The sequence below is a fragment of the Xanthomonas sp. WHRI 1810A genome, from assembly GCF_040202885.1.
In the GTDB taxonomy this organism is placed as follows: domain Bacteria; phylum Pseudomonadota; class Gammaproteobacteria; order Pseudomonadales; family Pseudomonadaceae; genus Aquipseudomonas.
The window spans coordinates 57,672-115,342 of the sequence record NZ_JBEGED010000006.1 but is presented as its reverse complement, the minus strand read 5'-3'; the positions used below and the strand labels follow the sequence as shown (position 1 = coordinate 115,342).

40 protein-coding genes and 1 riboswitch (2 of these 41 cut by a window edge) are annotated in these 57,671 nt (G+C 61.1%); of the genes, 17 read left to right on the top strand and 23 right to left on the bottom strand.

From position 1 onward, the window contains the following. Positions 1-367: the 5' portion of a putative hydroxymethylpyrimidine transporter CytX gene (gene cytX, locus ABQX22_RS11120; protein WP_349799391.1), read on the bottom strand. The gene continues 923 nt to the left of window position 1, outside the view; the window shows 367 of its 1,290 coding nt (coding positions 1-367); its start codon is at positions 365-367; its stop codon lies beyond the left edge, outside the window. Between the two features lie 128 nt (positions 368-495). Continuing rightward, a complete protein-coding gene (thiC, locus tag ABQX22_RS11115) occupies positions 496-2,397 on the bottom strand; it encodes a phosphomethylpyrimidine synthase ThiC (protein WP_349799389.1) in 1,902 nt (633 codons plus the stop codon). A gap of 162 nt (positions 2,398-2,559) precedes the next feature. Then, positions 2,560-2,664, bottom strand: a riboswitch (TPP riboswitch). 165 nt (positions 2,665-2,829) lie between these two features. Here thiC and ABQX22_RS11110 point away from each other — a divergent pair. Continuing rightward, entirely contained in the window at positions 2,830-4,269 is a 1,440-nt protein-coding gene (locus ABQX22_RS11110; RefSeq protein WP_349799387.1) for a TolC family outer membrane protein, read from the top strand. 514 nt (positions 4,270-4,783) lie between these two features. Here the strand turns inward: ABQX22_RS11110 and ABQX22_RS11105 are convergent. Both ABQX22_RS11105 and waaA read right to left on the bottom strand, forming a co-directional pair. Beyond that, complete coding sequence (locus ABQX22_RS11105; RefSeq protein WP_349799385.1) at positions 4,784-9,127, bottom strand: RHS repeat-associated core domain-containing protein; 4,344 nt, start codon at positions 9,125-9,127, stop codon at positions 4,784-4,786. Between the two features lie 209 nt (positions 9,128-9,336). After that, entirely contained in the window at positions 9,337-10,611 is a 1,275-nt protein-coding gene (waaA, locus tag ABQX22_RS11100) for a lipid IV(A) 3-deoxy-D-manno-octulosonic acid transferase (protein ID WP_349799383.1), read from the bottom strand. 155 nt (positions 10,612-10,766) lie between these two features. On the opposite strand from waaA, the gene ABQX22_RS11095 reads away from it, so the two are divergent. From ABQX22_RS11095 to ABQX22_RS11080, 4 genes are read left to right on the top strand one after another with little or no spacing between them, the layout of a single operon-like run. After that, positions 10,767-11,099 carry a DMT family transporter gene (locus ABQX22_RS11095; protein ID WP_349799381.1) on the top strand — a complete coding sequence of 111 codons (333 nt, stop codon included), beginning with the start codon at positions 10,767-10,769 and terminating at the stop codon, positions 11,097-11,099. A gap of 51 nt (positions 11,100-11,150) precedes the next feature. Beyond that, positions 11,151-12,326 (top strand): NAD(P)/FAD-dependent oxidoreductase, encoded by a 1,176-nt coding sequence (locus ABQX22_RS11090; protein ID WP_349799379.1) that lies wholly within the window; start codon positions 11,151-11,153, stop codon positions 12,324-12,326. Then, on the top strand, positions 12,323-13,135 hold the full coding sequence (locus ABQX22_RS11085; RefSeq protein WP_349799378.1) for an aldo/keto reductase: 813 nt from the start codon (positions 12,323-12,325) through the stop codon (positions 13,133-13,135). The genes ABQX22_RS11090 and ABQX22_RS11085 overlap by 4 nt, the downstream gene beginning before the upstream one ends. Before the next feature lie 32 nt (positions 13,136-13,167). Continuing rightward, positions 13,168-14,133, top strand: coding sequence for a hypothetical protein (locus tag ABQX22_RS11080; protein WP_349799376.1), 966 nt, complete (start codon positions 13,168-13,170; stop codon positions 14,131-14,133). Positions 14,134-14,244: 111 nt separating this feature from the next. On the opposite strand, the gene hldE is transcribed toward ABQX22_RS11080, so the two are convergent. Both hldE and msbA read right to left on the bottom strand, forming a co-directional pair. After that, positions 14,245-15,666, bottom strand: a complete 1,422-nt coding sequence (hldE, locus tag ABQX22_RS11075) for a bifunctional D-glycero-beta-D-manno-heptose-7-phosphate kinase/D-glycero-beta-D-manno-heptose 1-phosphate adenylyltransferase HldE (protein ID WP_349799374.1) — start codon at positions 15,664-15,666, stop codon at positions 14,245-14,247. 215 nt (positions 15,667-15,881) lie between these two features. Beyond that, positions 15,882-18,884: a lipid A export permease/ATP-binding protein MsbA gene (msbA, locus tag ABQX22_RS11070; RefSeq protein ID WP_349799372.1), complete on the bottom strand. Its 3,003-nt coding sequence runs from the start codon at positions 18,882-18,884 to the stop codon at positions 15,882-15,884. Positions 18,885-18,940: 56 nt separating this feature from the next. On the opposite strand from msbA, the gene ABQX22_RS11065 reads away from it, so the two are divergent. Beyond that, on the top strand, positions 18,941-19,600 hold the full coding sequence (locus ABQX22_RS11065) for a toluene tolerance protein (protein WP_349799370.1): 660 nt from the start codon (positions 18,941-18,943) through the stop codon (positions 19,598-19,600). Between the two features lie 11 nt (positions 19,601-19,611). Here ABQX22_RS11065 and ABQX22_RS11060 read toward each other — a convergent pair whose 3' ends face one another. The 14 genes from ABQX22_RS11060 to glnE form a co-directional block, all read right to left on the bottom strand. After that, positions 19,612-20,715, bottom strand: a complete 1,104-nt coding sequence (locus ABQX22_RS11060; protein ID WP_349799368.1) for a glycosyltransferase — start codon at positions 20,713-20,715, stop codon at positions 19,612-19,614. 229 nt (positions 20,716-20,944) lie between these two features. Further along, positions 20,945-21,901: a glycosyltransferase family protein gene (locus ABQX22_RS11055; RefSeq protein ID WP_349799366.1), complete on the bottom strand. Its 957-nt coding sequence runs from the start codon at positions 21,899-21,901 to the stop codon at positions 20,945-20,947. Positions 21,902-21,965: 64 nt separating this feature from the next. Continuing rightward, positions 21,966-23,417: a PIG-L family deacetylase gene (locus ABQX22_RS11050; RefSeq protein ID WP_349799364.1), complete on the bottom strand. Its 1,452-nt coding sequence runs from the start codon at positions 23,415-23,417 to the stop codon at positions 21,966-21,968. Next, on the bottom strand, positions 23,387-24,283 hold the full coding sequence (locus ABQX22_RS11045) for an antimicrobial resistance protein Mig-14 (protein WP_349799362.1): 897 nt from the start codon (positions 24,281-24,283) through the stop codon (positions 23,387-23,389). The genes ABQX22_RS11050 and ABQX22_RS11045 overlap by 31 nt, the downstream gene beginning before the upstream one ends. Then, a complete protein-coding gene (locus ABQX22_RS11040) occupies positions 24,283-25,413 on the bottom strand; it encodes a glycosyltransferase (protein WP_349799360.1) in 1,131 nt (376 codons plus the stop codon). Before ABQX22_RS11040 ends, ABQX22_RS11045 begins: the two co-directional genes overlap by 1 nt. Next, complete coding sequence (locus ABQX22_RS11035; RefSeq protein WP_349799359.1) at positions 25,397-27,154, bottom strand: carbamoyltransferase family protein; 1,758 nt, start codon at positions 27,152-27,154, stop codon at positions 25,397-25,399. The genes ABQX22_RS11040 and ABQX22_RS11035 overlap by 17 nt, the downstream gene beginning before the upstream one ends. 410 nt (positions 27,155-27,564) lie before the next feature. After that, the gene (locus tag ABQX22_RS11030; RefSeq protein WP_349799357.1) at positions 27,565-29,022 is read right to left on the bottom strand and encodes a lipopolysaccharide kinase InaA family protein; all 1,458 of its coding nucleotides are present in this window, start codon (positions 29,020-29,022) and stop codon (positions 27,565-27,567) included. Between the two features lie 79 nt (positions 29,023-29,101). After that, on the bottom strand, positions 29,102-29,857 hold the full coding sequence (locus ABQX22_RS11025) for a lipopolysaccharide kinase InaA family protein (RefSeq protein ID WP_349799355.1): 756 nt from the start codon (positions 29,855-29,857) through the stop codon (positions 29,102-29,104). Then, positions 29,854-30,588 carry a lipopolysaccharide kinase InaA family protein gene (locus tag ABQX22_RS11020; RefSeq protein ID WP_349799353.1) on the bottom strand — a complete coding sequence of 245 codons (735 nt, stop codon included), beginning with the start codon at positions 30,586-30,588 and terminating at the stop codon, positions 29,854-29,856. Before ABQX22_RS11020 ends, ABQX22_RS11025 begins: the two co-directional genes overlap by 4 nt. Beyond that, entirely contained in the window at positions 30,588-31,394 is an 807-nt protein-coding gene (rfaP, locus tag ABQX22_RS11015) for a lipopolysaccharide core heptose(I) kinase RfaP (RefSeq protein ID WP_349799351.1), read from the bottom strand. Before rfaP ends, ABQX22_RS11020 begins: the two co-directional genes overlap by 1 nt. After that, positions 31,391-32,515, bottom strand: coding sequence for a glycosyltransferase family 4 protein (locus ABQX22_RS11010; protein WP_349799349.1), 1,125 nt, complete (start codon positions 32,513-32,515; stop codon positions 31,391-31,393). The genes rfaP and ABQX22_RS11010 overlap by 4 nt, the downstream gene beginning before the upstream one ends. Next, positions 32,515-33,579 (bottom strand): lipopolysaccharide heptosyltransferase I, encoded by a 1,065-nt coding sequence (gene waaC, locus ABQX22_RS11005; protein WP_349799347.1) that lies wholly within the window; start codon positions 33,577-33,579, stop codon positions 32,515-32,517. Before waaC ends, ABQX22_RS11010 begins: the two co-directional genes overlap by 1 nt. Position 33,580: 1 nt before the next feature. Then, positions 33,581-34,615, bottom strand: a complete 1,035-nt coding sequence (waaF, locus tag ABQX22_RS11000) for a lipopolysaccharide heptosyltransferase II (RefSeq protein ID WP_349799345.1) — start codon at positions 34,613-34,615, stop codon at positions 33,581-33,583. Between the two features lie 230 nt (positions 34,616-34,845). After that, positions 34,846-37,794, bottom strand: coding sequence for a bifunctional [glutamate--ammonia ligase]-adenylyl-L-tyrosine phosphorylase/[glutamate--ammonia-ligase] adenylyltransferase (glnE, locus tag ABQX22_RS10995; protein WP_349799344.1), 2,949 nt, complete (start codon positions 37,792-37,794; stop codon positions 34,846-34,848). 380 nt (positions 37,795-38,174) lie between these two features. Here glnE and aceE point away from each other — a divergent pair, with 380 nt between their 5' ends. The 4 genes from aceE to msrA all read left to right on the top strand — a co-directional run bounded on the left by aceE (position 38,175) and on the right by msrA (position 46,521). Further along, complete coding sequence (gene aceE / locus ABQX22_RS10990; RefSeq protein ID WP_349799342.1) at positions 38,175-40,820, top strand: pyruvate dehydrogenase (acetyl-transferring), homodimeric type; 2,646 nt, start codon at positions 38,175-38,177, stop codon at positions 40,818-40,820. Between the two features lie 153 nt (positions 40,821-40,973). Continuing rightward, a complete protein-coding gene (gene aceF, locus ABQX22_RS10985; RefSeq protein ID WP_349799340.1) occupies positions 40,974-42,623 on the top strand; it encodes a dihydrolipoyllysine-residue acetyltransferase in 1,650 nt (549 codons plus the stop codon). 439 nt (positions 42,624-43,062) lie between these two features. Further along, positions 43,063-45,756, top strand: coding sequence for a putative bifunctional diguanylate cyclase/phosphodiesterase (locus tag ABQX22_RS10980; protein ID WP_349799338.1), 2,694 nt, complete (start codon positions 43,063-43,065; stop codon positions 45,754-45,756). A 123-nt stretch (positions 45,757-45,879) separates the two neighbouring features. After that, positions 45,880-46,521 carry a peptide-methionine (S)-S-oxide reductase MsrA gene (gene msrA / locus ABQX22_RS10975; protein ID WP_441005270.1) on the top strand — a complete coding sequence of 214 codons (642 nt, stop codon included), beginning with the start codon at positions 45,880-45,882 and terminating at the stop codon, positions 46,519-46,521. 201 nt (positions 46,522-46,722) lie between these two features. Here the strand turns inward: msrA and ABQX22_RS10970 are convergent, their stop codons facing one another. Further along, positions 46,723-47,565: a 23S rRNA (adenine(2030)-N(6))-methyltransferase RlmJ gene (locus ABQX22_RS10970; protein ID WP_349799335.1), complete on the bottom strand. Its 843-nt coding sequence runs from the start codon at positions 47,563-47,565 to the stop codon at positions 46,723-46,725. Between the two features lie 193 nt (positions 47,566-47,758). On the opposite strand from ABQX22_RS10970, the gene ABQX22_RS10965 reads away from it, so the two are divergent. After that, entirely contained in the window at positions 47,759-48,022 is a 264-nt protein-coding gene (locus ABQX22_RS10965; RefSeq protein WP_349799333.1) for a hypothetical protein, read from the top strand. A 107-nt stretch (positions 48,023-48,129) separates the two neighbouring features. Here ABQX22_RS10965 and ABQX22_RS10960 read toward each other — a convergent pair whose 3' ends face one another. After that, positions 48,130-49,233: a GlxA family transcriptional regulator gene (locus tag ABQX22_RS10960; RefSeq protein ID WP_349799332.1), complete on the bottom strand. Its 1,104-nt coding sequence runs from the start codon at positions 49,231-49,233 to the stop codon at positions 48,130-48,132. 519 nt (positions 49,234-49,752) lie between these two features. Further along, positions 49,753-51,129, bottom strand: coding sequence for an L-serine ammonia-lyase (locus ABQX22_RS10955; RefSeq protein ID WP_349799330.1), 1,377 nt, complete (start codon positions 51,127-51,129; stop codon positions 49,753-49,755). A gap of 485 nt (positions 51,130-51,614) precedes the next feature. On the opposite strand from ABQX22_RS10955, the gene ABQX22_RS10950 reads away from it, so the two are divergent. From ABQX22_RS10950 to betA, 6 genes are all read left to right on the top strand, one after another. Beyond that, positions 51,615-52,562, top strand: coding sequence for a choline ABC transporter substrate-binding protein (locus ABQX22_RS10950; protein WP_349799328.1), 948 nt, complete (start codon positions 51,615-51,617; stop codon positions 52,560-52,562). 68 nt (positions 52,563-52,630) lie between these two features. Then, positions 52,631-53,476 (top strand): choline ABC transporter permease subunit, encoded by an 846-nt coding sequence (choW, locus tag ABQX22_RS10945; RefSeq protein WP_349799326.1) that lies wholly within the window; start codon positions 52,631-52,633, stop codon positions 53,474-53,476. Then, positions 53,473-54,651: a choline ABC transporter ATP-binding protein gene (gene choV / locus ABQX22_RS10940; RefSeq protein WP_349799324.1), complete on the top strand. Its 1,179-nt coding sequence runs from the start codon at positions 53,473-53,475 to the stop codon at positions 54,649-54,651. Before choW ends, choV begins: the two co-directional genes overlap by 4 nt. A 281-nt stretch (positions 54,652-54,932) precedes the next feature. Continuing rightward, complete coding sequence (gene betI / locus ABQX22_RS10935; RefSeq protein WP_349799322.1) at positions 54,933-55,526, top strand: transcriptional regulator BetI; 594 nt, start codon at positions 54,933-54,935, stop codon at positions 55,524-55,526. Between the two features lie 83 nt (positions 55,527-55,609). Next, positions 55,610-57,082, top strand: coding sequence for a betaine-aldehyde dehydrogenase (gene betB / locus ABQX22_RS10930; protein WP_349799320.1), 1,473 nt, complete (start codon positions 55,610-55,612; stop codon positions 57,080-57,082). A gap of 161 nt (positions 57,083-57,243) precedes the next feature. Beyond that, positions 57,244-57,671, top strand: partial view of a choline dehydrogenase gene (gene betA, locus ABQX22_RS10925; RefSeq protein ID WP_349799319.1) — the start only. Its footprint extends 1,276 nt past the window's final position; only the first 428 of its 1,704 coding nucleotides appear in the window; the start codon lies at positions 57,244-57,246; its stop codon lies off the right edge, out of view.

Here is a 57,671-nt window from a genome sequence, read left to right as displayed (position 1 = left end):
TCGCGGCGTCGCGCATGACGATGATTTCAAACGAGCCCCAACCCACCAGTTGCAGCAGGTTGAGCAGCGCGGGCAGGGTCGCGCCTTTGCTGCCAAGGCTCAGTTTGAGCGCGGCCATGGATGAGAGGCCGGTGTCGCTGCCGATCAGACCAACCGCCGCCAGCAGCAAGACGCCGACCAGCGTGCCGAGGAAGATCGCCAGCATCGAGCCGGACATGCCTAACCCCGGCGCCAACAGCGCGCCGGTTTGCAACACCATCAGGCCGATGCCAAGGGAGAACCACAAGGAAAACAGATCACGCCCGCCGAAGACACGCTTGTCGGCGGGGACGGGGATGTCGGGCGAGTAGGTGCTGGCCGGATTCATTTATGTTGATCTCGAAGAATGGAGAATAGCTTCAAGCGGCAAGCTAAAAGCTTCAAGAAAAAACAGGTCGTACGCCTGCTTTTCGCTTGCGGCTTGTAGCTTGAAACTTGCCGCTTGCCGCTTGCCGCTCAGATCTTTTTATAAAGCTGACTGCCTTCCTGCTTGAACCGCTCTGCCTGCTCGCGCAGTCCCTCTTGCACCGAGACGTCCAGGGCCTCGATCTTCTGATTGGCGGCGTACACCCGCACCTCCTGGGTGATTTTCATCGAGCAGAATTTAGGGCCGCACATGGAGCAGAAATGCGCCACTTTGGCCGAGTCTTTCGGCAGGGTTTCATCGTGATACGAGCGCGCTGTGTCCGGGTCGAGGCCAAGGTTGAACTGGTCTTCCCAGCGAAACTCGAAGCGCGCCTTGCTCAACGCGTTGTCCCGAATCTGCGCGCCGGGATGCCCCTTTGCCAGGTCCGCCGCGTGGGCTGCAATCTTGTAGGTGATGATCCCGGTCTTCACGTCGTCCTTGTTCGGCAGGCCCAGGTGCTCTTTGGGCGTGACGTAACACAGCATCGCGCAGCCGAACCACCCGATCATGGCCGCGCCAATGCCTGACGTGATGTGGTCATAGCCTGGCGCGATGTCGGTGGTCAGCGGGCCGAGGGTATAGAACGGCGCCTCGTCGCAGCACTCCAGCTGCTTGTCCATGTTCTCTTTGATCAGTTGCATCGGCACGTGTCCGGGGCCCTCGATCATGCATTGCACGTCGTGTTTCCAGGCGATTTTGGTCAGCTCGCCGAGGGTTTCCAGTTCGCCGAATTGCGCAGCATCGTTGGCGTCGGCAATCGATCCCGGACGCAGCCCATCGCCCAGCGAGAAGCTGACGTCGTAGGCCTTCATGATTTCGCAGATGTCATCGAAATGGGTGTAGAGGAAGTTTTCCTGATGATGCGCCAGGCACCACTTGGCCATGATCGACCCGCCGCGGCTGACGATCCCGGTCACGCGCTTGGCGGTCAGCGGCACATAACGCAGCAGCACGCCGGCGTGGATCGTGAAGTAATCCACACCCTGCTCCGCCTGCTCGATCAGCGTGTCGCGGAACAATTCCCAGGTCAGGTCCTCGGCCGCGCCGCCCACTTTTTCCAGTGCCTGATAAATCGGCACGGTACCGATGGGCACCGGCGAGTTGCGGATGATCCACTCGCGGGTTTCGTGAATGTGCTTGCCGGTGGACAAATCCATGACGGTGTCCGATCCCCAGCGAATACCCCAGGTCAGTTTGGCGACTTCTTCTTCGATGGAAGAACCCAGCGCGCTGTTACCGATGTTGCCGTTGACCTTCACCAGAAAGTTGCGACCGATGATCATCGGTTCCAGCTCGACGTGGTTGATATTGGCCGGAATGATCGCCCGGCCCCGGGCGACTTCTTCGCGCACGAACTCAGGCGTGATCTCTTTCGGGATGCTGGCACCGAAGCTATGGCCGGCGTGTTGCTGCGTGAGCAGACCGGCGGCGCGGGCTTCCTGCAACTTCATGTTTTCGCGGATGGCGACGTATTCCATCTCGGCGGTGATGATGCCCTGACGCGCATAGTGCATCTGGCTGACGTTGGCGCCGGCCTTCGCCCTGCGGGGGGTGTTGACGTGGGCGAAACGCAGTGCCGTCAGCTCGGGATCGTTCAGGCGCTGCTGGCCAAAGCTGGACGTCAGACCGGGAAGGCGTTCGGTGTCGTCACGCGACTCGATCCAGGGCGAACGAACATCGGCCAGGCCCTTGCGCACGTCGATGATGACGCCGGGGTCGGTGTACGGTCCGGAGGTGTCGTAGACGGTGACTGGCGCATTGATCTCGCCCCCGCTCTCTGTTCCCGAGAAACTGGTGGGCGTCAGGTCAAGGTGAACCTCACGCATCGGCACGCGGATGTCCGGGCGGGAGCCCTGGACGTAGATTTTATGTGATCGGGTGAACGGCTGAACCGAGCCTGAATCGACTTGGGCTGACTCACTCAGGTTCGCGTTTTTTAGTGTTGTACTCATCACGGGCTCTCCAGACATCATCCAGCAGCGGATAGATTTGTCGGAGCTTGAGCCTGATGTGAACGGACGGATGCACCCGTTGAAAGAGTGCTGAGGATCGAAACGAGGGCTGTTCAATCAATGAACAATCGACCCCGGACGACACTCAAGAGGACTCGCCGGGAGACGAGAAATCTTGTTCCCTACGCAGGCTTTAACCTGATCAGGTTCAACGGGATCCGGATTATCCGATCTCAGCCTCATAGCAAGGCACCCCGACAAGAACGCGGCCAGTCTAGTCGCCGTCCACCGCAAACGCCAAGCGCGGAATTCAAACGGGCGTTAAATGGCCGGTCTACCCGATTGTTGTGGCCACCATCCGGAACTACACTCGCTACGCGGCGCCAAAGCCATCTGGATCCGCTTTGGTCTACAACTACTAGGGAATGTCTCATGCTGCGCAAACTTTCACTGGCCATTGCCGTGTCGTGTGCTTCAAGTGCAATGGTCGGGGCAGTAGAGTTGCCTCTGCCGACCAGAACAGGATTGGTCAGCGTCTACCAGGAAGCGGTCAATAACAATGCCGATCTGGCCGCTGCGCGCGCCGATTACGATGCCCGCAAGGAAATCGTGCCCCAGGCCCGGGCCGGCCTGCTGCCCAACATTACCGGTGGCGCCGAATCGAGCACCAGCCGCACCAAACTCGACGAACCGTCAGCCGTGATCAACCGCAGCGGGACGGTGTATCGAGCCACCCTGAGCCAGCCGATTTTTCGCGCTGACCGCTGGTTTCAGTTCCAGGCCGCCAAGGACGTCAACGAACAGGCCGCACTCGAATTGTCGGCGACTGAGCAAAATCTGATCCTGGACAGCGCGCAGGACTACTTCACCGTGCTGCGCGCCCAGGACAACCTGGCGTCGACCAAAGCCGAGGAAGCCGCGTTCAAACGCCAGCTGGACCAGGCCAGGGAGCGTTTCGACGTCGGCCTGTCGGACAAGACTGACGTGCTGCAAGCCCAGGCCAGCTATGACACGGCCCGCGCCAGCCGGATCGTTGCCAAACGCCAGGTGGATGATGCGTTTCAGGCGTTGGTGACCCTGACCAACCGTGAATACAACTCCATCGAGGGGATCGTCCACACCTTGCCGGTGCTGACCCCAATCCCTAACGACGCCAAAGCCTGGGTCGACACCGCCGCCCAGCAAAACCTCAATTTACTCGCCAGCAACTACGCCGTCAGCGCCGCCGAAGAAACCCTGCGCCAGCGCAAGGCCGGCCATGCGCCGACCCTGGATGCCGTAGCCCAATTGGAAAAAGGCGACAACGATGCGCTGGGTTTCTCCAACCCCAACTTCACCGGGCAGGCGTACCACGGCAACGTCGAGCAGCGAACCATCGGCGTGCAACTCAATATCCCGATCTACAGCGGCGGCCTGACCAGCTCCCAGGTCCGCGAAGCGTATGCACGTCTCGGCCAAAGTGAGCAACGCCGCGAAGGCCTGCGCCGTCAGGTCGTGGAAAACACCCGAAACCTGCACCGCGCAGTCAACACCGACGTAGAGCAGGTTCAGGCCCGCAAGCAATCGATCATCTCCAACCAGAGTGCGCTGGAAGCCACCGAAATCGGCTATCAGGTCGGCACCCGTAACATCGTCGACGTCCTCGACGCCCAGCGACAGCTCTACGCTTCCGTGCGCGATTACAACAACACGCGTTACGACTACATCCTCGACAACCTGCGCTTGAAACAGGCAGCAGGCACGCTGAACCCCGGGGATCTGCAGGACCTGTCTCGGTATCTCAAAGCCGACTACAACCCGGACAAGGACTTCCTGCCGCCGGATTTGGCGAAGGAAGCAGCTAAGAATTTTGAGAGGCCGAGTGTGCGGTAGGTGAAAAAACTTCGTGCGTCACGCTATGGCGCGCCTGCTTAAAAGCCCTGCGACTACCTTATCGGTTGAATGACGATAGGCTCTGAAGCTCAGAGGACGGCTACGTGAGGACGACTAAAGGTTCTTTGACTTCCAGACTCGAGTTGCGGTGGCGAATGAAATACCTCTGAAGAAGAAGGCCAGCTTGTTGACGTCATCCCAGCCGTATGCACGATGAGAGCTTAAAACCACGGATCCGTCTTGGGTGGATATCTCGATAAAGTAGTGGTCCTTTTCATGACTACCAGTGTCTTCGCTTTTTAATCGGTAACGCGCTGGCCGTATTGTAATAACGCAATCATCCATTAAGTAACACTCGGATTCATATTCAGATGCATCTTGATTCCAAGGGTTGGTCCTGGCTAAAGCGGAGGACTTTTCGGCGTCGTGGAAAACTGTGTACCAATAAGATGGAATGTCTCCCTCCCAAGCTTTCTCTACATTCGAGCTTGACCGAATAACAATTTTTTTCATCTCAATAATCCAAATGAAGATTTGGAGTAATCCCCTTATCTTTATTCCAAGCGTTCACATGCGGACCAGCATTTAAATGAGGGTGGCCGGGCGAATCATCTCGCCAGCCTGCGGTGTCCGTTTTATTTTTTAGTCCGATTTTCCCTTCGGAGTTTCGCCACGAGGGCGGCCCCCCCCTAAATTCCGACTTACGAATCGTATGCGGCACGGAACCTAAATTACCCGCGATCTCAGAGGCTGCCTGTCTAGCGGACCGGCGGTTGGGCATTTGGTACCGATTTTCATCGGCAGCAATGCCTCCGTTTTTCTTGATGATAGTTTCAGCATACGTTTTGGCTTCAGCATCCCGGAAGCAGGATTTCCAACCCCAAGGATCAATCCATCCCACCGGGTTAGGCGCATATTGGTACAGATTCAGGCCGCCCGACAAGCCGATCGGGTCGGGGGTGGTGAAGCGGCCGATGTCGGGGTCGTAGTAGCGGAAGGTGTTGTGGTGCAGGCCGGTTTCGCGATCCAGGTACTGGCCCTGGAAACGCAGGTTCTGCTCGGTGCAGTTTTGTGTGCGGGTTTCCTGGGTGGCGGTGCCCCAGGTCTGGAATGTCGCGCTCCAGACGAGTTCGCCGCTGGGGTTGGTCAGTCGTTCGGGCAGGCCGTTGAGGTCGTTGTGGAAGTAGTGCACGCGCGGGTTTTCGCCGGTGCCGTCCACCCGGGCCAGGGGTTCGTGGCCGTCGTCGACGTAGAGATAGAGGCTGCTTTGGCCGTAACGCTGTTCTTGCAGCAAGCGCAGGCCATCCCAGGTGAATCGGGTGTCGCCCAGTTCAAAGCCGTCGCGGTTGTGTTCGGTTTTGCGGACGCGCCGCCCCAGCGGGTCGTAGGTCATGCGCACGACCTTGCCGTGCGGGTTTGTGACTTCGATCAGCCGGTGTTCGGCGTCGTAGGCGAAGGTTTGCCGGCCGTAACGGCGGCTGTGTTTTTCGACCAGCCGGCCAAAGCCGTCGTAGCGGTAGCGCTTGTCCTGATAGGTCAGCAACTGGTTATGCGCGACTCGCTCACCTTTGTGCTTCGGGCCGTCCAGCAGGTTGGCCGCAGCGTCGTAGGCAAAGGTTTCCAGCAGCCCGGCGCCGGAGTCCTGGGTGTTGAGAATCCGCTGGGTGGCGTCGTAGCCCAGCAAATGACGCAGCCTTGATTGGCGGTCCCGGCGTTCGATGAGGTTGTCGGTTGGGTCGTAGCCGTACTCGGTGTCGCCGTACGCTGGCATTGATCGTCGTGGGTCGAGCATGCGGCACTGTCGGCCGGACAGGCGTCCGGTCCGGTCATACTCGGTGACGGTTGAGATTTGCCCTTGGGTACGCAGCACTTCACGGTGCAGGCGGTCGCGTTCGAAATCACAGATCAACTGCCCGTCGAGGTTGATCTGGTGCAGGTGGCCACTGCCGTAGTGCAGGCGGTTGATCCAGCGGCCGTCCGGCAGGTGGGTGCGGGCGCGGTTGCCCAGTTCATCGTACTGATGTTTCAAAACCCCTGCGAAAGACCGCTCTTCCAGCAGTTGTCCGAGCGCGTCATAGACGAACCCCAGCGTCTGTTCGGCGCCAGCGGTGTCGGTAAAGCCAAGACCTGTCAGCTGGTCTGCGTCGTCGTATTGGTATTCGCTGCGACCGTCGGCCGTGACCTTCGCCGTCAGGCGCCCCAGCGCATCGTGTTCAAAGCGGTGCTCGATGGGTTCGACAGGGACTGAGTTGTCTTCCTTGCGATGCGGCGCAGGCACATGCAACACCTGACTGACATTGCCCAGCGCGTCATAGCCATAGCGCCGACCGCTGCCGTCCAGGTCGCGCTGGGCGATCAGGCGATCGCCGGCATCCCAGCCAAACCCGTAGCTCTCGCCATTTTCATTGGTCAGGCTTTGCAACCGGCCGTAGTCGTCATAGCTGAACTGCACCCGGCGCTGGTGCGCATCGATGCGTTGCCGGACCTGACCGCGTCCGTCGTATTCATAACCGGTCGCGCCGCCCGCCGCGTCGATGTAGCGAGTAAGCGCGCCGCTGCGGTCATGCTCAAAGCGCTCGGTCCGCCCATCGTCCAGTTGGCGCTGCAGCAGGCGGCCGCAGGCATCGTGCTGATAGGTCGTGCGCTTGCCCAGTGCATCGATCACGGTCTGCAGATGGCCACGGTGGTCGTATTCGAACCGCGTGGCATGGCCCGAACAGTCGGTGTGCTCGGCCAGATGCCCCAGCGCATCCCAGTGCAGCGTTCGGCGCTTGCCGGCCGGGTCGATGACTTCGATCACTTGGCCATAGGCGTCGTATCGGTAACGGGTGACATGCCCCAGCGGATCGGTGAGGTAGGTGCAGTTGCCGCGCTTGTCGTAGCGGTAGTGCCAACTGCGGCCGGCCGTGTCGGTTTCAGCCAGGGGCAGCGCCCAATGCTCGAGAAACACCGTCGCATCGCTGCGCCCGAGCGGGTCCTGCGTGGAACACAGGTTGCCGGCGTCGTCGTAGCGATACCGCCACTGGCCACCCTGGGGATCGATGGCGCCCAGCAACTGGCGCTCATCGTTCCACTCAAACCGCCAGCGGTGGCCGAGGTTGTCGGTGTAGTCGGTGATCTGCTGCTGGGCGTTCCAGCGCCGGGTGCTGATACGGCCGAGGCCGTCGGTGACCACGGTGGTCCCGGCGTTCAGGTCGTAGTCGAAGCGGTAGGCATCACCCTCGTCGGTCCAGTGCTCGACCACCCGCCATTCACGGCCCTCGACCAACGCCCACTGATAAAAGCAGCGCAGGCCGCTGGGCAGCCGGTGCTCGACCATGCGCTGCTCGTGGTAGACGAACTGCCGCCGGGTCTGACCCAGCGCGTCCGTCACTTCAATCAAATTGCCCTGAGCGTCGTAGTCATAACGGGCCAGCACTTCGCGACGGTCGTCGACATAGAGGCGTTCCAGGTGGCTGATCCGGCGTGGCCACTGCGCCGAATACACCACCCGCAGGCGCACGATGTTGAAGGTGTCGCGCACATGAATCAGGCGCCCGGCTTCGTCGTAATCGAGAAAGATCCGGTTGTCGTTGCGATCCCCCAGCTGGGTCAGACGCAAGGCCTGGGGGTCGGAAGCAACCGGCTCGAACAACCGATAACACCCGTCCTCGCTCTCGATCAGCAACGGGCCGTTGTCATGCCGGCGCACCGCCAGGCCCTCCCCGGCGCTGTACACCGCGCTGCCCGGCGCAACCCAGCCCATGTCGATGGACCGCGCCTGCTCGTCGGTGTAGATCAGCCGTTCGCCGCCGGCAGGATCCGGCTCGATGCGCACGCTGATTTCAAACCCGACGCTCCAGCCCGCGCCAAACATCCCGTCAGTCCGGGTATCGCGACTGTTGTAAAAGCGCTGCCAGGCCACCGGAAAAATGCCGGGGATGAACACGTCAAGTTCCTCGGCATCGCCCAGGACCTTGGCGCCCGTCGCCGCATGCACCGGGTTCGGCGAGGCGCTCATGGCCCGGTTCAGCGCGCCGATGGCCTGGCTGGTGGCAAAGCCGTTGACGCCGCTGAGTGCCATGCACGGCAGGTTGCTGACAAAGGCGCCGCGGCCGCCGCGCAGCAGCATCAAGGCGCTGACCGCCATGCCCACGCCCGGCGTCTTGCCGCTGCGCACCTGACGCACTACCACCGTGGGGCCGCCGATGATCACGTTGGGCGAAATCCGCCCCGAAGAGACCACCGTTGCGCCACAACTGCTGCGATCACCGCTGCGCACGGCGGGCTGGCCGTTGATGAACACTGTGGCCGAACCTTCGGCCAGTAACGGCAGGGGCATGGCCGGGTGCCGCGTGCAGGCGATCTGGTCCAGCGGCTTGGGCACCACGCCAGGCGCAGGCTCCGCGAGGGTCGGACGCAACAGCTCGGAAAAGAACCCGGCGGCCATGTCCAGGTAACTGGGGTCAGCCTCGTCGTTGTCGTATTCGGCGGGCGAGACATCGGACGGCGTGCCGGCTGCACGTGCCGCGGGCAAGCCGTTGATGAAGGTGTCGGGCGAGCCGGTGAGGATGGTGGCGGCCGGCTCCGGCGGGAACAGCGCGTTACCGATGCCTTCGCACAGGCGGCTGAGGCCGCTGTCCAGGCCGCTCTGGCTCATGGCGACGCCCACCGCCACGCCGACCAGGGCACCGAGCACGCAGGCGCCCAGACCGCCGGTGACCACCGTCACCCCGGTGGCCGCAACCACGGCAGCCGTCGCCAACGCACCGACGGCGGCAAAGGCTGCCACTTCGAGCACGCCGCCGAGGAGATCGGCCATGACCGAGGTGTGGGACAGGGCATCGCCTTGGCGGGCGGCCCACTGTGCGTCAGACATTCCGTGTACTTCGCGCTGAGAAAGCGCCGGAATGTAAAGAGCTGGAGCGCTGCTGTCTGAGCGCTGAAACACAAAAAACGCGAGCTATGGCGATTTCAGAAGTGGAGGACGAACCGCCAAGATTGCGTCCTACACGGCACCGCTAAACGAACTACATTTCAAACGGAAATAGGCCTAATGACTGAAAAAGGTGGCGCTCAAACCCCACCCTACGGCATCAAGCGTGCGATACCGTCCAGCAATCGCTGCAATGCGCCCTGATTGGTCTTCATCACGCCCAGCCCGGCTTCGGCCATGGTCCGCACCAGCGCCGGCTGCTCGATCAAGCGCTGAACACCCATCGCCAGGCTCGCCGCGTCGCTCACCTCCTCCAACGCCCCGCCACTGCGCAACAAGGCGGCAATCTCGAGGAAGTTGAACAGGTGTGTGCCGCTCAAGACCGGCTTGGCCAGCGCCGCTGGCTCAAGCAGGTTATGGCCGCCATTGGGCACCAGGCTGCCGCCCACGAAGGCGATATCAGCCAACGCATAAAGGAACAGCAATTCACCCATGGTGTCGCCCAACAGCACCTCAGTAGAGGCCGTCACAGGTGCTGCAGTAGAACGCCGGACCGTCGAAAACCCCTGTTGCTCGCAGAGTTCGAAGACAGGGTTGAAACGCTCGGGATGCCGTGGCACCAGGATCAACAACGCCTCCGGATGCGTGGCCAGCAACTGGCGATGCGCGTCCAGCACAACCTCATCTTCGCCCGCGTGGGTACTGGCCGCGATCCACACCGGTCGCTCCGTTGCTTGCCATTCGGTCCGTAGTTGCGCGGCACGCTCCAGCAATGCGGGGTCGATCGTCAGGTCGAACTTGATCGAGCCGGTCACCATCACGCATTCGGGTCGTGCGCCAAGGTCCAGAAAGCGCTGGGCTTCGATCTGGGTCTGCACAGCGAACAGGTTCACCTCCCCCAGCATGGGCCGCGTGAGCCGGGCGAATCGGCCGTAACCCCGTGCCGAACGTTCCGACAGCCGAGCGTTGGCCAGCACGGTCGGAATGCCTCTTTTCGCACACTGATGAATAACGTTGGGCCACAGCTCGGTCTCCATGATCACACCGAGCACTGGCCGGACGTGATTCAGAAAACGGGCAGCGGCCCACGGAAAGTCATACGGCAAGTAGCAGTGCTGAACCCGTGGTTCGTTGGCGAACATCGAGCGAATGCGCTCGGAACCGGTGGGCGTCATGCAGGTGATGGTGACCGGCAGATCGGGATAACGTGCGAGCAGAGCGCGGACCATGGGCGCGGCCGCAATGCTCTCGCCCACCGAAACGGCGTGAACCCATATGCCGCCCTGTCGCATGGGCGGCAACCCGCGGGCAAAGCGCTCGCCAATGCGCTGCGCATACGCCGGGGCCTTGCGTGAACAAAGCCACAGGCGCAGCGCGATGAACGGCAGGCCGAGATGAAACAGGACGGTATAAAGGGTTCTATTCATGGGCGCGGAGTTTATCAGCCAATGGCTTCCAGATAACGAGTGAAACACACCGCTAGCCCTTATTGGCGGCAGTGCGTACCCGGCAGGTCAGAGATAGGAAACGACTTTCTGCGCAACGATCTCTAGAATGCCGGCCATACAAAAGGAGTTGCTCCATGTCCGCTTACTACTTGCTGGCCATTGCCATCTGCGCTGAAGTCATCGCCACCGTCTCCATGAAAGCCGTAAAAGGGCTGAGTACGCCGCTGCCATTGCTGTTGGTCATTGTCGGGTACGGCATTGCGTTCTGGATGCTCACCCTGGTGGTGCGCACCATCCCGGTGGGCGTGGCGTACGCCGTCTGGGCCGGCATGGGCATTGTGATGGTGAGCATTGCTGCGCTGTTCATCTACGGGCAGAAGCTGGACGTGCCGGCCATGCTCGGCATGGCCATGATCGTCGCCGGCGTGGTGGTCATTCAGCTGTTCTCGAAAACCGCCGGTCATTGAAAAGCGTGTTCCCCTATAATGGCGGCATTCGTTTCGCCATTTGAGGTGCTCATGCCATCCGCTATTTCCACTGACGTTCTGATTGTCGGCGCGGGCGTCGCCGGTCTCTGGCTCAACGCGCGACTGCGTCGACAAGGGTTCTCGACGGTCGTGGTGGAAAGCGCAAACCTGGGCGGCGGACAAACCGTGAAATCCCAGGGGATCATCCACGGCGGCGCCAAATATGCCTTGCACGGCGCACTGACCGGCGCTTCGGAGGCCATCGCCGACATGCCCCGCCGCTGGCGTGAGGCGCTGGCGGGCAAGGGCGAGCTGAACCTGTCCGGCGTGCGTGTACTCTCCGAAGCCCACTATCTCTGGTCGCCAGGCACGTTGGCCGGCAATCTCACCAGTTTCTTCGCCAGCAAAGCCGTACGAGGCCGCGTCGATCAGGTCAAAGGCGCCGATTTGCCGCCAGCGCTGCAAGACCCGCGCTTCAAGGGCAAAGCGTACCGCCTGGCCGAACTGGTCATCGACGTGCCGAGCCTGATCGACAAGCTGGCCGAATTGGCCGGCGACAGTCTGCTGGCAGGGCAAACCATCGAGCCATTGCGTGATGGCGATGCCCTTGTCGGCCTGCGGGTCGACGGCCGGGATATCTTTGCCCAACGCATCGTATTGAGCGCCGGTGGCGGCAATGACGCGCTGTTGAATGCCTTGAATATCACGCGCCCGGCCATGCAACGACGACCGCTGCACATGGTGCTGGTCAAAGGCCCGACGCTCAAACCGCTGTATGCGCACTGCGTGGGCGGCGGACCGAAACCCAGGATCACGGTCACGACGCATCCGGCGGCCGACGGGCAGTGGGTGTGGTATCTGGGCGGCGACGTGGCCGAGGCCGAAGGTGTCACGCGCGATCCCGCGGAACAGATTGCCGTCGTGAAAAAAGAACTCGCGCATCTGCTGCCCTGGGTCGATCTGAGTCAGGCGCAGTGGGCGACCGTTCGCGTTGACCGCGCCGAACCCGCACAGTCCGGACTCACCCGCCCGGACAACGCCTTCCTCGACGTGCAGGGTCGGCTGATGATCGGTTGGCCCACCAAGCTTGCGCTGGCGCCGGACTTCGCCGACCGCGTGCTGGCCTCATTGTCTCGGGACGACATACACCCCACGCCACAGCCTACGGTCACTGACTTTCCCAAGCCGCCCATCGCGCGACCTGTCTGGGATGAACTGCTGCCATGAAGACGTTGCACGACCTCCATCGCCCGCTGGGCAGCCTCGGCATCGACGTTTCCCCCCTGGGTCTGGGGACCGTCAAGCTGGGGCGGGATCAAGGCGTGAAATACCCCAACGGCTTCAAGATTCCCGACGACAGCGAGGCCCGGATGCTGCTCAAGCTGGCGCGGGATCTGGGCATCAACCTGATTGACACCGCCCCCGCCTATGGCACCAGCGAAACCCGTCTGGGCCCGCTGCTGCGCGGCCAGCGGCAGGACTGGGTGATCGTGAGCAAGGTCGGGGAAGAGTTTGACAGCGGGCAGTCCAGCCACGATTTCAGCGCCGATCACACTCGGCGGTCGGTGGAGCGAAGCCTGAAGCGCCTGGAGACGGATTTCATCGATCTGGTGCTGGTGCATTCCGACGGCAATGATGTGGCGGTGCTTACCGAATCCGGGGTTTACCAGGCGTTGGCCGAGCTCAAGCGGGAGGGCAAGATTCGTGGCTACGGTTTCTCCGGTAAAACCGTCGAGGGCGGGCTACTGGCATTGGAGGAAGGCGATTGCGCGATGGTGACGTACAACCTGAACGAGCAAGGTGAGGAGCCGGTCCTGGACTACGCCGCCGCTCACGGTAAAGGGATCCTGATTAAAAAAGCCCTCGCCAGCGGGCACGTTTGCCTGAGCCCCGGTGTCGATCCTGTGCAAGCCAGTTTTGAATTGCTTTTCAAACATCCCGGCGTCACCGGTGCTATCGTCGGGACCATTAATCCGCTGCATCTGGCCCATAACGTGGCGACCGCCGCTGCCGTGATAGGCCGTCAGGACCGCTAGCGCGGCCGACCCCAACGCAAGAAGGAGCCGATATGCCGCGAACGCTGATTCGAAAGAACCCCAGTAACTTCAAAACCCTGCCCCTGCTCGTCGAAGCCACTGCTGAAAGCCTGAGTTACCAGAGCATCGGCATGCCGCTCAATTTTTCCCAGACCCTGCAACGTCGTCGCAAGATCGAAGTGCAAGACCCTGAGCGGTTCACCACCGAACTTGCGAATCTGGGCGTGTCGGTGCGTCTGACCCTGAACTGGCAGAACCGTGATTATTGGATTCTGGTGCGTCAGCGTCGCCAGGACCGTGGCGATGTAGTGCTTAAGCTGATTTCCGGTTACGTCCCGGCCCATGAGCTCAATTTGCCGCTGCACACGGCCATCAAGGAAGTCGCGGAAGAATGCCTGATCGAAACTCCCGAAGGCTGGCTGAGCGGGCGGTTCAATGACATATGGCTGCCTGCGCCCTACGCCGCTGCCCTTCACTACCGCGAGGCCCTGCCCTTTCGCCTGTCACCGCTGTCGGGGGCCGCGCTGCCGGTGCGGTGCGGCGGAATGACCCTGATCGAGCGCCCGCGTGCTTACGTGCATCTGCCCACGGCGTCACTGCAGCTGATCTACGACATGCGCCTTGAGGTGCCGAAAGAGGCGCGGCCACTGAGCCTGTTCCACGTCGATGAAAGCCTGGAGAACGACGAACTAGTGGCACGCCTCAATCGCAGCAAACCCGATTTGTACCTGATGCCGCTGGAAAATGGCTCACCGCTGCCGGAGCTGTACACGCTCAAGCGCGACAAGCTGACGCCCGCCAGCACGCGCGGGCTTTACCTGGCCGAAAGCTTCGCCGCGCAAGAGGGCTGGGTGGTGCATGACGAGCGGATTCGCTGGAAGGACTGGCTTGCGCAGCAAGGCATGACCCCGAAGAAGAAACCGGGTATCAAGCGCCGATTGAAGGTGGGAGCCAAGCAGTTGCTGCGCATGGCGCGCAAGACGTTGCATAAATCCTGAAACCTGCGACCGCCCGTTCCCTGTAAGAGCGAACCTGTTCGCGAGGCATCCTGGCTGACACACCTCGTCAGCCGCTTCGCCGACACGTTGGCTCCTACAGCGTTTGACGGCTCACTGCCCGCGTATTTTCTCGACGATGGCAGTGGTCGAGCTGTTGGCGACCAAACCCAGCACTTTGACCTCGCCGCCGTACGCCTGAACGATGCTGGCCCCGACCACCTGATCGATACCGTAATCGCCACCTTTGACCAGCACATCAGGTTTGACGTGGCTCAGCAGGTTCTCAGGCGTGCCTTCCGCAAAGCTGATCACCCAGTCCACCGCGCCCAGACCGGCCAGTACAGCCATGCGGCGATCCACGCTGTTGATTGGACGTCCCGGGCCTTTGAGACGGCTGACGGACGCGTCGTCATTGACCGCTACGATCAGACGATCACCCTGGGCACGGGCCTGTTCCAGATAGGTCACGTGGCCGGCGTGGAGGATGTCGAAACAGCCGTTGGTGAACACGATTCTTTCGTTGTGCGCGCGGGCATCGTCGATGGCCAGCAGCAGTTGATCCAGCGTCAGGACGCCACGTTCAGAGCCCTCAGCGCGCTGGATGGCACGGCGCAACTCAGGTGCGCTGATCGCCGCGGTGCCCAGCTTTCCGACCACGATGCCCGCAGCGAGGTTGGCCAATGCCACCGCGTGCGGTAATTCTTCACCTGCGGCCAGCGCGGCAGCCAAGGTCGAAATCACCGTATCGCCAGCGCCGGTAACGTCGAACACTTCACGGGCGCGGGCTGGCAAATGCAGTGCCGGCTGATCGGGGCGCAACAGGGTCATACCGTGTTCGCCACGCGTCACCAGCAAGGCACCGAGGTCCAGCGAACGCATCAGCTCAGCGCCTTTGGCCACCAACTCCGCCTCATCGACGCAATGGCCGACAATGGCTTCAAATTCACTGAGGTTTGGCGTGATAACCGTAGCGCCACGGTATATGGCGAAATCTTTCCCTTTCGGGTCGGCCAGGACGGGGATGCCGCGGTCACGGGCTGACTTGATCAGCACCTGATGGTTTTTCAGTGCGCCTTTGCCGTAATCGGAGAGCACCAGCACTTTGACGCCATCGAGCAACGCGTTGACCTCTTGGCTAAGGGCAACGGCGTCAGTGGCGAACGGCTCTTCGAAATCGATACGCAGCAGTTGTTGGTGGCGGCTCATGACGCGCAATTTGACGATGGTCGGCTGGTGCGCAACGCGCTGGAAGCGTGCCGTGACACCCGCAGCCTTGAGGCTGTTGCTGAGGCTCTCGGCGGCTTCGTCTTCACCCGTCACGCCGACCAGGGAGGCCTTGGCGCCGAGGGCAGCAATGTTGAGCGCCACGTTGGCAGCGCCGCCTGGACGGTCTTCGATCTGGTCGACCTTGACCACCGGCACCGGGGCCTCCGGCGAAATGCGTGAGGTACCGCCATGCCAATAGCGGTCGAGCATGACATCGCCCACCACCAAAACTGGTGCCTGATCGAAACGCGGCATGGACAACTTCATCGAACAACCCGTAACTAGAATGAACAGGGGCGGAATCTTAGCACAGGGTTTGGAACGCTTGAGGTACTGAGGGAAAGTCGATGCTTTTCAGTGAGGGGGCATCATCTGCAGGGGCAAATTGATTCGCGAAGAGGGAGCGGGATCCGACAGGGTTTTATCATCGGTCTGACTGCCTCGCGAATGAATTCGCTCCTACAGATTTACATGCTCAATCGTCAGATGGCGCCGACGGGCGCCGGCTCGTCCAGGCCCATGGCGTGAAGACGCGAGTAGTAGCCGTTTTGCGCCAGCAGCTCGCCGTGTGTGCCGCGCTCGACGATGCGGCCCTGGTCCATGACCAGAATCAGGTCGGCACGCTCGATGGTGGACAGGCGGTGCGCAATGACCAGCGTAGTACGGCCCTTCATGACCTGGTCCAGCGCCGCTTGAATATGACGCTCCGACTCGGTGTCCAGCGCCGAGGTGGCTTCGTCCAGGATCAGCAGCGGGGCGTTTTTCAGCAGCGCCCGCGCAATGGCCAGACGCTGACGTTGCCCGCCTGACAGCAGCACCCCGTTCTCGCCGACCTGCGTGTCGAACCCTTCGGGTAGCTGCTCGATGAACTCCCTGGCATAGGCATCGGCGGCAGCGGCCACGATGTCTTCACGGGGCGCACCCGCCAGATCGCCGTAGGCAATGTTGTTGGCGACGCTATCGTTGAACAGCGTGACGTTTTGATTGACCTGGGCGATGTGCTTACGCAGGTTGCGAAGGCGGTACTCTTCGATATCGACGCCATCGAGCAGGATGTTCCCGGTCTCGTGGTGGTAGAAGCGCGGTATCAGGTTCGCCAGCGTCGACTTGCCGCTGCCAGAGCGCCCGACCAGCGCGACCATCTGACCCGGCGCTGCCGAGAAACTGATGTCGTTCAGCACCTGCCGATCAGTGCCCGGATAGGTAAAGCTCAGGTTGCGCACTTCAAGATTGCCGGAGACGCGGTCGCGCTCGACGGTGCCCTGGTCCAGCTCAGGTTCCACATCCAGTTGTTCGAAGATACTTTCCGCGCCCGCCACACCCTTCTGGATGGTGGAGCTCACTTCAGACAACTGACGAATCGGCTTGGGCAACAGGCCCGCAGCGGTGATGTACGCCACCAGATCGCCTGCAGTCGAATCGCCGCGCAGGTACAGGACCAGAAACATCAGCGCGGCCATGGCCGTGTAGATCACCAACTGCAACATCGGCGTGTAGACCGCGCCAGTCTTGGTCATCTGCAGCTGTTTGTCGGTGTTATGAGTACTGGCCTTCGCGAACCGCTCCTCCTCGTAGGTTTCCCCACCGAAGCTGCGCACGACCCGATAGCCCTGAATGGTCTCGGACGCGACATGCGTCACATCACCCATCGCCACCTGGATTTTCTTGCTCTGCTTGCGGAATTTCTTGCTCGCGCTGCCCACCATCACGGCGATCAGCGGCAGGATCGCAAGCATGACCAGGGTCAGCTGCCAGTTCATCCACAGCAGGTACATGAACAGGAACACGACGGTCAGGCCTTCACGGATAACCACCTTGATGGCATCGGTGGCCGCGCCCGTGACCATGGTCACGTTGAAGGTGATGCGTGAAATCAGATGGCCTGAACTGTGGGTATCGAAATAGCGGTTGGGCAGGACCAACAGCTTGTTGAACAGCTCGACGCGCAGATCGTGAACCAGGCCGAGGGAGACTTTCGCCAGAAAGTAATTGCCCAGATAGGAACCCAGCCCCTGCCACGCCGCGATCAGGATAATCAGTAGCGGAACGGCCTGCAGCAGCTGCAGATCGCGCAGATAAGGCACATTGGGGAAGAGAACGGCTTCGGGGTTGCTCAAGCCGTCGACGAAGTACTTGAGAATGCCGGCCAGCATTGGCTGGGTGGAGGCGAAAATCACGAAGCCGACGATGCTGAGAATGAAGATGCCCACGTAGGGTTTCACGTAGTTCAGCAGTCGAAAATAGATGCTCATGCTGGAGCTTTGTCCGCTAATGGACGGTGTATCGCTCATCGTTAAGCTCGCTGGACTGAGTGGAGCGCGGGATTTTATCACAGCGGGGGCCACTTCCCCCCGCGCCCACATCAGCAGGCTGGCCAGGCCGATCGGCAACCAGCTGATGAACCATTCAGCGCGGGGCGAGCCGGTCAGGCTGGCGGCATCGAACTGCATGGCCAGGGTCGAGAACAGCCAGATGCCGATGACGCCGCGACCAAAGTCAGTCTCCCTGACGCGCCATGCCTGCCAGAGGACCGTCAGCCAGATGGCCGCCCAGAGCAGCATGCCGGGAAGGCCCAGCTCGATGGCGATATGGGTGAACAGATTGTGCGAGTGATCGAAGATCATAACGCCCGGGACGGCCACCTTGTAGGGCGAGCCCAGACCCAGTCCGGTCAGAGGGTGCAGTTCGATCATCTTCATGGCGGCGGTGAATATTTCAGGGCGGAAGGACGAACCTCGCGCCATCATCGTCGACTCCATCAGCATGAAGCCAACGAGTGCGACCACCACCGCTGCGGCAGACAGGTAGAACCCGCGCCGGTGCCGCCACCAGATCGGCAGCGCCACGACCGTGAAGAACAACGCGAGCACTGCGCCCCGGCTTTGCGACATCAATATGAACGCCGTACCGGCCAGCAGCACCAGGGCCCAGACTATCTGGAGGCCGCGCGATCGAGGCGGCCAGAGCAGCGTCCAGATCATCGAGACGCCAATGACATAGGCGCCCAGAATCGGGTGGCTCAGCTCGCCGAGACCTTGAAGCCGCGTACTCCAGCCGTTGTGCTGGAGGCCGTAGAACTTGACGATAGACACCACTGCCGCAATGCCCAGGCCGATGCCAGCCCATTGCATCAGGCGCATGACCCGGTCAGGTCGGGCATCGGCAAGGATCGGGAAAAACAGGACGAAAAACGCAATGTACAACAGGCGCTTGAATTCACGGTCCGGCTCGGCAGTGCCGCTCCAGAACAGCGTCATCATTGACCATGCCGCCAGCAGCAGGAGCAGCGAAAATAACAACCGCTGTCCGCGCCATGCCTCCCCCAGACGCGCCCGTGCCGACCAGGCCAGCCCGATGCAAGGCACCCAGAGCAGCGCGACAAGGCCCTGCTGGTAGATTTTGTTGGCCGGAGCAAAAGCAATGGCGAGCAAGAACCACAACAATCCTGCAGATAGCAGGACCTGTGCCCAGCGTTTCGAGTACATCCTGTCTCCCTAAAATGTAGGACCAGTCTTGCCCGGCATGGTGAAAGCGTTAACTTTTGGGCATCATTGCCCGTCAAACGGCTCGTAACTTTTCACAAGGCTTTCTACTGATGCAATGTTTTCGGCTCTCAAAGGCCGCTTTAAATCAAATGATCGTCGGCGCCAACGTGTTGGAGGCCGACAGCTATGGCGCGAAAGTGTACATGCTGAAGGACGGCAAAATCCTTAAACTATTTCGTCGCAAGCGCTGGTTTTCATCCGCCTTGCTGCGCCCCTATTCCAAACGCTTTATCGACAACGCGGTTCAACTGCACAAGCTCGGCGTACCCACGTTGAAAGTCACGGATTTTTACACGCTTGAGCAGCAAGGGATGACGGCTGTGCTGTACCGCCCGCTGCCGGGTGAAACCCTGCGTCAGATCGCTGCCAAGCCCGGTTTCACGTGGGCACAGGCGCTCCCCGCGCTGATCGAATTGATCCGCAGCCTGCATCGTTCGGGTATTTACTTCCGCTCGCTGCACTTGGGCAACATCGTCGTGACGCCAGAGCAGCAGATGGGGCTGATCGACGTCGCTGACATGCGCTTTTTCAAGGCGCCCCTCTCAGAGCGCCTCAAGAAGCGCAACGTTCAGCATTTTGCGCGGTATATCGAGCGGGAAAACCTGGGTCAGGAGTTTCCGCTGCAGGACCTTGAAAAGGGCGTGCTGGCGTCCTGAAGCAAGACCTCTCAGGGATGAGAGGTCAGCAGCGCCCGAGAGTCCTGACGAAATTGCTCCCATGCCTTTTCCGGTGCCAGCGCTCGATGCTGGGACGCCGAGACATCATCACCTTGCCGGGCCGTGAATTGCTCGATCGCTGCGACCCACGCAGGAACATCGGCAACAGGCACGTAATGCCCTGCGTCACCCAACTGTTCGCGAAAGACATCCAGATCGCTGACCAGCACCGGCACACCAGCGATCACGGCTTCTTGCAGCACCAGACCCAGGCCTTCCTCACGAGACGGAATCACCACCCAGTCGAACCCTCGGTACAGCTTCGCCAGACCCGGTTTGTGCCCGGGCAGAAAGACTTTGCCGCCCAGCTTGAGCTGCTTGATCTTGCGCTCCAGCACCGCTCGGTCCGGCCCTTCACCGATGATCACCAGATTGAGATCGGGGTGGCGCACCAGTGACTGGGAAAACGCGTCGAGCAGGTAATCAAAACCCTTGTCCGTGACCAGACGCCCGACGGCGCCGAGGATGCGCATGTTTTCCGACGGCAGATCCAGCACCCGCCGGGCCTGTTTTCGGGCCAGCAGGCGCAGGCAGAACGACTCGGGCTCAAGCGCACTGCGCAGGCCGATCACCGGGATTTGCAGGGTTTTGTGCAGCGAGGACGCCAGGGTTTGCGACACCGCCGCCAGCGTCAGACGCTGGGCGGGGAACTGCTGGAACATCAGCCGGTGATGATCGCGCATCTTGGTGGCGCCGTGAAACACCACGACTGCGCGGATGTCAGGCATGTCCTTGAGGATTGGCAGCAATACCCTGGCCACGCCCAGCCCGTCGAGCAGCACCACCGTGGCTTTGCTCTCGATCAGCGCTTTGCGCATGCGAAATTGCAGCACGGGCTTGAGCAGCCGCCAGACATGCCGTTCCTTGAGCAACCGCGAGGACAGGCTCCACTCGCGCACCTGCGGAACGGGTTCGGCGCAGTCGCTGGCTTCACCTTGCAGAAACCAGGTCTTGACGTCAGTGGCGGGGTCGAGCTGCGACAGAATTTGCTGATGGACCTTGTGAACCGAGGAAAACGGCGCGCCACTTGACCACATCACATTAACGATGCTCATCGGGCGCCGTGCCTTGACGTTAGCGTCACGACATTCATGTGGGCAGGGTCTATCAATGGTAAAGCCAATGCGCACCCCGGAAGAGAAGCGTAAAACCGGAATCGGGCCACGTACGGGTCTGATTCCGGCGCTGTCTGTAGACCATCACCCTGGTTGGGCGGTGTCCTTGTATTCCATTCGTAATCTGCCACGCCGCTTCGTTCCACAGTCCGGCAAATATCTTGTTCCATCAAAGGCCCACTACAGCACGCAGCCGTTCAAACCAACTCAAGGAAGCACGTTCGCGCAGTGCGGGTTTGAGCGCCTGCACGATGCGCTCGCCAATCGCCGCGAAAGCGAAATGCGACGTTGCCAGATTTCGACCCTCCACGGCAATACGCGAAGCCAACACAGGGTCACTGCGCAGGATCGCCAGTTTTTCCTGCAACTGGGGAATATCGCTGTAAAGCACTACGTTGCGCATGTCCTCCAGGCCCAGAGCGCGGTTCTCGGCGGCTCCCTGGTCGAAGGTCAACAGCACACAGCCACACGCCATCGCCTCGAAATTCTTGATCATGTACTCGCCCATACCGACGTCAGCACTCACAAAAAAACGGATGCGGTTAAGGGTGTCGCAATATTCTTCGCCTGACTTGGTGCGCGTGACGACCAGGGTCTCGACGCGCCCCAATTCATCCAGCATCTGCTTGCGGCCGCTGTAGGCCACGCTGTTGGTGCTGCCGACAAACGCCAGCTCGATGTCGCGCTCACGCCCCTGGTCTGCCAGCAGGCCTTGATCGTAGCCCTTGGGCACGAACACAGCGTCGACCCCCTCTTCCCGCAGGCGTTCGCTGACCATGAAGCCGGAACTGATTACCCGGACCCAAGGCAACTTGCGGTAGTGAGCGCTGAATTTTCCGGTGTACTTGCAAGGGATATAGTTCTGATAGGCGTCGTGTTCGAGGATCACCAGATGGGGGATCGTGCGAATGAAACTCGCCTGACGCACTTCCTGCTTGAATCGCAGGAAAAAGACAATGCGGTCGTAGCGCGTCACATCGACTTCACGACGGAAATAGCCGCGCAGGTTTCGCTGTTGCTCGGACGTCAGCCAGCGCAAATCACATTCGCAGTGTGCGGCCACGCCTTCATACAGACGGTCCAGAATGGCACGTTGCTCTTTCTGGACCAGGAATAGAACTTTCATCGGTTTCCTTGGCACCACCGGTGTTTATCCCCGCACTGCAGGGCAGCGACGTCTGAAGGCTCGCTCAATCTGTCTTCGTTTCAACCGTCTGGCGCCAGAACAACTCATGTCGACGCACCGACTTCCTGAAAAATTCGTTCTCGCCCTCTGCCGGCCAGCGTCGACCCGCAAGCAGCTGTTGCAGCCATCGCCGCACGCGACGTTTCAGCGGCGGCGCGGGCTGCAGGTCGTGCATCATACCCAAAGCCATGGCTTTGTCTCGCTGCACAACCGCTGACAATTCAATGCAATACGGCACCCACTCGGCAGTCTGCTCGAAGACTGGCGGCAAAGCGATACCACTGTAAGCGTTACCCATCGGCCAGCGATCGTTGTCGTGCAAATGATTGGCGTAACCCAGAATGACGGTCGGCTGCCAGGCCAACCCTTGCAGCGCTTCGATGACTGCCGCCTGAGAACAGATGTGGTCAGGGTGTGGATCGATGATCGGGTGCGGCATGACCAGCACTTGCGGCCGTGCTTGAAGCAACAATGCGCGCAGATCGGCAATCAGGTTGTTCCAGGTGGGCGCGCCATCGACATCCCCCGGCAAAGGCATCGGGTTGAACTGGCGGAACAGACGTATATCGTCCAGGTCCGCCTCGCGGGAAGCGATGGGCTGGTCCGGCGCCGCCTGCATGGCGGGCAACTGAAGACAGAAATAGCCTAACTGCACGCAACGGGATTCCGGTACGCCGCCCCATCGCGGGACGACAACGCTGTCCCAGGCGCGCAAACGGCCTTTGACCCGCGCCGCTTGCGCCGGGCTCATGCCCATCTGCTGATAATGCTCGGCTTCAATCTCGCCGGCGGTGAGGGTGACAATCCAGCTTTCTTCCGCGCCGCTGTACAAGCCAAATGCGGCCAGCTCGGCATCGTCCGCGTGAGGGGCGATGATCATCATCCGCTGACGGCGGGCATCGGCATGGCTGAACGACCACAGTCGGGGCTGTCCGCTCACGCGGCAAAACCGGCCCCGTATCCGCAGCGTGCCCGCCGCCAGGGAGTCGCCCAGGCCGGTGAGGTTCAGGTAGCGCAAACCGTCCACCCCGCGTTCGAACGCCTGTCGGTCGTGAAGCGCCTGACCCACAAGCTCGATCTCAGGGTCGAGAAAGCGCCCGAGCCAGGTGCTTTTGATCGGCAGCGACAGCACCAGCGTCTCGGACCCTGTCAGCGACAACGGCGTGGCCAGGCGCAGGGTTTCCCCGTCCAGCCGGACGCCGCTGACTTCGTTGTCGGCAGGGAAGCGGTATTGGTAGTCGTCGGACGGGGAATAGAAGAGATGATCCGAAAACCAGGCTTCGTGCGCGACCCAGGCCAGCACGGCCAGCAACAAGGGCAACCACCACACCCCCAGCACGCCGATGACGATCAGCAGCGCAAGGCCGACCAGCAGCACCATTCGCTTGTTGCGGCGATGGCGCTTGAGCAACGCTTGCTTGCGGCTCAAATCTGAAACACCGGAACGGGGTTGCACCAACGGTCCTTGTACTCCCGGTCGGCGCGACCGAAGGAGAACCGCAGGGGTTTGTTCAAGGCCCGGGCATGCTCCCAGGCGCTTTGGGTATTGAGGAAGCTCAAGACACTGCCGGGGCTGAAATCCCGGGTTTGCGGGTCCACGCCGCCGTTGATGTATTCGACGCTGATCCACTCCGGCGCCTCGACGCGGTACACCAGTTGGACGGCAATGGCGGCGTCATTGAGGAAGATCACCGAGCCGATCAGCAGGTCGCGCAACAGCTCGACGACTTCTGCCATTCGCTGCGCACCGGTGGCCGGGAAACCCCAGCGCCGCTGGAAGAGATCGCAGTAAATGGCGGCCAGCTCGGCACTGCTGAAGTCGCTGACCGGACGCACCACGCCGCCCGCCTCTTGCAGCAGGCGCAACTCGCGCCGCTGGTTGTAGCGAAATTTTTTCGACAGTTCTTCGGGCGTGCGGGCCATGGCCAGCGATTCCGCCTGCGGCAGGAACGTAGGCACGCGGCCCTCATTGAGCGCCGACAGGTAACGACCGCGATGGCGGACCGGCACGTGAGCATCCGCCGCGACCGGCAGGATCAACTCCGCGTTACCCAGATCGAACAGGCCTTTTTTGCCGTGGCTTTTGAGCACATCCTTGGACAACGCCAGCGACCGGCCCCACGTGGCAATCGCGGCCTTGACGTCACCGCCCTGCTCCCACGCCAGATAGCGCACGGGAATCTCGGCGAACGCGGCCAACCGCTCTACCACCAGCGGATGGGTGGCCACGCTGCCGCCATAACGCTGCCAGGCCTGCTCGTACGCCTGCGCGTCCACCTGGGCCCAGCCACGTTCACGGACGCTTTGAAATCGATTGAGCATCAAGACTCCGCAGTCAGATCGGTCACCTGCGGCAAGCGCCAGAACACGTCACGCACCGCCGCGTCGGAGAACCGCTCGTTCAGGCGCTGCAACATGAGGTCCGCGCACGCCTGGCGCTGCTCTGCGTCAAGACTGGAGAGGTGCACAAGGCCTTGCGCCAGCCGGGCTTCATCGCCCAGCGGAAACAGGACGCCGACGCCTTCGACCACTTCCTTCGCACCGCCACAGGCAGTTGCCACCAGCGGCACGCCGGCGGCCATCGCTTCCAGCAGGACCATGCCAAACGGTTCGTGGTCCGAGCTGAGCGCGAACACATCAAAGGCCTTGAAGTAACGACTCGCCTGCGCAATCTGGCCCGGCAACAGCACCTGCGCGCCGATCCCCAGTTCCATGGCCAACTCTTTGAGGTCCTGTTCCAGTCGCCCTTTGCCGAGGATCACCAACTGGCTGTTCTCGGGCAGATTCGGCAAGGCCTGGGCGAAGCCGCGCAGCAGGGTCGCCTGATCCTTGTCCGGGTGCAGGCGGCCCACGTTGCCGACGATCCAGGCCTCCTGCGAAAGCCCGAGCTCTTCGCGGGCCTCTTCACGGGACAGCAAACTGGCTTGCAACGGCTCGACGTCGATGCGGTTGTACAACGTCTGGATGCGGCCGGTGGGCCATTTCGGCAGGCTCTTGCGCATGTCGTCGCGCACCGCATCGGAGACGCCCAGCAGGCTCAGGCGCCAGCGGGCCAGGTGCGCGAACAGCTTGCGGCTGCGACGCTGATAGTCACCGAACGCATGGTGCACGCCAATCACCGGCAGGCGGGTGGCCAGTAACGCGATGTAGACCGGTTTGAAGCGGTGGGCGATGCAGAACGTGAAGTCCCGTGACGCCGCGATTTTGCGCAGTTCAAGGATCGCGCCCAGCTTTAGGCCACGAATGGCCTTGGAGCTGTATTCCATGAACAGCACTTCATCGGACGCACATTTACCAGCCACTTCGGCATCGGCGGCGCCGGTCAGGAACACCGTGGTCACGCGATAGCCCTTGCCCGCGAACAGACTGGCGTATTGACGGGCGCAGTCCAGAAACGGCCCGTCATAACCGTGACAGAACTGCAACACGTGGCGCTCAGCCGAGCGTGTCATAAGTTTCCGCGCCGTCTTTGATGACCAGGATGTCTTCCATGATCAGGTACTGCAGGTCCGAGCCGAAAAACATGTTCAGCGCATCGGTGGGCGAGCAGATCATCGGCTCGCCTCGACGGTTAAGCGAAGTGTTCAGCGACACGCCGTTACCGGTCAGCACTTCGAGGGCCTTCATCATGTCGTAGTAGCGCGGGTTGTACTCGCGCTTGAGCACCTGGGCACGGGATGTGCCGTCTTCATGGACGACTTCCGGCACGCGGGTTTTCCACTCTTCAGCCACTTCGAACGTAAAGGTCATGAACGGCGCCGGGTGATCGATCTTGATCATCTGCGGCGCGACGGTGTCGAGCATCGACGGGCAGAAAGGCCTCCAGCGCTCGCGGAACTTGATCTGATGATTGATGCGATCGGCCACGCCGGGAATGCTCGGGCAACCAATGATCGAGCGCCCGCCCAAGGCGCGCGGACCGAACTCCATACGGCCCTGGAACCAGGCCACCGGGTTGCCCTCGACCATGATTTTGGCGATGTGCTCCGGGGTATTTTCGATCTGGCGCCATGCCGGTTTGCTCGGGTGGCGGGCGCAAGCGGCGATCACGTCTTCGTTGCTGTACGAAGGGCCGAGGTAGACGTGCTCCATCTTCTCGACCGGCACGCCACGGGCGTGAGACACGTAGGCCGCTGCACCCACGGCTGTCCCGGCGTCACCGGAGGCAGGTTGCACGAACAGTTCTTTGACTTCAGGGCGCGCGATGATTTTCTGGTTCAGCTTGACGTTCAGCGCACAGCCACCGGCGAACGCAATCTTGCCGGTTTCCTTGAGGATGTCGCCCAGGTAGTAATCCATCATCTGCAGCGCCAGCTTTTCGAACAGCGCTTGCATGCTGGCGGCGTAATGAATGTATGGCTCGTCAGCGATATCGCCTTCGCGCTTGGGGCCCAGCCACTCGATCAGCTTGGGCGAGAAGTAGAAGCCTTTGCCCTTCTCTTTGTAGCGTCGCATGCCGATGACATTGGCGTACTCGGTGTTGATCACCAGCTCGCCGTTTTCAAAGGTCGCCAGGCGCGAGAAATCATACTTGCTGGCATCACCGTAAGGCGCCATGCCCATGACTTTGAACTCGCCATCGAGCATCTCGAAACCGAGAAACTCAGTGATCGCGCCATACAGGCCACCGAGGGAATCGGGGTCGAAGAATTCTTTGATTTTGTGGATCTTGCCGTTCTCCCCGTAGCCGAAGAACGTGGTGGCGTATTCGCCTTTGCCATCGATGCCCAGGATCGCGGTTTTTTCCGTGAAGCCGGAGCAGTGATAGGCGCTGGAGGCGTGAGCCAGGTGATGCTCGACCGGTTCGATCTTGATTTTCTTCGGATCGAAGCCCAGTTGCTCGAGGCACCAGACGATCTTGTTGCGATAGCGCTTGTAGCGACGGTTGCCCATCAGGATGGCGTCGAGCGCACGGTCCGGGGCGTACCAGTAACGCTTGGCGTATTTCCAGCGGGCTTCACCGAACAGGCTGATCGGCGCGAAAGGAATGGCGACCACGTCAACGTCCGATGGCTTGATGCCAGCCTGCTCAAGACAGAACTTCGCCGACTCGTAGGGCATGCGGTTCTTTGCGTGTTTGTCGCGAACGAAACGCTCTTCTTCGGCGGCGGCGACCAGTTTGCCGTCGATGTACAGGGCCGCGGAAGGATCATGGCTAAGGGCGCCGGACAGGCCAAGGATCGTCAATGCCACTAGGGTCTAGCCTCTTTAGTCTGCATGCAGGCGGCGTGCGCCTGAGAAAAAAATGTGCCTCGCGCCGGGGCGGCGGGCAGCTAAAGGGCGGGATTATAGCGTAATGCGTCTGGATGTTGTCGGCCGGAAATGGTTTCAGGGCTGCTGCGCAACCCATCGCGAGCAAGCTGCGCTCCTACGGCCTGCGGCCAGAATCAAAACAGTTACAGACGCTCAGAACCCTGCTTCTGCCGAAGGCGTAGGAGCGAGGTTTGCCCGCGATCTGCCGGGCACCGGCAGCAAAACCTACCGATAGGGATATCCTGACCTAACGCGGGACTGGGTTCAGGGCTGCTGCGCAGCCCATCGTCCGATTGCGGCCCAGAGACAAGCTGCGCTCCCACGGCCTTCGGCCAGAATCAAACGCACCGTCACCGACTGATTCGCGTATCTGGAAGCGTTGGAATCCGCTCATTCAACACCCGGTGCAGCGCGCAGTCGGCCGGCCAGTTGCGCATGAACCGCACGCGGTCCCTGGTGAAGGCTTCGCCGAAGGCGGAGGGTGAGCTGTGTTGGCACATGGCGTCCAGGTCGATCAGTGCCCATCGATCCTGATGCCAGATCACGTTGTGCCCTTTCAGATCACCATGGCTGATCCGTGCGTTGAGCAGTTGCGCGAACAGATCGTCCAGTGCCTTCAATTCGTTTTCGGGCACCAGCCCCGACTGGACATAGGGTTTGAAGCGCTCGATGAGGTCCGGGCCCGGCAGGTATTCGGTGATCAGGTACGCCTTGTGCCGCAGCCAGAAGAATCGCTGTTCCAGCAGGGCCAGCGGCTTGGGCGTGGCGATCCCGAGGAATGCCAGGCGGTTGCCCTCGCGCCATGAGTGCCACGCGCGGCTGGGACGCCAGAAGCGTTTGATCCAGTGCACGGCGCCCTTGATGTTGTAGCGCTTGATCACCAATGGCCGGCCCGCCACTTCGACCCGGGCCACGCTGGCGGCACCACCGGTCTTGTACAGATGCCCTTGATCGAGCAACGCGTCGGCGTGGTCAAGTATCGGCCGCATGGTCGACTCTTCTTCGCGCCGAATCGCCCGCAATTCAGTGCCGCTGTCGGTGACGCTGAACAGACTGCAATCGCGACCGACCTTGGTCATGAAGTCTTTCAGGCGCCAGACGCGGACCTTGTCGATCTGCTTTTGCAGGGCTTCCATCGGCAAGGCGTGCTCACCGTTGCTCAACAGGTAGTGGACCAGCAGCTCTTCAGTGAACGGCTCGAGACGTTTCGGCAGCTGAGCGAAGAACACACCGAGATTTTCCAGCACTTTCTGCCGCGACAGCGGTTTGCCTGCCTGCTCAGCCTGGATGCCGGCGCCATCGATCAGGTACACCGTGCCGCCATGACGCAACAGGTTGTCCAGGTGCAAGTCGTCCTGCCACAGCCCTTTGCCGTGCAGTTGGCCGATGGCGGTCAACGCCTCGGCCAGCACGGCCTGTTGCTCGTCGGCCAGCGGCGGCAGGTCGGCCACTTCGGCCCAGGCGTCGCCCAGGCTTTGCGCGTTTTCCAGCAACTCGAACAGCAGCCAGCCGCCCTCGCCTTCCTGCAGACCATCGGCCAGCAACAGCGGCGTGGTCATGCCTTGTTCGGCAAGCAAACGCACACCGGCCAGCTCACGCTGAAAGTGGCGCGGCGCTTTTGGTCCGACCAACAGTTTTGCCAGCACAGGACGACCGCGCCAGATCGCCGCCCCCACGTACCGATGGCCCGGCAAGACGCGCAACAGACTCAGCAACTGCAGCTCGGCAGTTCCAGCAGCGTCGGCCAAGGTGATGTTCAGCGGTAACGTCGGCGTACGCCCGGCGTCTTTCAGTTCAGACAAACGCATCGGTGCCCTCTTTTTTCAACGTCGGGCGGGATGAATGATCCGGCCCGCACTATTCATCATGGTCTGCTGTAACACCCGTCTACCGACCGTCACGTTTATGACTGCCGCGTCGCGCCAGACGATGCCACCAGGCATCTACTTCCGGCCCGTTGCTGTCGGCTTGCAGATAAGCACCCAGCAGCTCGCGTATTTCAGCCTCGTTCCACGCTGGCGCCCGGCGCAGCAGCGGTTCCAGGTCCTTGACCCGATCACGCTGACCGAACAGCGACCGACGGGTTTTCTCCAGATCGATCAACTGCGCCAGATAGGCATCGGCACGGGCGCGCAGGAAAATGTGTTTGGGGTAAAAACAACCATGCACCTGCCCGGCCTGATGCAGCGTGCGCGCCAGCTCGCCGCACGCTTGCAGAATCGCCAGTCGCTGCTTTGCCGCCAGCGCGGGCCAGTCCTGCAACAGCGTATCCAGATCGGTCCAGCCGTCCAGCGCCCGGGTCATCAACACCGCCCGGCGCTCGCCATTAACCTTCTTCTCGCCGTAGAACACTGCATGCAGCGCCGGAATCCCGAGCTTCTGGTACAGGCTGATGTTGCGGAATTCCCGGGAGAAAGAAGGCTCGCCCAGCGGATGGTGCAAGGTGCGGGTCAGGTAATTCCTTTGGCGCTTGAGGTAGTAACCCGAGCCTTCGAGCTCCAGGCGAAACACACTGCTCCAGCCGCCACGTTCGGTGTTGGGCTCATCGACGGCATCCAGCTCGACCTCCCACAACGAATCGAAATCCGCCAGGCCGTGGCGCTCCAGCAAGGCCCGGTCGGCATCAGCGATGAACACACTCATTCGCGCCCCTCAAAAAAGCTGACGATATGACGGATGCGTTTTTTGTCCGAATCGTTCAGCCGCTCTCGCCCGCGATACTGCAGGTAAAAGCGCAGTCTCTGGGTGGCTGACAGGTGATATTTGGCCACCTTGTCCAGACACGCCAGGTCTTTGGTGATCCGGTAACGCAACATGAAACTGACCCAGAACGCACCGTTAGGACAATCAATGAAGAACAGCTTCGCCTGATCGTCGACCAGCAGATTGCGCCACTTCAGATCGTTATGGGTGAAGTGGTGATCGTGCATCGTGCGGGTGTGACGCGCCACCTGCTGGCTGACCTTGTCGACCCAGACGCGATCGGTCAGGCGCGGATCGTGCTGCAAGGCCAACGCCGACAAATCCTCGGTGCGCGGCAGCTCGCGCGTGATCAGCGCGCCCCGGTCGTACGAGGCGCCATTGCGCTCCAGCCCCCAGGCCACGACTTCCGCCGTAGGAATACCCCATTTGGCAAAGCGCTTGAGGTTTTGCCATTCTGACTTTACCCGTGGCCGGCCGAGGTAACGACGCAGGCCTTTGCCCGCGCCGACGTAGCGTTTGACGTAGTAATTCACGCCGCCGCGCTCTACGCGGATCACTTCGGACAGCGGGTCACGCGTCAGGCGCTCGCCGGTGAGCGCGAACACTGCCTCCAGGCTGCCGAAGTCGGCGGCCAGCGAATCGTATGCAGGTTCCAGTCTCCAACCCGGCATCAGAGCGCATCCCCGTAACGCACTTTGCGCTGATAAAGCTTGTCGGCGCGGGCCTCCAGCCAACTGAGCAGCGCGGACTCCTGCGCAAGGATCTGGCGCAGCGGCTGCTGGAAATAGCCCTTGAGGAATCGCAGTTTGTCGCGCCGCGTCAGGCCGATGTCCAGCGCCGAGAAATACAGGGCCGCCAGGTCTTTGTTGCGCCAGCGTTGAGTAATGGCCGGGCGCACCTGGGCGCGGTGCAGGTCGATCACCGAAAGCCTGAAGTTGTCAGGCGTCACCGGTGTGTCGGTGTGCAGCAGGAAGTGGCAGATGTAGCAATCGCGGTGATTGACGCCGGCGCGGTGCATGTCACCGACCATCTGCGCCACTTCGGCAATGAAGGCGCGCTTGAGTCGAGGATCCGGCGGATCGTTGCGCCAGTTGATGCTGACGTCTTCCAGGCTCTCGGTGGGCGCAAGTTCTTCGGTGATGATGAACGAATGCTGCGCTGCCGGATTGCTGCCGCGCTCGCCGTAGGCCACCGCGGTCATGGTAGCCACTCCGGCTTCGTGCAACCGGTTGATGGCGTCCCACTCCTGCCCCGCGCCGAGCACCGGCAGTTTGGCGGTCAGCAGGTTTTTCGCCACTTCTCCCCAGCCGATGCCGCGATGGATCTTGACGAAATAGCCGCGTCCGCCGACTTCCGTGCGCAGGGTGCGCCGGCCTTCGAGTTCGCGATAGACCTGACCGTCCAGCGCCTCGACGGCCTCGAACGCATCGCGGCCAGCCCAGAGGGTTTTGAACGGTTCAGCGAGGATCAATTTCATCCGTGGTGCTCCGCCAGAATCACATCCGCAGCGTGCTGCGGCATGCTGTAAAGATCAGCCGTGTCGGCAAATGCCAGACCGTTGCGGCCCCAAACGCTGCGTGCAGCATCGTCCTTGAGCATGCGTGCCAGATAGTGATTGAGCTGTGACTGGTCAAACGGCTCGTCCAGCACCAGGCCGCTGTCGGCCTCGGCGATGTAATGGGCGTAGCCGCAGACCGCGCTGACCAGCACCGGCAGCCCGGCCACCAGCGCTTCGAGCAGTACCGTGCCGGTGTTTTCGTTGTACGCCGGGTGGATCAATACGTCCGCCCCCAGCAGAAAGCGCGGGATATCGCTGCGGCCTTTCATGAACGTCACCTGATCGCCCAAGCCCAGCGCACTGCTTTGCAGTTGGAATACCTTGGGGTCGTCCTGGCCAATTACAAACAGCCGTGTGCGTTTTTTCAGTTCAGGCGGCAGCGCGGCCAACGCCTTGAGGCTACGGTCCACGCCCTTGGTCTTGAAGCCGGAACCGATCTGCACCAGCAGTAGATCGTCGTCGGCCAGCTTGAACTCGCGGCGGAACTCGGCCCGGATCTCAGGGGCATTTTCAGGGGCGCGACGGTCCTGGGAAATCCCGGGCGGCAACAGATGAAAACGTTCGAGCGGCGTGTGGTAATGCTTGATGAACAGCGGCTGCTGCACCTCGGAAATCATCAGCACTTCGGTCTTGGCATCTTCCGCGAAGACCGCGCGCTCGTACTCGGCGAAGTGGCGATACCGGCCCCAGCGCTTGTACAGCGAATGGCGCAGGTTCTGCGCCTTGTCTTCGTAACAACCGTCGGCGGCGTAGTACACGTCCAGGCCGGGCATCTTGTTGAAACCGATCAGCCGGTCAACCGGGCGCCTGGCCAGGTCGGCGTTCATCCAGTCGCTGAGCTTCTCGTTGCGTCGGTGGTTGAAGATCGCTTTAACGGGCGCCACCAGCACCTCGAAACCGGGGGGCACCTCGCCCTCCCAGATCAGGGTGTAGACGCGGATGGTGTGGCCGCGCTGCTGACATTCGAGCGCGATGCGCATGAAGTCGCGCTGCAGGCCGCCGAACGGGAAATACTTGTACAGCACGAATGCCAGTTGCATCAGTCGTGTTCCTTTGCCAGCGCAAGCGTGACCAGTCGGCCCGCCACTCGCTCGGGATTCAGGCGAGTGAAGCACAGTGGCCACTCGCGTTCGAGGTCGAACTGACGCTGATCTTCAGGCGTCGGTCGATACGTGCATTTTTTCTGCAGGCACGGCGCACACGCCGGATAGTCGCCGGCCAGGTGCACCTGGGACTTGCCATACGCCCCGGTCAGGCCCGGATTGGTCGGGCCGAATAACGACAGCGTCGGCACGTCCAGCGCTGCGGCCAGATGCCCAAGACCGGTGTCGACGGCGACGCAGGCCTGGGCGCTGGCCAGCACTTTGGCGACGCCCGCCAGATTCAGCTTGGGCAACACAATCGCGTTGTCCAGCCCTTGGGCGATGCGCTCGGCACGGGCCTTTTCGGCCGGGTTGCCCCACGGCAACTGCACCTGCAAGCCCTGGCCAATCATGCGCTCGGCCAGTTGCCGCCAGTACAGCTCGGGCCAGTGCTTGGTCGCCCAGGTGGTGCCGTGCAGAAACAGCACGAACGGCGCACCGCCGGCAGCATCCAGCAAGCGACTGCGATCCAGGCCGTAATCCCCCAGCCCGGGAGGCACGGTGTAATCGAGTGCCTGGGCGAACAGTTGGCGCAGACGCTCGACAGCATGCTGCCCACGGGCGACGGGATATGGCCGGTCATAGAAGCGCGCGGCCATCGGCTCGCGGGCCGAGTCCTTGTCCAGCCCGACAATCGGCGCCTTGACGTAGCGGGTCAGCCAGGCGCTTTTCAGCAGGCCCTGCGCATCAATCACCAGATCGTAAGGGGTGTCGCGCAAGCGCTGTTTGAACCTGCGCCACTCGCCATTTTTGAAGGTTTGCCAGAGGTTCTTGCGCCAGCGACGGATCGCCACCGGGATCACGCTCGCCACGGCCGGATGCCAGGTCGGGATCTCGGCGAAGCCATCTTCCACCACCCAGTCGAACTGGATGCCGGGCACCGCGCGGGCGGCGTCGGTCAACGCGGGCAGGGTATGAATGACGTCCCCAAGGGACGAGGTCTTGATCAGCAATACCCGCAAGTCAGGCGACCTCGACCGGGGTGCCGCCGAGACGACCGAGCGCATCGACCACCGACACGGGCTCAAGCAGGCGCAAGCAGTTGTAATGACCAAAACGGCAGGTGCGGTCGAAGCAAGGGCTGCACTCGATCCCCAGCCGCACGACCTCGACGTGATCGGCCAGCGGCGGGGTAAAGCCCGGCGAGGTCGAGCCGTACACAGCAACCAGCGGCCGGTTCAACGCGGCAGCCACGTGCATCAGGCCGGAATCGTTGGACACCACGCTGTCGGCGCACGACAACAGGTCAATCGCTTCGGCCAGCGAGGTCTCGCCGCTGAGGTTGACGGACTCTTCACGCAGGCCCGGGATCAGTCGCTCGCGGATGCTTTCGCCCACCGGATGATCCTTTTTCGAACCGAACAGCCAGACCTGCCAGCCTTCGCGGATCTTGGTTTCCGCCACTTTGGCGTAGTGCTCGGCGGGCCAGCGCTTGGATTCGCCGAACTCGGCGCCAGGGCACAGGGCCAACACCGGCCGGTCCAGCGTCAGACCGAATTTTTCCAGCGCGGCATCACGGCTGGCCAACTCGATTTGCAGCGCCGGCTTGGGATAAGGACGCGGCAGTTCAGCGTCCTTTTCGTATGCCAGCGCCATGAAACGCTCGATCATCAGGGGGTAGCGGAGTTTGTCGAGGGTGCGCACATCGTTGAGCAGACCGTAGCGAAACTCGCCACGCCAGCCGGTGCGCTTGGGGATGCCGGCAAAGAACGGCACCAGCGCGGACTTCAGCGAATTGGGCAGAAGAATGGCCTGGTCGTACTGGCCCTTAAGGGATTTGCCGATGCGTCGACGGGTTGCCAGCTCCAGCGCGCCGTGGCCGAGCGGAAAGCTCAAGGCCTGGCGCACCTCGGGCATGCGCTCAAGGATCGGTCGGCTCCACTCGGGGGCCAGTACATCGATTTCACATTGCGGGTGGCGCTGTTTCAGACGCTGGAACAGCGTTTGCGCCATTACCATGTCACCGACCCAGCTGGGCCCAACGATCAGAATTCTCATGCTCAATCCAAAAACGACCAGAAACGAGCAGGGAGGCTCATCAGGCTGCGCGCCGCTTGCACACACCCTGACGCCTCCCTGTCATAGCTTTATATAAGTGCCCATGATTTCGGACAAACCTGTAGGAGCGAATTTATTCGCGAATGGCCGTGCCAGGCGACAATGCATCCGCGGCAAAGACATCGCTTCGCGAATAAATTCGCTCCTGCAGAGGGTAGATACCGGTCAAATCAACTCAACCCCATCTCACCCCAGATCCGCATCACTTCACGCCTTTCAGCCTGAAATTGATCACCCCGGATGACCCCCGCCTGCTTCTGCAACGCCTGCCGGTGGGCGGCTGAGCGGTAGGCCTTGTAGGCCTCGCGCAGCAGACTGGCGTCAGCGGCGGGAATCAAGCCCACCAGTTCCAGGCCTTCGAGAATCCGGATGTTATCGGTGTAACGCAGCAATTCAGAATGTTTCCTGGACCACGCCAAGGCCGCGTATTGCACCATAAATTCAATATCGACGATACCTCCGGCGTCCTGCTTGAGGTCGAAGGGCGACGTGGGCTCGAAGGCATTCGCGCCTTTTCCGGCGGTGGTGATCCGGGTGCCGAGGTTGTCACGCATCTTGGCGCGCATCTCGCTGACCTCCTGACGCAGCACCGTCAAATCGCGATCCCGCGCCAACACCGACGCCCTCACCCCCTCGAAACCTGCACCCACATCGCGACTGCCCACCAGCACCCGGGCACGCACCAACGCCTGGTGCTCCCAGGTCCAGGCCTCGTTCTCCTGGTAACGGGAAAACGCCCCCAATGAACTGACCAACAACCCTGAGGCACCGGACGGACGCAGGCGCATGTCGACTTCATACAGCTGGCCGGAATTGGTCTGGGTGGTCAGCAGATGAATGATCCGCTGGCCCAGCCGGGTGAAGAATTGCGCGCCGTCGATGGGCTTGGGCCCGTCGGTTTCAGCCTGTGGATCGCCATCGTGGATGAACACCAGGTCCAGGTCCGAACCATGGCCCAGTTCGATCCCGCCGACCTTGCCATAGCCGACAATCACGAATCCGGGATCGCACAAGGTCCCGTCGGGACGCTGCGGGGCACCATGTCGAGCGACGGTGTGGCGCCAGGCCAGGGCCAGCACCTGCTCAAGAATCGCTTCGGCCAGCCAGGTCAGGTAATCGCTGACCTTCATCAGCGGCAGGCTGCCGGTGATTTCCGAGGCGGCCACGCGCAACCGGTGCGCCAGTTTGAAGTGCCGCAGCGCCTCCATTTGCTGCTCAAGATCATCTTCGGGAATCCGCGTCAGCCGCTCACGCAGCTCGGCGGCCAGTTCCGGCGCCTGAGGCGGGCTGAACAAGCGCCCTTCATTGAGCAACTCGTCCAGCAACAGCGGGAATTTGGCGATCTGCTCGGCGATCCACGGACTGGCCGCACACAGCGTGAGTAAACGCCGCAGGGCGTCGGGGTTTTCCGTGAGCAGCACCAGATAGGCCGAGCGACGGGCCACGGCTTCCACCAGTGGCAGCACGCGTTCGAGGACCAGGTCCGGGTTGTCGTGCTCGACCGCCTGGGCCAGCAGGCGTGGGATGAAGGCATCGAGTCGTTCACGGCCCAGACGCTGCATCGAGCGCAGCTGAGAACTGTTGCGCAGATCGGTCAGGTGTTTGAGTGCTTTCTTCGCGTCAGCGAATCCGCCGTCCAGCAACTGGCGGCAAGCGCTTTCTTCATTTTGGGATTCTTCCCACAACGGCAGCCACTCGCCGCCGACCGGTACATCGGTGTCTTCCTGACCGGGCTCTTCATCTGGATCGGCAATAACCTGACGGAAATGCCAGTCCACCCGACCACGCCACTGCATCAGTTTCTCGTGGAAACTGGGCCAGTCCGCAAATCCCATCATGAACGCAATGCGCGCCTGATCCTCATCGCTGTCGGGCAGCATCTGCGTCTGGCGGTCGGCGATGGCCTGAATCGCGTGCTCGGTGTAGCGCAGGAATTCATAGCCCTCGCGCAGCTCATCGGTCACGGCGGCGGGCAGATAACCCTGGCCTTCCAGCGTGCGCAGCACTTTGAGTAACGGCCGCTGTTGCAAGCTGAGGTCGCGCCCGCCGTGGATCAGCTGAAACGCCTGGGCGATGAATTCCACTTCACGGATGCCGCCCGAGCCCAGCTTGATGTTCTCGGCCATGCCCTTGCGGCGGACTTCCTGCTGAATCAGCTGCTTCATGGTGCGCAACGCTTCGATGGCAGAGAAATCCAGGTAGCGGCGATACACGAAGGGCCGCAGGAGCTGCAGCAGTTCCTCGCCCTGCCGCTGATCGCCACCGACCACTCGCGCCTTGATCATGGCGTAGCGTTCCCAGTCGCGGCCCTGATCCTGATAGTACTGCTCCAGCGCGTTGAAGCTGAGCACGAGCGCCCCGGATGAACCGTAAGGCCGCAGGCGCATGTCGACGCGGAACACAAAACCATCCACCGTCACCGGATCCAGCGCCTTGATCAGCCGCTGACCCAGCCGAATGAAGAACTCCTGGTTATCCAGCGGCCGTTTCACGCCCTCGGTTTCGCCCCCTTCGGGGTACGCGAAAATCAGGTCGATATCGGACGACAGATTCAGCTCAACCGCCCCCAGCTTGCCCATGCCGAGGATGACCATTTGCTGGGGCTCGCCACTGCGACGCCCCATCGGCGTGCCGAATTGCTGGCAATGACGTTCGTACAACCACCCATAGGCGAGGTCGATGCAGGCGTCGGCCATGTCGGAAAGATCACGGCAGGTTTCGACCAGATCTGCCTGGCGAGTGAGGTCGCGCCAGACAATTCGGACTTGCTGGCGCGTGCGTTGACGACGTAGATTACGCCCCAGTTCGTCTTCACCGGTCGCACCGGACACCGCCGTCGCAATTTGCTCACGCATCTCACCCGCCTTGAAACTGCGCTCCAGCTCACCGCTTTGGGCGAGCTCGAACAGCATTTGAGGGTCACGGGCGACCTGCAGGGCAACGAAGTCGCTGGCCGCGCATACCCGGTCAAACGCGTGAAGACGCGCAGCGGGCCATGCGTCGAAAGCGCCTTCTGCACCGTCCGGCAGTGAAGAAAGGGATGCACGAAACGATTGCTGTGCGCGAGTGACCAACGGCAGAAGGATGGCCGGCAGTTCAGCCAGTGAAGGGAGGCTCATGGTCTATCCTGATCGGCGTTCAAGAGGCTACCCGCCGTGCATGCCGGAAGCAGGTCACGGGAAGACTGTCGAACAAAGGTAAAAAATTGCTGGCGATCTTTAGTTGTTGGCAGCCAGCTTTGTCTTTGAAGGCCTTCGTTGAATTTTCAACCAGAATCAACGATTTTTCGCACGACCCGACATGAGCTAAAAGCTCGCAAAACTGTAGTTTTACTACTGTATATACAAGTTGAAAAGCTGAAATGGCTCACGATTTGTAGTAAAACTACACGACCGGGTACAACACCGGTCATCCAAGAATTTACGTCGTCTGCCCACAAGGCCAGTCGCAACAAACTCAGGCAACCGATTCTGGAAGCCTTTCCGCCCTGGAGCAAGCCATGCAAGACCTCGATCCCGTCGAAACCCAGGAATGGCTGGACGCCCTGGAATCGGTTCTCGACAAAGAAGGCGAAGACCGTGCGCATTATTTGATGACCCGTATGGGTGAGCTGGCCACACGAAGTGGTTCGCAGCTGCCATACGCCATCACCACGCCATACCGCAACACCATCCCCGTTACCCACGAAGCACGCATGCCTGGCGACCTGTTCATGGAACGCCGCATTCGCTCGCTGGTACGCTGGAATGCGTTGGCAATGGTTGTCAAAACCAACATCGGCGACCCGGATCTGGGCGGTCACATCTCCAGCTTCGCTTCCAGTGCGACGCTCTACGACATCGGCTTCAACTATTTCTTCCAGGCCCCGACCGACGAACACGGCGGCGACCTGATCTACTTCCAGGGTCACGCATCGCCAGGCGTCTACGCCCGTGCGTTCATGGAAGGCCGCATCACCGAAGAGCAAATGAACAACTTCCGTCAGGAAGTGGACGGCAACGGCCTGTCCTCTTATCCACACCCGTGGCTGATGAAAGACTTCTGGCAGTTCCCGACCGTTTCCATGGGTCTGGGTCCGATCCAGGCGATCTACCAGGCGCGCTTCATGAAGTACCTGGAGCATCGCGGCTATATCCCGGAAGGCAAGCAGAAAGTCTGGTGCTTCCTGGGCGACGGCGAGACCGACGAGCCGGAATCCCTGGGCGCCATCGCCCTGGCCGGTCGCGAGAAGCTGGACAACCTGATCTTCGTGGTCAACTGCAACCTGCAACGTCTTGACGGTCCGGTTCGCGGCAACGCCAAGATCATCCAGGAACTGGAAGGCGTGTTCCGCGGTGCTCAGTGGAACGTGACCAAAGTCATCTGGGGCCGTTTCTGGGACCCACTGCTGGCCAAGGACGTCGACGGCATCCTGCAACGTCGCATGGACGAAGTCATCGACGGCGAGTACCAGAACTACAAAGCCAAAGACGGCGCGTTCGTGCGTGAGCACTTCTTCAACTCGCCGGAACTCAAGGCGATGGTTGCAGACTTGTCCGACGACGAGATCTGGAAGCTCAACCGTGGCGGCCACGACCCGTACAAAATGTATGCGGCGTACCACCATGCTGTGAACCACAAAGGTCAACCGACCGTGGTGCTGGCCAAGACCATCAAGGGTTACGGCACCGGCGCCGGTGAAGCGAAAAACACCGCGCACAACACCAAGAAGGTCGATGTCGACAGCCTGCGTCACTTCCGTGACCGCTTCGACATCCCGGTCAAAGACGACCAGCTCGAATCCCTGCCGTTCTACAAGCCTGAAGAAGGCAGCGCCGAGGCCCGTTACCTGGCCGAGCGCCGTGCCGCACTGGGTGGCTTTGTCCCTCAGCGTCGCGCGCAGAGCTTCAGCCTGCCGACCCCGCCACTGGAAACCCTCAAGGCCATCCTCGACGGTTCCGGCGATCGCGAAATCTCCACCACCATGGCCTTCGTCCGCATCCTGGCGCAGCTGGTCAAAGACAAGGAAGTCGGTCAGCGCATCGTCCCGATCATCCCGGACGAAGCCCGTACCTTCGGCATGGAAGGCATGTTCCGCCAGTTGGGCATCTACTCGTCCGTCGGCCAGCTCTATGATCCAGTCGATAAAGAACAAGTGATGTTCTACCGCGAGGACAAGAAAGGTCAGATCCTCGAGGAAGGCATCAACGAAGCAGGCGCCATGTCCTCCTTCATCGCGGCCGGTACGTCGTACAGCAGCCACAACCAGCCGATGATTCCGTTCTACATCTTCTACTCGATGTTCGGTTTCCAGCGCATCGGCGACCTGGCTTGGGCCGCTGGCGACAGCCGCACACGTGGCTTCCTGATCGGTGGCACCGCCGGGCGTACTACGCTCAACGGCGAAGGCCTGCAGCACGAAGATGGTCACAGCCACATCCTGGCGTCGACCATCCCGAACTGCCGCACCTTCGACCCGACTTACGGGTACGAACTGGCTGTGATCATTCAGGACGGCATGCGCCGCATGTTCGAAGAACAGCAGGACGTTTTCTACTACCTGACCGTGATGAACGAATCCTACGTGCAGCCTGCCATGCCGGCCGGCGCCGAGGAAGGCATCATCAAGGGCATGTACCTGCTGGAAGAAGACACCAAGGAAGCGGCGCACCACGTGCAGCTCATGGGGTCGGGCACCATCCTGCGTGAAGTGCGCGAAGCGGCGAAGATCCTTCGGGATGAGTTCAACATCGGCGCTGACGTCTGGAGCGTGACCAGCTTCAACGAACTGCGTCGCGATGGCCTGGCCGTCGAGCGCAGCAACCGCATGAAGCCGGGCCAGAAGCCACAACTGAGCTACGTTGAAGAGTGCCTGAGCGGCCGTAAAGGTCCGGTCATCGCTTCGACCGACTACATGAAACTGTTCGCTGACCAGATCCGTCAGTGGGTTCCGACCAAGGAATACAAAGTACTGGGCACTGACGGTTTCGGCCGCAGTGACAGCCGCAAGAAGCTGCGCCACTTCTTCGAGGTGGATCGTCACTTCGTCGTGCTGGCAGCGCTGGAAGCCTTGGCCGATCGTGGCGACATCGAACCTAAAGTGGTGGCCGAGGCCATCGTCAAGTTCGGCATCGACCCTGAAAAACGTAATCCACTGGACTGCTAAGAGTCTGCTTCAAGATCGTTTAGAGCGCCGATGGACGCGCAAGACAACCGAGGATGCGGAATTTACGTCTGTAAATGAGCATCCGAGGTTGTTTTTGTCGCAACCGACGTCGGCGCAATCGAGCAAGAACAGGTTCTCCGAAGGAGAGACATTGTGAGTGAGCTAATTCGTGTACCCGACATCGGCAACGGTGAAGGTGAAGTCATTGAGTTGATGGTCAAGGAAGGCGATCGCATCGAGGCCGACCAGAGCATCCTGACGCTGGAATCCGACAAGGCGAGCATGGAAATTCCGGCGCCCAAGGCTGGCGTCATCAAAAGCATGAAGGTCAAGCTGGGCGACCGCCTGAAAGAAGGCGACGAACTGTTTGAACTGGAAATCGAAGGCGACGCGCCGGCTGCCGAGGCTGCACCGACCCAAGAGAAGCCTGCCGCCGAGGCTGCACCTGCACCGGCCGCCGCCGCCGAACCTGCCGCCGCTGCCGCCCCCGCCGCTGAAACCGTGCAGGACATTCATGTCCCTGACATCGGTTCTTCGGGCAAGGCCAAGATCATCGAATTGATGGTCAAGGTCGGCGACAGCATCGAAGCTGATCAATCGCTGATCACCCTCGAATCCGACAAAGCCAGCATGGAAATCCCATCGCCCTCCGCAGGCGTCGTCGAAAGCATCAGCGTGAAGCTGGACGACGAAGTCGGCACCGGCGATCTGATCCTGAAACTGAAAGTGGCCGGCGCTGCGCCAGCCGCCGCACCCGCACAATCTGCTGCGGCTGCACCTGCGAAGGCGGATGCACCTGCCGCCGCGCCAGCTGCACCTGCTGCTGCACCAGCGCCGAAAGCCGAAGCTGCACCGGCTCCGGCCGCAGAACCGGCCAAAGACGGCGCCAAGGTTCACGCGGGCCCGGCTGTTCGTCAGCTGGCCCGTGAGCTCGGCGTTGAGCTCAATGCTGTTTCGGCGACCGGCCCACACGGCCGCATCCTGAAAGAGGACGTGCAGGGTCACGTCAAAGCGATGATGCAGAAAGCAAAGTCGGCCCCTGCTGCCGGCGGCGCAACCGGCGGCATGGGTATCCAGCCGATTCCGGAAGTCGATTTCAGCCGTTTCGGCGAAATCGAAGAAGTGCCGATGACCCGCCTGATGCAATTGGGCGCGACCGGCCTGCACCGTAGCTGGCTGAACATCCCGCACGTGACGCAATTCGACCAGGCCGACATCACCGACCTGGAAGCTTTCCGCGTTGCGCAGAAGGCTGTGGCCGAGAAGGCTGGCGTCAAGCTGACCATCCTGCCGCTGCTGCTCAAATCCTGCGCCTTCCTGCTCAAGGAACTGCCGGACTTCAACGCCTCGCTGGCGCCAAGCGGCAAAGCGATCATCCGCAAGAAGTATGTGAACATCGGCTTTGCCGTGGACACCCCGGACGGTCTGCTGGTCCCTGTTATCAAGGACGTCGACAAGAAAAGCTTGCTGCAACTGGCCGCCGAAGCCGCTGTTCTGGCCGAGAAAGCCCGCACCAAGAAACTGTCGGCGAACGAAATGCAGGGCGCCTGCTTCACCATCTCCAGTCTCGGCCACATTGGCGGCACCGGCTTCACGCCGATCGTCAACGCGCCGGAAGTGGCGATCCTGGGTGTTTCCAAGGCCACCATGCAACCGGTCTGGGACGGCAAGGCGTTCCAGCCGAAGCTGATGCTGCCGCTGTCATTGTCCTACGATCACCGCGTGATCAACGGCGCCGCAGCCGCACGCTTCACCAAGCGTCTGAGCGATTTGCTGGCCGATATCCGTACGATCCTGCTGTAACGCAGAAGGGGATTGACCTTATTTACAGCGCTTCACCGTAAGCAAGTCAGTCCCCTTTTCAGTTTCGAGCTGCCACGCTCGCACCTCAACCCCGCTCTCTGGCGGGGCTTTTTTTGCCCGCGCGAAGGTCGGAGCACCTGCAGGAGTCAACTTGTTGTCAATACGATTGACCCGCCAGGCAGAAATATCGCCTTGCGAATGCATTCGCGCCTGTGGCACGTAGCCGCAAGGTATACCTGTCATTACAAGCAGTTAGCTCGCATTCCCGACAAATCCGACCAGCTACCTTCAGTTACTGCCTCATTTGCCGAAAGATTTATAGCACTAAGCCATCGCGCTCACTTGTCAGTCCGCGCTGCATGATGCAACCTTGCGACAACGCGACCTAACAATGGGCTTCTCGCCCGTGCGCGATCAGAACTCTGAAAGTGAGTCCTTCATGAAAAGCCAGCCCGATGCTGCCGGTAGACCGGCGGCCGAGGTAGTGACGCAATTGCCGGTGCCCTCGCGGCTCGGCATGCTGCGTTTCGAGCGGCTCAATGAAGCCAATTGGGCGCTCCTGTACCTGGACCCCAATTGTGAAAAGCAGTTTGGTATGGCCGCCGTTGAACTTTGCGCGCTGATCGGCTCGCCCTACGCCAGCCTCATGGAACCCGAAGCGCGCTACCAATTGCACGACGCCGTGCAATTGCAGTTGGCGAGCAGCCCGCATTACCTGATCCGCTATACCCTGCACACCGCCCGCGGGCCGTTAGGCCTGATGGAAGTGGGTGAAGGCTACAAGCAGCACAACCGTCAATTACTGCGTGGCTATCTGATGATCGTTGAAGATGCTGTTCAGGGCGGCGAAACGAGCATCGATCCGGATCTGGAATCCCAGAACAGCCGCTTGCAGATTGCCCTTGAATTGAATCAGCGCGCCCAGCACGAGCAGTTCCAGCAGCTGGAACGTGTTCACGCCCAGCAAAGCCTGATTCTGCGTTTGGCACGCCACCGCTACAGTTCCGGCAACTCGCTGCAGGAAGCCGCGCAACTCATCACCCAGAGCGCGTGCGAGATCTACGATATTTCCTGCGCCAGCATCTGGAACCTCAACGGCCAGGTGCTCGAGCCCATTGCCGAATACCGGCGCGACGCCAGCATGTCGCGCAAGACGGGCCCTATCGACATCAGCTGCTTCCCCAGCTACCTCGAAGCCCTGCACACCAGCCGTGCCATTGATGCCAGCGATGTCGAACATGACCCGCGCACCCGCGAAATGGCCGACAGCCTGCGCCCGCGGGACATCAACGCCATCCTCGACGCCAGCGTGCGGATCGATGGCCAGGTCGTCGGCGTGCTGTGCCTGGAACAGACCGGCACCCCCCGTGAATGGCAATCGGACGAAATTGCGTTCGCTGGCGAGCTGGCGGATCAGTTCGCGCAAGTCATCAACAACCACAACCGTCGCACCGCCACCAACGCGCTGCACCTGTTTCAGCGCGCCGTGGAACAAAGCGCCAACGCGTTTTTGCTGGTCGATTGCAACGGCGTGGTCGAATACGTCAACCCCAGCTTCACCGAGATCACCCAGTATTCCGCCGAGGAAGTTCACGGCCACAAATTGTCTGAATTGCCGGCACTGGAGAATCTCAATTCACTGTTGCTGGACGCCAATTCCAGTCTGGTCAGCAGTAACAGCTGGCAGGGTGAATTCAAGAGCCGGCGTAAAAACCTCGAACCGTACTGGGGCCAGCTGTCGATCTCCAAGGTGTTTGGCGACGACCGCGAACTGACCCACTACATCGGCATTTACGAAGATGTCACCCAGGCCAAGCTGTCGCAGCAACGCATCGAGCGCCTGGCGTACACCGATAACCTGACCAATCTGGGCAATCGCCCGGCGTTCATTCGCACCCTGGACGAGCACTTCGCCCGGGACGTCGAAACGCCCATCAGCCTGCTGCTGGTGGACATCGATAATTTCAAGCGGATCAACGACAGCCTCGGTCACCAGACCGGCGACAAGCTGCTGATCAGCCTTGCCCGGCGTCTGCGCAACAGTTTGAGCCCGAGCGGGATCCTGGCGCGCTTCGCCAGCAACGAGTTCGCGGTGCTGCTGGACGACACCAATCCCGAAGAAGGCCAACGCATCGCCAGCCAGGTACTGACGACGCTGGACAAGCCGATGTTCGTCGACAACCAGTTGATCAGCGTGACCGGCTCCGTGGGCCTGGCTTGCGCCCCGCTGCACGGGCGTGACCCGCAGACCCTGATGAAGAACGCGGGCCTGGCGCTGCACAAGGCCAAGGCCAACGGCAAGCACCAGGTGCAGGTCTTCACCGAGGCGCTGAACGCCGAGGCCAGCTACAAGCTGTTTGTGGAAAACAATCTGCGCCGCGCGCTGACCCAGAACGAGCTGGAAGTCTTCTACCAGCCCAAGCTGTGCCTGCGCACCGGCCGCCTGCTGGGCATGGAGGCGTTGCTGCGCTGGAACCATCCTGAAAAGGGCATGATCCGTCCGGACCAGTTCATCAGCGTGGCCGAAGAAACCGGGCTTATTATCCCGATCGGGAAATGGGTCGCGCGTCAGTCGTGCCGCATGACCAAGCAATTGACGGCCGCCGGCTACGGCAAGCTGCACGTGGCCATCAACGTGTCACCCAAGCAGTTCTCCGACCCGGAGCTGGTGGCGTCGATCGCCACCATCCTCAAGGAAGAAGAGCTGGACGCGTCGCTGCTGGAACTGGAACTGACCGAAGGCTTGCTGCTGGAAGCCACCGAAGACACCCGGCTGCAACTGGAGTCGTTGAAGACCCTTGGTCTGACCCTGGCGATGGATGACTTCGGCACCGGGTATTCATCCTTCAGTTACCTGAAAAAATTCCCCATCGACGTGATCAAGATCGACCGCAGCTTCATCCGCGACATCCCGGATGATCAGGACGATATGGAGATCACGTCGGCGGTCATCGCCATGGCGCACAACCTCAAGCTCAAAGTGGTCGCCGAAGGCATCGAGACCGCAGCGCAACTGGCGTTCCTGCGTCGTCATCGCTGCGATGTCGGCCAGGGTTACCTGTTCGACAAGCCGATCCCCGGCGAAGAGCTGATCGAAAAACTCAGGCGCTACCCCCGCGGCCCTTTGGCCTGAGCACTGCGCTGTGGCACCCCTCGTTTGAATAAGCGGTTTGCGCCCCCATATACCCCTGCTACTGACACCATCTCTTCCTGCCCCAGAGAGGATTGCCTCATGGTCTTGCGCTCGGAAATTCTAGTGAACAAAAACGTACTGCCCACCGCCGAACAAGCGCTGCCGGGGCGCGAAGCACCGATGTCGCTGCCCGAAACCCATTTCGTCAACGGCAATCCGCTGCTTGGCCCGTTCATCACCAACGTGGATTTCGCGATCTTCGGCCTGGGCTGTTTCTGGGGTGCCGAGCGGCGCTTCTGGCAGAAAGAAGGGGTGGTCAGCACCGTCGTGGGCTACGCCGGTGGTTTTACCCCGAACCCGACCTACGAAGAAGTCTGCTCGGGTTTGACCGGGCACACCGAGGTCGTGCTGGTGGTGTACGAGCCGGAAAAGGTCAGTTACGACGAACTGCTGGCCATGTTCTGGGAGCTGCACAACCCGACTCAGGGCATGCGTCAGGGCAACGACATCGGCACGCAGTATCGCTCGGTGATCTACGCCACGTCGCCTGCGCAACTGGACGCCGCCAAGGCCAGCGCTCAGGTGTTCCAGGCTGAGCTGACCAACGCCGGCATGGGAGAAATCACCACCGAAATCGAACAGGCACCGACGGTGTATTTCGCCGAGGCGTACCACCAGCAATACTTGGCCAAGAACCCGGAAGGCTACTGCGGGATCGGCGGGACGGGTGTGTGCATGCCAGCGAGTTTGAACGCGGCGTCTTGATCCGGACCATCTGTGGGACCGCGCCTGGTCTGGGCCGCACCGGACGATGGCGCTGTGTCAGACAGATCGCATCGCAGCCTCCCGCTGGTCGTCAGCTCCTACAGGCTTTTTGAATTGCCCAGAACCGTGTAGGAGCTGACGAGCTGCCGGAGGCTGCGATGCGTTACCTCCGACACCCCGTCATCTTCCAGAAACGCAGGATCAGGATTCAGCAATCAACCAATCCATCTTCCAGTCGCCCTGAGTCTGCCCCAGCTTTTCCGCCAGCCATGGCAGCAACTGACGCAGTTCTTCTTCCAGGCCCCAAGGCGGGTTGGCGATGGCGAGGCCTGAGCCGTTCAGGCTGTCGGGCGTGTCGAGCGGGTGAACCAGCAGCTCGACGCGCAACAGTTTCGGCGCGCCGGTTTCGGCCAGTTCCTGATAGAAACGCTTGAGCGCGCGCGGGTCCTTGATCGGGTACCAAATGGCCGCAACGGTCTGGCGCATGCGGCCGATGGCTTCTTTCAGCGCCACGGAGCAGCGCTTCATCTCATCCAACTGCTCGAACGGCGGATCGATCAGCATCACCGCGCGCTTCTCGTGCACCGGCAGTAATGCACGCGGGACATGCCAGCCTTCGCCCAGATGCACCGCCACCCGCCGGTCGAACTTCATGTTGTCCTTGAGCAGCACGCCGTCTTCCGGGTGTTTCTCATTGAGCAGCACCCGATCGCGCTCGCGGGTCAGGCGACGCGCCAGCTCGGGTGAACCGGGGTAATAACGCAGCTCGCCGGTCTTGCGGTTCATGTGTTTGAGCACGTCCATGTAGCCGGACGCCAGCTCAGGCACATCGGGGGCATCCCACAGACGACCGATGCCTTCGAGCCATTCGCCCGTGCGCGTGGCCTGATCGCCTTGCAGGTCGTACAGGCCAATGCCGGCGTGGGTATCGAGGTAAGCGAAGGGTTGCTCTTTGCGCGACATCAGCGCGAGGATGCGCGTCATGACGATATGTTTGAAAACATCGGCGTGGTTGCCGGCATGGAAGGCGTGACGGTAATTCATGGCAGCTCCTGGAAGGCCGCGGAGTTTAGCAAAACAGGGGCGCTTTGGCAGATTGCATAGACGGGCGCCACGTTGAGTCACTTCACCGAAAACGACCTGCCCATAGGAATACCAGCCATTGACGACAAGGGCCCTTGCCGACGTCAACGGCCGCTACCAGAATCCAGACACAGCCAGAAAAGGAGCAAACGTCATGATGCATGCGGACCTGATCGACCAGGAAGACCTGCTCGGCCAACTCAGATCCCTGGGTTTCGAAACCCCGGCCGGTGCCACCGCCGAGCAAGCCTGCGCCCACGCGGTGTGCGCTCTGAACGACGACCGCGCTCGGGCGCTGCGGCAAATGGTGGAGAAAATGCTGACGGGCAGCGCGACTATCTTGCCGGCGGTACGCCAGGCGATTGATCAGCAGCTGTTGCCGGCGTTGGCGGCTTACAAGCAGAGTCGTAGTGCCTGACACGCAAACCTGTAGGAGCGCGCTTGCCCGCGATAGCAGTGTGTTAGTCGACACTGCATTGTCAGAAATGACGCATCGCGGGCAAGCGCGCTCCTACAAACTTCGAGCTACAACCGCACACTCGCAAACGTGGATTCATTACGCGCCTGGCTCAACGCTGACAGCGGGCCGGACAGCGGTGCCAGCACCATCGCTTGGGGCATTGGCATCATCGCCACCTGCTGCGCGGTGTTGGAGCCCACGCGTTCGTCACGCGGCGGGATCCCGAAATATTCGCGGTAGCACTTGGAGAAATGCGGCGTCGACACAAAGCCGCACACCGACGCCACTTCGATGATGGACATCGGCGTCTGCTTGAGCAACTGACGCGCGCGGATCAGGCGCAGCTTGAGGTAGTAACGCGACGGCGAGCAGTGCAGGTATTTCTGGAACAGCCTCTCCAACTGACGCCGGGACACGGCGACATACACCGCCAGTTCATCCAGATCGATCGGTTCTTCGAGATTGGCTTCCATCAGCGCCACGATTTCCTGCAGTTTCGGCTGGTTGGTGCCAAGCATGTGCTTGAGCGGCACGCGCTGGTGGTCCTGCTCGTTACGAATGCGTTCGTAGACGAACATCTCCGAGATCGCGGCTGACAGTTCACGCCCGTGATCGCGGCTGATCAGGTGCAGCATCATGTCCAGCGGCGCGGTGCCACCGGAGCTGGTGAAGCGATTGCGGTCCAGGGTAAACAGGCGTGTGCTCATGGCCACGCGGGGGAAAGCTTCCTGCATCGCGGCCAGGCATTCCCAGTGCACGCTGCAATCGAAACCGTCGAGCAGACCGGCGCACGCCAGTGCCCAGCTGCCGGTACACACAGCGCCCAGACGGCGTGACTGACGCGCCTGGCTCTGCAGCCAGCTCACGTGTTCCCGGGTCACCGTGCGCTGGATACCGACGCCGCCGCAGACGATGACGGTGTCCAGCACCGGCGCTTTGTGCATGGCGGCATCCGGGGTGATCTGCAGGCCGTCGCTGGCCCAGACCTGGCCGCCATCGACGGTCAATGTGGTCCAGCGGTACAGCTCTCGACCGGACAGCTGGTTGGCCATCCGCAGGGGCTCAACCGCCGACGCGAGGGATATCAGCGTGAAATTGTCCAGCAGCAGGAAGCCGATGGATTGCGGCGCACGGTTCTGGGGTTGGGCCCCTGAGTTGAACGATGTCATCACGGTATCTCCTCACGAAAAGCAATTGATGGCCCCCACACGAGGCTCTTGTTGTGTGCTCTCATTTGAGTGGAGAGCTTAGGCATTGCAACGCAAATGCCATGCCTAAAGTTGAATGGGCATTCAATAAACCCTGATTGCGACGTCGCGATGCGTCTATTCGGTCGCGACACGACCATTCGATTTGCGACGTTCAGGGCGCAAAGCCACGGAAATGGCGGAAACGGTGAGCAATTCGGTATCACATTGGGAAGTGTCGGTAAGGACGCAGGATCTGTCGTGTCACCACAAGCACAGGTGACCGAAGGTACGCGGTGTAACGCCCGGTTTACATGGCGTTGCGCCATGTAGCGAGTAGAGCGCGCTAAAAAGTTGCGGCCGAATCCGGATGTGTTCGAAAAGCGAGCAGGCGCCTCACTTCTTGTAGGAGCGCGCTTGCCCGCGATTGAGGTGCGTCAGTCAACATCTGTGTCGCTGACAGACTGCAATCGCGGGCAACCGCTCCTTACAGGAAAGTGGTCAGCACTCCACCGCACTCACCGCCAGCCCGCCACGGGACGTCTCTTTGTACTTGTCGTGCATGTCCGCGCCGGTGTCGCGCATGGTGCGGATGACCCGGTCCAGCGAGATGAAATGCGTGCCATCGCCACGCAACGCCATTTGCGCGGCGTTGATGGCTTTCACGGCGGCAATCGCGTTGCGCTCGATGCACGGCACCTGAACCAGCCCGCCCACCGGGTCGCAGGTCAGGCCGAGGTTGTGTTCCAGACCGATCTCGGCCGCGTTGCACAGCTGCGCCGGCGTCGCACCCAGAATATCCGCCAGCCCCGCTGCCGCCATGGCGCAGGCCGAGCCCACCTCACCCTGACAACCGACTTCAGCGCCGGAAATCGACGCGTTCTTTTTGCACAGAATCCCGATGGCGGCAGCGGCCAGCAGGTAATCCACGACGTTGCCTTCATTGACCTCGTCGCTGAATTTGACGAAGTAATGCAGCACCGCCGGAATGATCCCCGCCGCCCCATTAGTCGGTGCCGTGACCATGCGCCCGCCGGCAGCATTCTCCTCGTTGACCGCCAGGGCAAACAGGTTGACCCACTCCATGGCGCTCAAGGTAGAGCCGATGACGTTCGGCTTGCCCAGCTCCTGCAAGCTGCGATGCAATCGCGCGGCCCGGCGACGCACGTTCAGCCCGCCCGGCAAAATCCCTTCATGCTTCAAGCCTTGCTCGACACAATCCTGCATCGCTCGCCACAGGGTCATCAGCCCGGTGCGGATTTCATCCTCGCTGCGCCACACCTTCTCGTTGGCCATCATCAGCTCGGAAACCCGCAGACCATGCTTTTCGCACAGCATCAGTAACTCATCGGCGCTGGAAAAGTCGTACGGCAAGCGGGTGCTGTCCATGTCCACCACCCCGCTCGCCGCTTGCGCCTCATCGACCACGAACCCGCCGCCCACCGAGTAGTAGGTGTCCCGGTGGAATTCACCGCCCCCGTCGTGGGCAATCAACATCATGGCATTGGGGTGAAACGGCAGGTTCTCGTCGATCAATTGCATGTCGCGTTGCCACACGAACGGGACGACGCGCTGGCCGTTCAGGCGCAGGGTGTCAGTCTCCTTGAGCTCGGCGATTCGCTGGCCGATGACCGACGGATCGATCGCGTCGGGCCACTCGCCCATCAGGCCCATGATCACGGCGTTATCACTGCCGTGACCGATGCCGGTGGCCGAGAGTGAGCCGTACAGGCGAACTTCCAGGCGTGTTACCTGTTCCAAGAGACCGCGTTCATGCAGACCTTGCACGAACAACGCAGCGGCGCGCATGGGGCCGACGGTGTGAGAACTGGAGGGTCCGATACCGATCTTGAACAGGTCGAACACGCTGATAGCCATGAATCGCAAACCTCCGAAGGCAGGACTTCCGGCACGTCAAACGGCCGGTGACGGAACTGCTACGCTCAAGCGGCTATCCGTCAAGATGGCCGCATCATCAGGCTTTTATTCACGGGGACGACGTCTCACACCGACTTACCCATGCCCACTAACGCCGCCACGGCGAGCCAATGCGCACAGCTTGTCCGGCTTGCGGTTTTGCGACAGTTCGGGCCGCTATCAGCCGCTTCGGCGCCTGAAAACAGCGTCACGGGCCGTTAAAAAATCTGTAAGCGACCTCGCTGACACTGGATGCGACCCACTCTGTACTGGTTACGACGCCCCCTGTAGGCGTTTGTTTTCCCCTGTTACATGATCGGTCCCGACTCGATCGCCATACGCAGTGATTGAGCTGTTGCGCAACTTGACTCGCCAACACCAGAAAAGGTGTCCGCTTCGTTGATAACCAGAAGCCGATACCGAAAAAAAACCTAAGGAGTCCAACCATGAAAGGTTCACACACGCTGTTGCTGGGCGTTGCGCTGAGTATCCCGATGCTGGCTCAGGCAGCAGAACCTGCCCAATGCGCGACGGTTAATTTTTCCGATGTAGGCTGGACCGACATCACCGTCACCACCGCCGTCACCAGCGCCGTCCTCCAGTCCCTGGGTTACAAAACCAAAACCACCATGATCTCCGTGCCGGTGACCTACAAGTCCCTGGCCGACGGCAAGAACATGGACGTTTTCCTCGGTAACTGGATGCCGACCATGGAAAACGACATCAAGGCCTATCGCGACGCAGGCACGGTGGAAACCGTCCGCGCCAACCTGGAAAACGCCAAATACACCCTGGCCGTGCCTCAGGCGCTCTACGACAAAGGCCTGCATGACTTCGCCGACATCGTCAAATTCAAGAAAGAACTCGACGGCAAGATCTACGGCATCGAGCCTGGCAACGACGGCAACCGCCTGATCCAGAGCATGATCGACAAAGATGCGTTCGGCCTGAAGGCTGCAGGCTTCAAAGTCGTCGAGTCGAGCGAAGCCGGCATGCTCTCGCAAGTGGATCGCGCCGCGCGCCGCAACACCGACGTGGTGTTCCTGGGTTGGGAACCGCACCCGATGAACACCCGCTTCAAGATCAAGTACCTCACCGGCGGCGACGACTATTTCGGTCCAAACTTCGGGCAGGCAACGATCTACACCAACACGCGCAAGGGCTATACCCAAGAGTGCAGCAACGTCGGCCAACTGCTGAAAAACCTGGCATTCACGCTGCCGATGGAAAGCGCGCTGATGGGTAACGTGCTGGACGACAAGATCAAGCCTGACGCCGCCGCCAAGGCGTGGATCAAGGAGAACCCGCAAGTCCTCGACACCTGGCTGGCCGGCGTGACCACCGTGGACGGCAAACCAGGCCTGGAGGCCGCCAAGGCACAGTTGACGAAGTAAGCCGACACGCAGGCGAGTACGCTCGCCTGTTGTCCTAAATTTCCTTCCGTATGCGGACAATCGATACCATGCTGACTGATCACAAAATCCCCCTGGGCGAGTACATCGCGGCCTTCGTCGAATGGCTGACGCAGAACGGCGCCAGCACCTTCGACGCGATCGCTTCGTCGTTGGAAACCATGATCCACGGCCTGACCGCAGGCCTGACCTGGTTCAACCCCTTTGTATTGATCGGCCTGATTGCTCTGCTCGCTCATTTCATCCAGCGCAAGTGGGGCCTGACGGTGTTCGTCATCGTCTCGTTTCTGCTGATCCTGAACCTGGGTTACTGGGTGGAAACCATGGAGACCCTGGCGCAGGTGCTGTTCGCCACCGCGGTGTGCGTGGTGATCGGCGTGCCGCTGGGCATCATTGCCGCGCACAAGCCGATGTTCTACACGATCATGCGACCGGTCCTCGACCTGATGCAGACCGTTCCTACTTTCGTTTACCTGATTCCGACCCTGACCCTGTTTGGTCTGGGCGTGGTGCCGGGTCTGATTTCGACGGTGGTGTTCGCCATTGCGGCGCCGATCCGACTGACCTATCTGGGCATCCGCGACGTACCCCACGAACTCCTCGACGCCGGGAAAGCCTTTGGCTGCTCACGTCGTCAACTGCTGTCCCGCATCGAACTGCCTCACGCCATGCCGAGCATCGCCGCCGGTATCACCCAATGCATCATGCTGTCGCTGTCGATGGTGGTGATCGCCGCGCTGGTCGGTGCCGATGGCCTGGGCAAACCGGTGGTCAATGCGCTGAACACCGCTGATATTGCCTTGGGCTTCGAAGCCGGGCTTGCGATCGTATTGCTGGCAATCATGCTCGACCGTATCTGCAAACAACCTGACGCACAGGTCAAGGGGGACGCATGAGCATTATCAATTTCGAAAACGTCGACGTTATCTTTTCCAAAGACCCCCGCGAAGCGCTCAAGCTGCTGGACCAGGGCCTGAACCGCGAACAGATTCTGAAGAAAACCGGCCAGATCGTCGGTGTGGAAAAAGCCTCACTGACCGTTGAAAAAGGCGAGATCTGCGTCCTGATGGGTCTGTCCGGCTCCGGCAAATCGAGTCTGCTGCGCTGCATCAACGGGCTTAACACCGTGAGCCGTGGTGCGCTGTACGTGGAACACGAAGGCTCGCAGATCAACATCGCCAACTGCACACCGGTCGAACTGAAGATGATGCGCACCAAGCGTATCGCCATGGTCTTCCAGAAATTCGCCCTGATGCCCTGGCTGACCGTGCGCGAAAACATCAGCTTCGGCCTGGAAATGCAGGGTCGTCCGGAGAAAGAGCGGCGCAAGCTGGTGGACGAAAAGCTGGAGCTGGTGGGTCTGACGCAATGGCGCAACAAGAAGCCGGACGAGCTGTCCGGCGGCATGCAGCAGCGCGTTGGTCTGGCCCGTGCACTGGCGATGGACGCCGACATTCTGCTGATGGATGAGCCGTTTTCGGCACTTGACCCGCTGATCCGCCAGGGCCTTCAGGACGAGTTGCTGGACCTGCAGAAGAAGCTCGCCAAGACCATCGTCTTCGTGAGCCACGACCTGGACGAAGCCCTCAAGCTCGGCAGCCGCATCGCCATCATGAAAGACGGCCGGATCATCCAGTACAGCGTGCCGGAAGAGATCGTGCTCAACCCGGCGGACGATTACGTGCGCACCTTCGTCGCCCACACCAACCCGCTGAACGTGCTGTGCGGCCGCAGCCTGATGCGCACCGTCGACAACTGCACCCGCGTGAACGGCTCGGTGTGCCTGGACCCCAGCGGCGACTCCTGGCTGGACCTGGCCGACGGCGATCAGATCAAAGGCGCACGCCAGAACGGCGCGCAGCTGGACCTGCAGAACTGGGCCCCGGGCCAGGCCATGGATACGCTGGGTCGCCGTCCGACCGTGGTGCACTCCGACATCGGCATGCGCGACGCCCTGCAGATTCGCTACCAGACCGGCAACAAACTGGTGCTGCAGGAAGGCAATAAAGTGGTCGGGATTCTGGGTGACAGCGAGCTGTACCACGCGTTGCTCGGGAAAAATTTAGGGTAACGGCTGTAGGAGCGCGCTTGCCCGCGATGACGTCGGCTCATCCAATAATGCGGTGACTGACACAACGCAATCGCGGGCAAGCGCGCGCCTACAAATATCGTCCGCATAACGCGTCCACCGGCGCCAAATCGCTCTTTCTTGCAGCTCAAAGCCTGAAGCTTTCAGCTGCTGCTCATCGCCTTCGGGTTTTTGTTGATTGAACGTTCAATTAAAAATTGTTAGGGTGTATGTCGATTCCAGCAGCCCTGCGCTCATCCCACGCCGAGACAAGGAACACATCAATGCCCAAGGTCGGTATGCAGCCTATTCGCCGTCAACAGCTGATCCACGCCACCCTTGAGGCGGTCGATCAGGTGGGCATGGGCGACGCGAGTATTGCCCTGATCGCCAAGCTGGCCGGTGTCTCGAACGGCATCATCAGCCACTACTTTCAGGACAAGAACGGCCTGATCGCCGCCACCATGCGCCATCTGATGAACGCGTTGATCACCAACGTCTCGGAGCGCCGCCTGGCCCTGACCGACGACAGCCCGCGCGCCCATTTGAAAGTGATCGTGGAAGGCAACTTCGACGCCAGCCAGGTCAATGGCCCGGCGATGAAAACCTGGCTGGCCTTCTGGGCCACCAGCATGCATCAGCCGTCATTGCACCGCTTGCAACGGATCAACGACCACCGTCTGTATTCGAACCTGTGCTGCCAGTTTCGCCGGGTGCTGTCGCTGGACGAAGCGCGCAATGCGGCGCGCGGCATGGCCGCCCTGATCGACGGTTTGTGGTTGCGCGGCGCGCTGTCGGGCGATGCCTTCGACACCGAGCAAGCGCAGCAGATTGCTTACGAATACATGGATTTCCAATTGGCGAAAGCAGCGCGCTGACGCGCTCACGCCCACCGCTGTAAATGATCGACTGGCGCCAGGCGCTCTCGATCACAGCTCACACCCGATACCTGAGGATTTTTATGCCCCGTTTTGAACTGCAAAAACCCTACATTGATGGCGGTTACGTCGACGCCAGCGGCAATGACACCTTCGAAGCCATCAACCCGGCCAACGGCGAACTGCTGGCCCACGTCCAGCGCGCCACCCGTGAAGACGTCGAGCGCGCTGTCGTCAGCGCCGAGAAAGGCCAGAAAGTCTGGGCCGCCATGACCGCCATGCAGCGCTCCCGCATCCTGCGCCGCGCCGTGGACATCCTGCGTGAACGCAACGATGAACTGGCCGCGCTGGAAACCCTGGACACCGGCAAATCGATTTCCGAAACCAAATACGTCGACATCGTCACCGGCGCCGACGTACTGGAGTACTACGCAGGCCTGGTTCCGGCCATCGAAGGCGAGCAGATTCCGCTGCGCACCTCCTCATTTGTCTACACCCGCCGCGAACCGCTGGGCGTCACTGCCGGCATTGGCGCGTGGAACTACCCGATCCAGATCGCCCTGTGGAAGTCGGCCCCTGCATTGGCTGCCGGCAACGCGATGATCTTCAAGCCGAGCGAAGTCACTTCGCTGACCACCTTGAAACTGGCCGAAATCTACACCGAAGCCGGCGTGCCCGATGGCGTGTTCAACGTGCTGACCGGTACCGGCAGTGAAGTCGGCAGCTGGCTCACCGAGCACCCGCGCATCGAGAAGATTTCGTTCACCGGCGGTGTCAGCACCGGCAAGAAGGTCATGGCCAGTGCATCGAGTTCGTCGCTCAAGGAAGTGACCATGGAACTGGGCGGCAAGTCGCCGCTGATCATTTTCGACGACGCCGATCTGGATCGCGCCGCCGACATCGCGATGATGGCCAACTTCTACAGCTCCGGTCAGGTCTGCACCAACGGCACGCGGGTGTTCATCCCGAGCGCGTTGAAGGCCGAGTTCGAAGCCAAAATCGTTGAGCGCGTGAAGCGTATTCGCGCCGGCAACCCGGAAGATGAGAACACCAACTTCGGCCCCCTGGTGAGCTTCGCCCACATGGAAAACGTGCTGGGCTACATCACCAAGGGCAAGGAACAAGGCGCGCGCGTGCTGATCGGCGGCGACCGTCTGACCGAGGGTGAATTCGCCAAAGGCGCTTTCGTGGCCCCGACCGTGTTCACCGATTGCACCGACGACATGACCATCGTCAAAGAAGAAATCTTCGGCCCGGTCATGAGCATCCTCAGCTACGACACCGAAGAAGAAGTCATCCGCCGCGCCAACGACACCGACATGGGTCTGGCAGCGGGCGTCGTGACCCAAGACCTGAACCGCGCGCATCGCGTGATTCATCAGCTGGAAGCCGGCATCTGCTGGATCAACGCCTGGGGCGAATCGGCGGCGGAAATGCCGGTCGGTGGCTACAAGCAATCCGGCGTCGGCCGCGAAAACGGCATCAGCTCGCTGGCGCAATACACCCGTATCAAATCGGTACAGGTTGAGTTGGGTGAATACGCGTCGGTGTTTTAAGTACTGACGCCCCCCTGTAGGAGCGCGCTTGCCCGCGATGACGTCGGTAAATCCGGCACCGTTGGCGTCTGACACAACGCAATCGCGGGCAAGCGCGCTCCTACAGGTTTCGACCGCGCTCCGACGCATCACCCCGATCATCTTTCAAAGAGGGAACTTAAATGTCCCAAGAATTCGACTACATCATCATCGGCGCAGGTTCGGCCGGTAATACCCTGGCAGCCCGTCTCACCGAAGACGCAGGCGTCACCGTGCTGCTGCTTGAAGCGGGCGGCCCGGATTATCGTGCGGACTTCCGCACCCAAATGCCGGCCGCGCTGGCGTTCCCGTTGCAAGGCCGTCGCTACAACTGGGCGTATGAAACCGACCCTGAGCCGCACATGAACAACCGCCGTATGGAATGCGGTCGCGGCAAGGGCCTGGGCGGTTCTTCGCTGATCAACGGCATGTGCTACATCCGCGGCAATGCCATGGACTACGACGGCTGGGCCAAGAACCCGGGCCTTGAAGACTGGGATTACCTCAACTGCCTGCCGTACTTCCGCAAGGCCGAAACCCGCGACATCGGCGCCAACGATTACCACGGCGG

Excerpts from the sequence above, each read along its gene's own strand:
- ABQX22_RS11085 (WP_349799378.1), top strand. The coding sequence starts at position 12,323 with ATGAAGACGTTGCACGACCTCCATCGCCCGCTGGGCAGCCTCGGCATC.
- ABQX22_RS11110 (WP_349799387.1), top strand. The coding sequence starts at position 2,830 with ATGCTGCGCAAACTTTCACTGGCCATTGCCGTGTCGTGTGCTTCAAGT.
- glnE (WP_349799344.1), bottom strand. The coding sequence starts at position 37,794 with ATGAGCCTCCCTTCACTGGCTGAACTGCCGGCCATCCTTCTGCCGTTG.
- ABQX22_RS11025 (WP_349799355.1), bottom strand. The coding sequence starts at position 29,857 with ATGAGTGTGTTCATCGCTGATGCCGACCGGGCCTTGCTGGAGCGCCAC.
- ABQX22_RS11040 (WP_349799360.1), bottom strand. The coding sequence starts at position 25,413 with ATGACACGCTCGGCTGAGCGCCACGTGTTGCAGTTCTGTCACGGTTAT.
- ABQX22_RS11055 (WP_349799366.1), bottom strand. The coding sequence starts at position 21,901 with ATGAAAGTTCTATTCCTGGTCCAGAAAGAGCAACGTGCCATTCTGGAC.
- ABQX22_RS10970 (WP_349799335.1), bottom strand. The coding sequence starts at position 47,565 with ATGAATTACCGTCACGCCTTCCATGCCGGCAACCACGCCGATGTTTTC.
- ABQX22_RS10965 (WP_349799333.1), top strand. The coding sequence starts at position 47,759 with ATGATGCATGCGGACCTGATCGACCAGGAAGACCTGCTCGGCCAACTC.
- ABQX22_RS11090 (WP_349799379.1), top strand. The coding sequence starts at position 11,151 with ATGCCATCCGCTATTTCCACTGACGTTCTGATTGTCGGCGCGGGCGTC.
- ABQX22_RS11105 (WP_349799385.1), bottom strand. The coding sequence starts at position 9,127 with ATGTCTGACGCACAGTGGGCCGCCCGCCAAGGCGATGCCCTGTCCCAC.
- choV (WP_349799324.1), top strand. The coding sequence starts at position 53,473 with ATGAGCATTATCAATTTCGAAAACGTCGACGTTATCTTTTCCAAAGAC.
- betI (WP_349799322.1), top strand. The coding sequence starts at position 54,933 with ATGCCCAAGGTCGGTATGCAGCCTATTCGCCGTCAACAGCTGATCCAC.
- ABQX22_RS11020 (WP_349799353.1), bottom strand. The coding sequence starts at position 30,588 with ATGCCGGGTTGGAGACTGGAACCTGCATACGATTCGCTGGCCGCCGAC.
- rfaP (WP_349799351.1), bottom strand. The coding sequence starts at position 31,394 with ATGAAATTGATCCTCGCTGAACCGTTCAAAACCCTCTGGGCTGGCCGC.
- aceE (WP_349799342.1), top strand. The coding sequence starts at position 38,175 with ATGCAAGACCTCGATCCCGTCGAAACCCAGGAATGGCTGGACGCCCTG.
- ABQX22_RS11095 (WP_349799381.1), top strand. The coding sequence starts at position 10,767 with ATGTCCGCTTACTACTTGCTGGCCATTGCCATCTGCGCTGAAGTCATC.
- ABQX22_RS10955 (WP_349799330.1), bottom strand. The coding sequence starts at position 51,129 with ATGGCTATCAGCGTGTTCGACCTGTTCAAGATCGGTATCGGACCCTCC.
- thiC (WP_349799389.1), bottom strand. The coding sequence starts at position 2,397 with ATGAGTACAACACTAAAAAACGCGAACCTGAGTGAGTCAGCCCAAGTC.
- betB (WP_349799320.1), top strand. The coding sequence starts at position 55,610 with ATGCCCCGTTTTGAACTGCAAAAACCCTACATTGATGGCGGTTACGTC.
- choW (WP_349799326.1), top strand. The coding sequence starts at position 52,631 with ATGCTGACTGATCACAAAATCCCCCTGGGCGAGTACATCGCGGCCTTC.
- msbA (WP_349799372.1), bottom strand. The coding sequence starts at position 18,884 with ATGTACTCGAAACGCTGGGCACAGGTCCTGCTATCTGCAGGATTGTTG.
- waaF (WP_349799345.1), bottom strand. The coding sequence starts at position 34,615 with ATGAGAATTCTGATCGTTGGGCCCAGCTGGGTCGGTGACATGGTAATG.
- hldE (WP_349799374.1), bottom strand. The coding sequence starts at position 15,666 with ATGAAGTTGTCCATGCCGCGTTTCGATCAGGCACCAGTTTTGGTGGTG.
- ABQX22_RS11060 (WP_349799368.1), bottom strand. The coding sequence starts at position 20,715 with ATGAGCATCGTTAATGTGATGTGGTCAAGTGGCGCGCCGTTTTCCTCG.
- ABQX22_RS10960 (WP_349799332.1), bottom strand. The coding sequence starts at position 49,233 with ATGACATCGTTCAACTCAGGGGCCCAACCCCAGAACCGTGCGCCGCAA.
- ABQX22_RS11045 (WP_349799362.1), bottom strand. The coding sequence starts at position 24,283 with ATGCTCAATCGATTTCAAAGCGTCCGTGAACGTGGCTGGGCCCAGGTG.
- ABQX22_RS11080 (WP_349799376.1), top strand. The coding sequence starts at position 13,168 with ATGCCGCGAACGCTGATTCGAAAGAACCCCAGTAACTTCAAAACCCTG.
- ABQX22_RS11030 (WP_349799357.1), bottom strand. The coding sequence starts at position 29,022 with ATGCGTTTGTCTGAACTGAAAGACGCCGGGCGTACGCCGACGTTACCG.
- ABQX22_RS10980 (WP_349799338.1), top strand. The coding sequence starts at position 43,063 with ATGAAAAGCCAGCCCGATGCTGCCGGTAGACCGGCGGCCGAGGTAGTG.
- waaA (WP_349799383.1), bottom strand. The coding sequence starts at position 10,611 with ATGAATAGAACCCTTTATACCGTCCTGTTTCATCTCGGCCTGCCGTTC.
- ABQX22_RS11010 (WP_349799349.1), bottom strand. The coding sequence starts at position 32,515 with ATGCAACTGGCATTCGTGCTGTACAAGTATTTCCCGTTCGGCGGCCTG.
- ABQX22_RS10950 (WP_349799328.1), top strand. The coding sequence starts at position 51,615 with ATGAAAGGTTCACACACGCTGTTGCTGGGCGTTGCGCTGAGTATCCCG.